This window comes from Streptomyces sp. NPDC101237, from assembly GCF_044767465.1.
Lineage (GTDB): Bacteria > Actinomycetota > Actinomycetes > Streptomycetales > Streptomycetaceae > Streptomyces > Streptomyces gramineus.
This window is the reverse complement of sequence record NZ_JBIWNY010000004.1, coordinates 325,413-383,083: the sequence shown is the minus strand read 5'-3', so window position 1 is coordinate 383,083 and position 57,671 is coordinate 325,413. Positions and strand designations below refer to the sequence as shown.

The following is a 57,671-nucleotide window of genomic DNA, read 5'->3' as shown; positions in this document are numbered from 1 at the left end:
AGCGCGGAGACGGCGGCCTTCGACCGCAGCATCGACTTGGGGGTGAACACCACCAGCGGCCTTCTGCGGTGCGGCGATCCGAGAGCCTGCCGTCTGAGCAGATGGAAGTAGTTCCCGGGCAGGGTGGGCACGGCGACGGTCATGTTCCCCTGCGCGCACAGCTGCAGGAAGCGCTCGATCCTGCCGGAGGAGTGGTCCGGCCCCTGGCCTTCCAGCCCGTGCGGCAGCAGCAGGACCACCCCGGAACGCTGCCCCCACTTCTGCTCCGACGACGCGACGTACTCGTCGACGACGGTCTGGGCGCCGTCCGCGAAGTCGCCGAACTGCGCCTCCCACAGGACGAGCGCCTCGGGCCGGGCCAGCGAGTAGCCGTACTCGAAGCCCAGGACGGCCAGTTCGGACAGGGTCGAGTCGTACGGCGTGAAGGCCGCGGCGCCGGTGCCGAGCGAACCCAGCGGAGTGTGCTCCGCACCCGTGTGCCGGTCGGTGAGGACGGCGTGCCGCTGCCCGAACGTGCCGCGCCGGGAGTCCTGCCCGGCCAGCCGCACCGGCACCCCGTCCAGCAGCAGCGATCCGAACGCGAGGGCCTCGGCGGTGGCCCAGTCGATGGTTCCCGCGTCCAGCGTCTCGGCCCGCCTGCGCAGTTGGGGCAGCACCCGCGGGTGCACGGTGAAGGTGCGGGGCAGCTCGGTCTGGGCCGCGACGACGCGCCGGGCGGTCGCCTCCGTGATCGTCGTGACCGGTTCCCCGACCGTGGGCTCCGCGACCGTGGGCTCCGCGCCCCCGGCGACGACGTCCCGCGCCGGACCGCCGGGCGGCGGCGACGGGCGGGTCTCCGCGAACGCGCGCTCAAGGCGCTCCCGGTAGTCCCGCAGGGCGTCCTCCGCCTGCCGCGCACCGATGTCCCCCCGGCGGACCAGCGCGTCGGCGTACAGCGTGCGCACCGAGGGACGGGCGTCGATCCGGTCGTACATCTCCGGCTGCGTGATGGACGGGTCGTCGACCTCGCTGTGGCCGTGGCGCCGGTAGCAGATGAGGTCGACGACGACGTCCTTGCGGAACTCCTGACGGTAGTCGAAGGCGAACCGGGCGGCCCGGACGACGGCTTCGGGATCGTCCCCGTTCACGTGCAGGACCGGGGCCTCGACGGCCCGGGCCACGTCGGTGGCGTAGGCGCTCGAACGGCCGTGGACCGGCGTGGTGGTGAAGCCGAGCTGGTTGTTGACGACGACGTGCACCGTCCCGCCGGTGTGGTAGCCGGGCACCTGCGACAGGTTCAGCGTCTCGCCGACCACGCCCTGACCCGCGAAGGCGGCGTCCCCGTGAACGGTGACGGGCAGGACCGCGAAGATGCCGTCGCCGTCCGGGTCGGTCTCCTGCCTGGCGCGGACCATGCCCTGGGCCACCGGGCCCACGACCTCGAGGTGCGAGGGGTTCGCCACGACGGAGACGCCGACCGACCCGCCGCACAGCGCGCGGTACGTCCCTTCGGCTCCGAGGTGGTACTTCACGTCACCGGATCCCTGGACCGAGCGGGGATCCACGGCGTCCTCGAACTCGTGGAAGATCTCCCGGCAGGACTTTCCGATGATGTTGGCCAGCACGTTGAGCCGGCCTCGGTGCGCCATGCCGATGACGGCTTCCCTCATCCCGTGGGCGATGGCGCGGTGCAGCAGGGCGTCCAGGAGGACGATCGCCGATTCACCGCCTTCCAGCGAATACCGCTTCTGTCCCACGTACTTGGTGTGCAGAAACCGCTCGAAGGCCTCCGCGGCGCCCAGCCGGTAGAGGATCTGCAGCTGTTCGGCACGGTCCGGAGCCTCCCGCGGGGATTCGATACGCCGCTGGACCCAGCGGCGTTCCTCGGAACTCTGGATGTGCATGTACTGCACGCCGACGGTCCGGCAGTAGGACGCGCGCAGCACCTCCAGCACGTCACGCAGCGTCATGGCCGCCCGCCCGGCGAAGCCGTCGACCACGAACGTCCGGTCCAGGTCCTCCTCGCCGAGCCCGAACTCCTTGAGGTCCAGCTCCGGCGGAGTCGCGCCCCGCTCGTCCGTGAGGGGGTCGGTGTCGGCCATCAGGTGCCCGCGTACGCGGTAGGCGTGGACCAGAGCCGCGACGCGGACGGCCTTGACCGCCGCCTCCTCGGCCCGGCCGTCCGCGGTGGCCGTCGCCTCCCGTACCGGTGTGCCCGCCGCCCGGCCCGGGGCGGCGAAGAGATCACGCCACGCCCGGTCGACGGAGCCGGGGTCCCGCAGGTACCGCTCGTACTGTTCGTCGACAACCCATTCGTTGAGACCGAATTCCAGCCCGTTCGACGACGGCTGTCCGGCACGGGATCGCGATTCCACGACGTGGATCGCCTTCTTTCCTCATCGCATACGGCCAGGGGACGACGCGTCCGAGACCGTGCAGCAATTCCCGGCGGCGCGTCGTCGTCCCACGGTAGGCGGCTGGGGCGGCCGAGCCGGACGGGCGAATGTGCCACGACGGCGGCACATCAGGACATGAATACCGCGCGTCTAAGGAGCGGTGCGGAAGAATTCGTCCGCGGTGAAAGAGGCGGGCACGCCGAGTTCCGCGGCGACCGACACGATCGCGGCTTCGGCGATGGCGAGGTCGGCCTGGCCGTCGACGGTGAAATACGGCGCGATGAAGGTGTCGTAATGCGCCCGGACCTCCTCCGCGGTGTGTCCTCCGAGGAATGTCCGCATGTGCCGCACCGTGGTGTCGGGGTCGTCGTGGATCACCTTCAGGGCCCGCCGGTGCGCGCGCAGGACGGCCTGGACCGCCGGGTCGTCGGGGTCGGTGTAGGTGGTGTCGACGGCCAGGCCCACGGTGGGGATCCGGAAGTGGTCGCCCATCCAGGCCGCCACCCGCCAGCCGTACTCCGCGGCCACCGCCTCCGGCGCCATGGTGCTGCCCACCAGCGCGGCGTCGATCTCGCCGTTCCGCAGGCGGCGCAGGTCCATGCCGTAGTCGCCGGGCGCCCGCACGTCGGTTTGGACGTCGCGGTCCGGATCAAGACCGGCCCGGCGCAGCACGATCCGGGTGAAACAGCCGGGCGCGGTGTGCGGGGCGTGCACCGCCAGCCGCCGCCCGGCCAGGTCCTCCAGCGAGGCCAGTCCCGGACGGGCGAGGAACCAGAACAGCGGCCGGTGGGTGTTGACGTTGAGCCCGACCCAGGGCGTGCCGGCGGTCAGCCGGGACAGCAGGGCCCGGCCGAGCCCGATGGTGGCGCCACGGCGCAGCCGCTCCTCGTCCCAGGTGCAGCCGTCGCGCAGGACGACACGGACGCCCTCGTCGGCGTAGAGGTCTTCCTGGTCGGCGATGTAGGCGGCCAGTTCCTCGTGGAGGCCCCGTCCGACATAGGCAAGATCGATCGTGTGCATGGAGACGCTTCCTCGCTCGTGTCCGGGCCCGCGCCCGTGACGGTGACGGCGGCCGGACGTGCGGTGTCCGGACGGCGGTGCGGTGGCGTACAGGGGGAGCGGCGTCAGTACATGGCCATCCCGCCGTTGACCGCGGCGGTGGTACCGGTCATGAAGGCGTTGTCCTCGTCGGCGTAGAAGGCGACCGCCCGGGCGACGTCGGCCGGGTGCGCCAGACGGCCCAGGGGAGTGGCGGCCACCTGCCGCTGCCGCGTCGCCTCGTCGAGCACGTCGGCGGCGATACGGGACTCCACCGGTCCGGGCGAGACGGTGTTGACCGTGATGCCCAGCGGACCCAGCTCCTGCGCGAGGTACCGGGCGAACTGCTCGAGCGCCGCCTTTGCCGTACCCAGCGCGATCATGCCCTCCCGGGGCCGCCGGCTGAGGCCGGTACCGATGTAGACGAGGCGCCCCCAGCCCCGTCCGGTCATGTCGGGCAGCACCGCCTTGGTGACCGCGAACGCGGCGCGCAGCTCGGCGTCGAGCTTGCCGCCCAGCTCCTCCCAGGTCATGTCCTGGAACGACTTGACGGCGTAGGGGATGAGCGCGTTGTGCACCAGCACGTCCACCCCGCCCCACGCCGCCCGTACCCGCTCCACCATGTCCCCGACGGCCGCCGCGTCCCGCACGTCGGCCTGTACGGCCATGGCCCGGCCGCCGGCCGCCTCGACGCCGGCGACGACCTCCTCGGCCGCCGTGGTGCTGCTGAGGTAGTTGACCACCACGCGCATGCCCCGCTCCGCGAGCAGCCGCGCCGTGGCCGCGCCGATCCCGCTGCTCGCGCCCGTCACCAGCGCCACCCTGCCGGACGTCCCGCTCATGGGCCCACCTCCTGGTCGTCATGGGCAGCCGGACCGGCTGCGCCGACTCGTTCGTGGCCGGGCCCGGTCGCGCGGACCGCGTGGTCCGCAGGTATTCAGGCCGCGTCGCGGGACGCGGAACCGCTGGGGGTGATTCCGCGTGAACGCGACGCACCGGAATTCGGCCGGGCTCGGCCGCCTCCTGTGTGCATGGTGCCCACACGCTCCACCGCGGCCGCCCTGCCGGGCCATCCCGCAGATGGGTGATATGGCAGGCGCTCCCCGGGTCGTCGAGGCCGGGCAGGTCACGCGAACACGGTATTCCCGCGGGTCGGCCCGCCGTCTTTCATGGATTTCGTTGACGCATACCGGATTTTGTGACGACGCTTCCGTCCACCCAGAAAAGGCGCGGCAGGACCGAGGAAAACATCATGAGGACATTCGTGCACCGGGATCAGATCACCAAGGTGGTCTTCGGCAGCGGAACGCGCGGCCGTATTCCCGAGGAGGCCGACGCGCTGGGATGCCGTCGGGTGCTCGTGCTGTCCACGCCCGATCAGGCGGACCGCGCCGCACAGCTGCGGGAGCTGCTGGGCGGGGCCGCCGCCGGGGTCTTCACCGGGGCCGCGCCCCACACACCCGTCGAGGTCACCGAGGAGGCGGTCGCACACGCCCGGTCCGTGGCGGCCGACGCCGTGCTCTCCGTCGGCGGCGGTTCGACCGTCGGCCTCGGCAAGGCGATCACCGCTCGCACCAGCCTCCCGCACCTGGCCCTGCCCACCACCTACGCCGGCTCGGAGATGACGCCGATCCTCGGAGAGACCGAGGGGCACCGGAAGACCACGAGGCGGATCGCGGCGGTACGCCCCAGAACCGTGGTGTACGACGTCGAACTGACGCACTCCCTGCCGGCCGCGGTATCGGCGGTGAGCGGCATCAACGCCATGGCCCACGCCGTCGAGGCCCTCTACGCCCAGGACGCGGACCCGGTCGCCTTCCTGCTGGCCGGTGAGTCGCTCGACGCCCTGGCCCGCGCGCTCCCGCTCGTCTCGCGACGCCCGGACGACCCGGAGGCACGGGCCGACGCGCTCTACGGCGCATGGCTGGCCGGCACCTGCCTGGGCATGGTGGGCATGGCCCTGCACCACAAGGTGTGCCATGTGCTGGGCGGCACCTTCGGGCTGCCGCACGCCGAGACCCATACGGCGGTCCTGCCGCACGTCGTCGCCCACAACGCCCCGGTCACCGCCGAGGCCATGGCCCGCATCGCGCGGGCCCTGCCCGGGGACGACCCCGCGACCGCCCTGTTCGACTTCGCGGGCCGGCTCGGCGCCCCCAGGGCCCTGCGGGATCTCGGCATGCCCGAGTCCGGGATCGCGCGGGCGGCCGCACTCGTCGTCCAGGACGGCTACTGGAATCCGCGCCCCGTGGAACGCGGAGCGGTCACCGCCCTCCTGACCAGGGCCTGGGCCGGCGAGGCGCCCTGAACGTCCGGCGGGACGGCCGCGCCCGGGACCGGCCCCGCCGCAGCACACCCACTCACCACAGGAGCCAGTCATGCGTGACCTGACCAGCGACACCATCACCGAGGCCGTGATCTCGACCATGCGGGACACCGGGGACCCCCGGCTGGCGGAGATCCTGCGCTCACTGGTGAGGCACCTCCACGCCTTCGTCCGCGAGGCCGAGCCGACCGAGGAGGAATGGGCCGCGGGAGTGGACTTCCTGACGCGCACCGGGCAGACCTGCACACCGACGCGCCAGGAGTTCATCCTGCTCTCCGACGTGCTGGGCGTCACCATGCTCGTCGACGCCCTGGGCAACCGGCGGTCCGCCGCCGCCACCCAGAACAGCGTCCTCGGCCCCTACTTCCGCGAGGACCGGCCGCGGCACTCCGACGCCGCCGACATCTCCGGCGGCCTGCCCGGCACCCCGCTGTTCTTCGAGGGACGGGTCGTGGACCGGGACGCCGCACCGGTGGCCGGTGCGGGCGTGGACGTCTGGCACAGCGACGCCGACGGCCACTACGACATGGAACTGCCCGGCAGGCCCGGCCCGGCCATGCGGGCGCTGTTCCGGACCGACGACACGGGCGGCTTCGCGTTCCGTTCCATCCGGCCCGCCAGTTATCCGATCCCGGGCGACGGCCCGGTCGGCGACCTCATGAACGCCACGAGCAGGTCGCTGATGCGTCCCGCCCACGTCCATCTCCTCATCGACGCCCCGGGGTTCCAGCGCGTGACCACCATGCTCTTCCCCGCCGACGACCCGTACCTCGACACGGATCCGGTGTTCGGGGTCAAGCAGTCACTGGTGGAGTCCTACGACCCGTACGAGGCCGGCACGGGCCCCTGCCGTGGCCTGACCGACGAGCCGTACACCCTGCTGCGCCGCACCTTCGTCCTCGAACCCCGGCTCGTGGACTGACCTCGCCGCCCGGCTCCGCACGGCACGCGGCCCGTCCCGCCGGCCGGTACCCGCAGCCGTCCGACTCCCGCGCCGCCCGACGACGTTCCCCCTCGCACTCCCACGGAGGTTCCCGATGACCGAAATCCTCGACACCGCAGTCGACTTCCGAGCCACGATGGGCCGGCTCGCCACAGGCGTCAGCGTGATCACCACCCGCTCCGGAACGACCCCCATCGGCATGACCGCGAGCGCTGTTTCGGCCCTGTCCCTGGCCCCGCTCCAACTGCTCGTGTGCATCGGCAACCACCTGTACACGCGGACCGCGATCGCGGAGCACGGCCGGTTCGCGGTCAACGTGCTCGGCGAGGACGGTGAGGACCTGGCACGGAACTTCGCCGCCTCCAAGCCGGACAGGTTCGCGGGCGTCGAGACCGTCGACGAGCACGGCGTGCCCGTCCTGAAGGACGCCATCGCGGCCGTCGTCTGCGATGTCGCCGAGGCCCTCCCCGGCGGCGATCACACCATCTTCGTGGGTGCCGTGCGCCACTGCACGCACCGCGTCGACCGCGGCCCGCTCCTCCACTTCGCGGGCGGGTTCGGCGCGCTCAGGACCCCGCGGCAGACCCCGCGGCACGCCTGAACCGTCCACCAGCCGAGCCCCGGTGTCCGGCGTCCGCGCGGATGGGCCGCGGACACCGGGGCCCCCGCCCGTGCCGAACCGCCCCAGGGAAGTGCGATGACCAGCTCCGTTCCGGCCTTCCGGGTGCGGCCTCCGGCCCAGCCGCCGCACGTGCTGAGCCGACCGCGCCTGCTGCACCGGCTCGACACGGCGACGGAGCCCGTGGTGGTGCTCTGCGCGCCGGCCGGCGCCGGGAAGACCGTGCTGCTGACGGAGTGGGCACGCGGACCGGCGGCGGGCGGCGCGTGCGCCTGGCTCGGCCTGGACGCCCGCGACAACACCCCGGAACGGCTCTGGGCCGGCATCGCGCACGCGGTGCACCAACTCCGCGCGGACCTGCCCCGCCTCGACGAAGGCGCCTGGACGGCCGAGTCCTGGTTCGACGAGACCCTGCCCGCGCTGCTGACCGCGCTCGCCGCGGCCGGACCGCTCACCCTGGTCCTCGACGGCCTGGAAGCGGTCACCGACGCCGGCACCTGGCGCACCCTCGGGGACTTCCTGACCCGGCTGCCGCCCGGCGTCCGTGTCGTCCTGTCCACCCGGCACCGTCCGGGCGCCCCGCTCCCCGCGCTGTCGGCCCGCGGCCTGGTCGCCGAACTCGACCTGCAGGACCTGGCCTTCACGCGCGAGGAGGCGCGGGCGGTACTCACCGCACTGCTCTGCACCGCGCCCGGCGCAGCGGACGTGCACGCCCTGTACGAGGCCACCGAGGGCTGGGCGGCCGGGCTGTGCCTCATGGGACGCGCGCTGGCCAGGTCCGGGACCACGGCCCGCGCCGCAGCGTGGCCGGCCCGCGGCAGGCAGGCGGTCACCGCGTACCTGACCACCGAGGTCCTCGACCGGCTCACCACCGAGCAGCGCCGCTTCCTGCTGCGCACCAGCGTGCTCGCCGAACTCGGCGCGGGAGCGTGCCAGGCACTCGCGGGCGACCGGGCGGGCGTCGTGCTGGACGACCTCGCGCGGACCGTCCAACTGCTGGTCCCCGTCGGCGCGGAGACCTCCGCCTACCGTCACCACCGGGCACTGGCCGCACTGCTCTCCGACGTCCTGGCGGCCGAGGAGGCGGACTCCGTGGCGGCCCTGCACAAGGCGGCGGCCCGGTGGTACGCACGGCAGGGGCGCACCACCGAGGCCGTACGGCACTGGACGCTGGGCGGCGACGAACCGGAGGCCGTCGCGGCGGTCCTCGACGGATGGGAGAAGGAGATCTCGGCCGGACACGGGGCGCGGGTCGCGCTGTGGCTGGACGCGCTGTCGCGCCGCACGGTGGCCGCCGACGCGCGGCTGTGCGTCGTGGCCGCGATGACCGCGCTGGCGGACGGCGCCCCCGCGGCGGCCTGCCGCTGGCTGGACGTGGCGCTGCTCCGGGCGACCGGAGAGCAGAGCCTCGGCGAGAGCGGCACGGTCGGTGACGCGGCCGCCGCCGCCCGGGCCGTGGCCCGCTGCCTTCAGGGAGAGGTACTGGACGCCGGCCGGCTCGGCGGCTCGGCCGTCGCCGGAAACCCGCCGCTGACCTCCTGGCGGGCCCTGGCCGCAACGGCCCGCGGCACCGCGCTGCTGTGGACCGGCCGGTACGCGGAGGCGGAGGCCCTGCTCGGCGAGGCGACCCGTGACGCGCACGCCTGCGGACACGGCCTGGCACTGGTCCGCGCGTTGGGCCTGCGGACCGTGTGCGCCCTGCTGGCCGGACAGCGGGGCCCGGCCCGCGCGCTGAGCGACGAGGCGCACCGGGAGATCGCGGCGACCGGTCTGGCGCGGCACTTCGTCTCGGTGCCCGCCTACCTCGGCCGGGCCGGCCTGCTCCTCGGAGCGGACCGCCTCGACGAGGCCGAACAGGCGCTCGCCGCCGCGGAAGCGGTCCTGGCGGACCCGGCGCGGACGGCGGGCGAGCCCCACGTGCGTGCCCTGTGCCATGCCCTGCGGTCGCGGCTGGAGCACGCACGGCACGACACGGAGGCGGCACGCGCCGCCCGCGGTGCCGCGCAGCGGGCGGCGGCCGCGTGCGAGACGCCCGGCATCCTGACCGGCCTGCTCGGCCGGGCCGGCGGGCACCGCCCCGCGGCACCGCCCGCCGTGCCCCGGCCCCAGGACCTGTCCGCGGGGGAGCGGCGGGTACTGCGCGCGCTGTGCGGCTCGCTGACGCTGCGTGAGATCGCCTGCGAACTGTACGTGTCCCACAACACCGTCAAGACACAGGTACGCGCGATCTTCCGCAAGCTCGGCGCGCACGACAGGACCGAGGCGGTGACCAGGGCCCGGGAGTGCGGCCTCCTGTGACCCGGGCCCGGCCACCGCGCCCTAGACGTCCTGACGTGCGGCGTCCTGGCGCCGTGCGTAGTTCGCCTGCGCCCGGTAGGCGGACTCGCCCTCCTCCCCGGCGCCTTCGATGCCGCAGACCCTGCGCGCGAGGTCCGCCATGGCCCCGCCCGGGGACATCTCGGCGCGCTTCATGGTGAGCGTCCGGATGGCCAGCAGCGGTGTGCCGTTGAAGTTCTCGAAGACGCCGATGCGGTCGCCCCAGTCGGACAGGAACATGTCGCGGATCACGCGGCTGATCTTCAGGCGGTCGTGGGGCCTGCCGACCGGTCCCGTCTGCAGGGCCTCCAGCCACGGCCTGAGGTGCGGCTGCCGCCACTGTCCCTCGGTGGGGTAGATGAGCGCGGCCCGGCCGGCCAGATCGATGAGCTCATGGACCAGGTCGGTGATGTGCTCGATGTAGTAGGCCCGCCCGAAGTCGAACATCAGGACGTTCGGCTTGAAGATCCCGCCGGGCGTGTGGAACCCCTCGGCCTCCGACCCCACCACGTGCGCCTTCAGCGACTGGTGGAATCCGGCGAACCTGGCTATGCGGGCCTGGACCGGCGGCAGTTGGTAGGTGCCGATGTGCTCGGTGATCAGCAGCGCCAGCCCCAGCATCAGCTCGGCCTTGACCATCGCCCGGACCAGCGAGTGGTAGTGCAGCCAGTCGAACACGCGCTGCGGATAGAGCGCCGCGTGCTGCGGATTGCCGATGTGGAACACCCGGTTCCAGGGGATGAGCACGTCCTCGAAGACGATGATGCTGTCCAGTTCGTCGCCCTGCGAGGCGAGCGGGTGCTCCACCTCCTCGCCGTCCCGGACGTTGCTCTCCCGGCAGACGATGGTGACCCCGGGGGTGTTGGACCGCACCGCCCCGTAGATGATCTGCTCCGCGACGATGCCGGGCCGGTAGAAGACACCGATGTGGATCCAGTCGCCGAAGGCGGCGCCGGTGCTGATCGCCTTCACTCCCCGCACGGTGATGCCCTCGTCCGAGGTGGCGACCACGCGCAGGGCGGGGGACTCGGCCTGCGCGGAGTCGCGTGAGCGGTCCGCCTGCGGGTCGACGAAGGCCGGCGTCGCGTTCAGGTCGCCGTCGCGCACCTCGCGCCAGAAGTCCAGGAGGCCCGCGGTGAGGTCGCGCCCGTCGGTCCCGACCGACTGGCTGCTCCAGGGCTCCGGGTCGTCGACGTAGGTCAGCAGGACGTAGTTGTTCACGTCGGGTGTGCGCGGTACGGCCCCGCCGCCCAGCTCGCGCTGCACCGTCTCCAGGTACTCCCGCTTGCGCCGCAGGTCGTCGGCGGAGCGGTGCTGGAACCAGGTCATGGACCGCAGTACCCCGTCCTCGTCCACGAACGTCATGACGTCCTGGAGGTCGGGGCGGTGGTGGAGGTCGTAGAAGGACGCGAGGCTCCGGGCGTACGCGCGGGTCTTGGGGTGCGTCGCCACGTTGTCGACGCGTTCGTCGCCCACCCACACCGTGCGGCCGTCGTCGAGCGCTGCCAGGTACTCCTTGCCGGTACGCATGCCGTGCTCCTCTCCTAGGGGCAAGAGTTCGGGACGGCACGCAGCATCCGTCCGGACGGGGTGAGCCGGCCGGACGCGGGAGGCTTTCACCCGGGTGAAAGCGGCGGCCGCCGGGGAGGGGGCGTTGAGGACCGACGCGACCGTGCGCCATGCTGGCCCCATGCACAGCACTGACCCGGCCTGCGACGATGCCAGCGGCCGCGGGATCCGGGCGGCCGGCGCACCCCGCCTGCGGGGACGGGACCGCGAGATCGCGGCGGCCCGCGCGGCCCTGGACGTGGTGCGCGGCGGCCGGGGCGCCTGCGTCGTCGTGGAGGGCGCGGCCGGCGTCGGCAAGAGCCGGTTTCTCGCCGAGCTCGTCCGGACGGCCCGGCGCTCCGGGTTCGACGTGGTCCCGGTACGGGCCGACGAATTCGACCAGTACGCGGCGGGAGCCGCCCTGCAGTCCGCGCTGCACCCTTCCGACGGTTCCCGCCGGGTCCTCGCGACCGCGGACGACCAGCGGCTTCTGCTCCTGGACAGCATCGCGGACGCCCTGGAGGAACGGGCCCAGCACGCGCCGGTGGCCGTCCTCGTGGACGACGCCCAGTGGGCCGACCCCGCCACCCTCTTCGTGCTCCGCAGCCTGCCGGGACGGCTCGCCGCCGCACGGATCCTGTGGGTGCTCGCGGTACGGGCGGACGCCGAGCGGCCGATCGTGGCCAGGGTCCGGGAGGACCTCGAACGTCTGGGTGCCCGCTGGCTCACGCTGGGCCCCCTGCCGCAGCAGGATCTCCAGCACATCGCCGCGGACGTCCTCGGGTCGTCGCCGTCACCCGCTCTCGCCAGGCTGCTGCGCGGGGTCGCCGGCAACCCCTTCCTCGCCATCGAACTGGTACGCGGCTTCACCGACACCGATCTCGCCCGGCTGGAGACCGACGAGACCGGCCTGCTGCCGGGCGGCGTGCCCGTCGGCTTCCGGCGGAGCGTCGCCGCACGGCTGGACCGGCTCCCCGAGGACGCCCTGCGCCTGCTGCAGATCGGCTCCGTCCTCGGCCGTGAGTTCGACCTCGGCACGGCCGCCCGGATGATGGGCAGACCGGTCGGCAGCCTGCTGTCGGCCGTCGACGGGGCCCTGGACGCCGGTCTGCTGTCGGCCGACGGCCCGCGGCTGGCCTTCCGTCACGACCTCACCCGGCAGGCGGTCCACGACAACCTGCCGCCGGCCGTACGCACCGCCCTGCACCGGGAGGCGGCCGACAGCCTGCGCGGCACCGGAGCCCGCCCCGCGGAGGTGGCCTGGCACGTGGTGATGTCGGGCGGTCCGGTCGACGACCACTCCGTGACGACGCTGACCACCGCCGTGCGGGACATGTCGTCCTCGGCGCCCGACGCGGCCGCCGACCTGGCCCAGCGCATCGCCGGCTCGCTGTCCCCGCACGACCGGCGGCGTATCGCCCTGCTGACCGACGCAGCCGAGTACCTGGGACGCACCCGCCGGCTCCACGAGGCGCTGGACCTGGTCGACCTCACGCTGCCCGAGGGCCTGGAGCCCCCGCAGGAGGCACGGCTGCGCCTGGTGGCCGCCGAGATCCAGCAGGCGGCGGGCGACGACGCGGCCGCCATGACCCACCTGGAGCGCGCCCTGGATCTGCCGGGCCTGCCGTCCGGCCTGCGGGTCCGGCTGCTGAAGACGAAGGCCACCGGCCACGTCTACCTCGGAGACATCGCCGCCGCCGAACGGACCGGCACCGGACTGGTCGAGGCGTCCTACGGCAGCGACGACCCGGCCGTGGTCGTCAGCGCCATGGTGTTCCAGTCGCAGACGGCCTTCTACCGGGGCCATCTGGCCCGCGCCCTCGAACTCGCCGAGACGGCCACCCGGCGCGCCGGCGCCCTGCCGGTCGCTCCGCACCTGCGGCCCCCGCGGATCCCGGCGCTGTGGCTGGCCACCGTGCTGACCTCCACGGACCGCCTCGCCGACACCGCGCGGACCCTGCGGGAGGGACAGCGCGACGCCGAGGCGCTGGGCCTCGGCTGGTCCCTGCCGCACTGGCACGCGGCCCGCGCCTGCGCGCTCCTGGAACAGGGAGCCCTGGACGACGCGGCCGTGGAGGCCGAGGCCAGCATCGCGGTGGCCGACGAACTGGAGATCGCCCTGCCGGACCCGCAGGCCCGCGCCGTCCTGGCCCTGGTGGAGACCGGACGCGGCGACCTCGCCAGGGCCAGGGAGCACCTGGGCGCCGCCGATACCGGCACGCACACCCACCGCTACGGACCCTGGGTCTTCCTCGCGCGCGCCTGCCTGGCGGACGCCGAGGGCGACGGCGGCACGGCAGCGGCCGTCCTCGCCGAAGGCTTCGCCGGCCAGGACCCGGCCCGCCTGCTGGTCCTGCCCCCGTCCCACTGGCCCGGCATCGTCCGCACCGCGCTGCGCGGCGGCGATTCGGCATTCGCCGAGTCGGTGACCACGGTCCTGCGCGGTGTGGCGGTCCAGGAAGGGAGCCGACGGGTCGTCGGCGCCGTCCACGCCCACCTCGACGGCCTGTTGCGCCGTGACGCCGGCGCGCTCGGGGCCGCCGTCGCCGGCTACCGGAGCTCCGGAAGACCGCTCGCCCTCGCCGCCGCCTGCGAGGACCTCGCCGAACTGACCGCCGCCGCGGGCGACACGGCGTCGGCGGTGTCCTCCTTCGAGGAGGCCGCCCGCCTGATGTCGGCCTCGGGAGCGGCGCGCGACCAGGAGCGGGTCAGAGGACGACTGCGGCGGCTCGGGGTGCGCACCGCACCGGTACGGCCCCACCCGGCCGGTCCTCACGGCTGGGACGACCTCACCGAGTCGGAGCGCAAACTCGTCCCGCTCGTCGTCGAAGGGCTCACCAACCGGGCCGTCGCCGACCGCCTCTACGTGTCCGTGCACACCGTCAACACCCATATGAAGCACATCTTCGCCAAGCTCGGCATCAACTCCCGGGTCGAGCTGACCCGGCTGGCGATCGAGCGGGGCGCCGACGGAGACCCGCCCGACCGGCCCGGAGCGCCGGCCGCGGCGACCCGGCGCGGAGACTCCCTGAGCGGGTGATGCCCGGCGGCTGCGGCGGCGCCGGCGGCGAATCACCGGATCGTGCGATGCCCGGCGCGGCTTCCCGGTCGACACTGCCGGAGTCGATGGTTGTTTCCCCGACCGGTACCGGGAGTTGGTGCACGATGAGCGCCTCGCCTGCTGTCCCACGCCCCGCGCCCCGCGCGACGCGGTCCGCCGCGCCCCCACCCGGCTCCGCGCCGGAGCATCCGAACGGAACCCGGGCGTACGAACTCGAACCCTGGCTCTCGGCCTGGCTGGCGGCCGGCCCGCAGGGCTCGGGCACGCCTGCCCGGCACCCGGGGGCCGGCGGCGCCGTACCGCCCGAGCACCGCGACGGTGTTCACCCGACTGTGTGAACTCCCCGGCGCACGGCGGGCGTTCCGCGCATCCTACGCACTGGGGCGACGCCCCGTACGGCGGTGTCCCGATGGTGTCGTCCGCTGCCCGGCCGCGCTCCAGGATGTGGGCATGGCGTGGATGAGACGGGACGAAGAGACGACATTCATCGGCCGGGCGGCGGAGCTCGACCTGATCGGCGCGGCGATGGGCGCGCACCGGCTGGTCACGCTCACCGGGCCGGGCGGGGTGGGCAAGACCCGTCTCGCCCGGCGTGCCGTGTCCCTGGTGAAGGACGGCGACGCCGGTGCCGCCTGGGTGGATCTGGCGTCCCTGCGCAACGGGCGGTTCCTGGCGGCCGCCGTCGCGGAGGCGCTCGGACTGTCCGACCACACGTCCCGGCCGCCCGCCGACGCCGTCTGCGCCTGGATCGGCGACCGCGGGACCCTGCTCGTCCTGGACTCGTGCGAACACCTGGCCGCCGAGTGCCGCTACCTGGTCGGCGATCTGCTGACGGCCTGCCCGAACCTGCGGGTCGTGGCCACCAGCAGGGAGCCGCTGCGGGTCCGCGCGGAGACGGTCGTCCAGGTCGAACCCCTCGCCTCGGCACGGGAGGCGGTCGCCCTGTTCGCCGACCGGGCCGCGGCGGCGGGCAGGCCGCTGCTGGCCGACAGCGACTTGAAGCTGGCCGCTGACCTGTGCGACCAGCTGGACCGGCTGCCGCTGGCCCTGGAGCTGGCGGCCGCCCAACTGCGCAGCATGTCGCTGGCGGACCTCTGCGCGGGTCCGTACGCGGCCGTGGACCTGCCCGTCCCGGCGGCGCGCACCAGGCCCTCCCGGCACGCGGCCCTGCGCACCACCATCGGCTGGAGCCACGAACTGTGCACCCCGCTGGAACGCCTGCTCTGGGCCAGGCTGTCCTATCTGCCCGCCCGTTTCGACGACGAGACGGCGCGCCGGCTGGCCGGCGGCGGCCCGCTCACGCCGGCCCGGGTCGGGCGGACCCTGGCGGCACTGTGCGACAAGTCGGTCGTGGTACGCAAGGCCGGGACGTACCTGATGCTGGACGCCGTACGGGAGTACGGCCGGATGTGGCTGTCCGAGCTGGGCGGCGGAGCGGAGCTGGCCGGCCGGCACGCCGCGTACGTGCTGGCGCAGACCCGGCAGGCCCACGAGGAGTGGTTCGGTCCGGCCCAGCGGAGCTGGTACCGGCGGATCGGGGCCCTCCACGCGGACATCCGACTGGCGGCCGACCACCTCCTCGCGACGGATCCGGCGGCGGCGCTGGAACTGCTCGCGAACGTCACCTTCTTCTGGGTCTGCTCCGGCTACCTGTACGAGGCCCGGCAGTATCTGGAACGGGCGATCGGGCCCGCCGCGTCGGCCCGGAGCACGGCATGGGCGCGCGGACTGTGGAGCCTGGGACTGACCCTGACCCTGCAGGGCGAGCAGGAGGCGGCGCACGAGACGGCCCTGCGGTGCCGGCACGCGGCCACCGCCGCCGCCGACGGCGAGGAACTAGGCCGGGCCGCCTACCTGGACGGCCTGCTGCACCTGCTGGAGGGACGCCCGCTCGCGGCCGCGAACGGCGTCGCCGTCACCGAGAACGGCGACGCGGCCTCCTGCCCGCGGCCGCTGGGCGCCGCGGCCGCGCTCTGCCGCCTGGTGCACGTCTTCGGGCTGACCGGCTGCGGCCGGCTGGACCAGGCCCGCCGTGAGGCGCGGGAACTCCGCGACGCCTGCGCGGCGTCGGGCGAGCACTGGACCCGCTCCTACGCGGAGCACCAGCTGGCCCTCATCGCCTTCCTGGAACGGCGCTCGCGCGACGCGGTACGCCACGCGCGGGCCGCCCTCGACGCCAAACGGCACATCGGGGACGCCTTCGGGATCGCCATGGTCATGGACCTCCTGGCCATCGCCCTGGCCGACGCGGGGGACGAGGGCGCGGCGGCCTACGCCTTCGGCGCGGCGGCCCGCTTCTGGCAGACGGTCGGTCATCCGCAGCGCGGCACACCGGAGATGGCGGCGCTGCGGAACGACTGCGAGGACCGGCTGGTGAGTTCGATGGGCGAGCGGCGCTACGAGCGGATGTTCCGGCGGGCCGCCACGAGCGACGCGCGGTCGCTCGTGGCCTGGGGAGCGGGCGGCGGGCCCGCCCCGCTGCGGTGAACGGGGCCTGTTTTCCGCCTCGGTCGTGTCCTGCCGCCCCATTGTGTTGAACCTTGTGCCCCTCTACTGTTCGGCTTTGCCTGAGTCTGTTCGATGGTGAGAGCTCGGGCGGATGGAGGCCGCAATGCGGGGCACTGGGATCCGTTCAGAGACCGCGAGACCCGTACGCCGCCGGTGGCGCAGGGCGCTCCTGGCGACGGCCGCGGCCCTCGCGCTGGCCATGGGCGTGACCGGCCCGGCCGCAGCGGCCCGGGACGACGGCGGCCGGGCGCCCGCCGCCCCGGCCGCCGCGGACCCGCGGCCGCACACCGTGACCCTCGACGGCTACTCGTTCCTCGTGGACGGCAGGCGCACCTACCTGTGGTCGGGCGAGTTCCACTACTTCCGGCTGCCGAGCCCGGACCTGTGGCGCGACATCTTCCAGAAGATGAAGGCCGCCGGCTTCAACTCCACCTCCCTGTACTTCGACTGGGGCTACCACTCGCCGAAGCCCGGCGTGTACGACTTCACCGGGGTACGGGACGTCGACCGGCTCCTGGACATGGCCCAGGAGGCCGGCCTCTACGTCATCGCCCGCCCGGCGCCGTACATCAACGCGGAGGTCGACAGCGGCGGCCTGCCGGGCTGGCTCACCACCAAGGCCGGCAACAACCGCAGCGACGACCCGCGGTTCCTCCGGTACGCGGACGAATGGCTGACGCGGATCGACCGGATCATCGCCCGCCACCAACTGACCGACGGCACCGGGTCGGTCATCGCCTACCAGGTCGAGAACGAGTACTACGACGGCTCCGCCGCCGGCCGCTCCTACATGCGGCACCTGGAGGAGAAGGCCCGCGCCGACGGCATCACCGTCCCGCTGACCGGCAACAACAACGGCACCTTCAACTCCGGCACCGGAGCCCTGGACGTGGACGGCCCCGACTCCTACCCCCAGGGCTTCGACTGCTCCAACCCGGCCAAGTGGAACGGCGTTCCCGACATCAGTTACGACCACCCGGCCGGAAAGCCCCTGTACACGCCGGAGTTCCAGGGCGGCGCCTTCGATCCCTGGGGCGGACCGGGCTACGACAAGTGCGCCCAGCTGATCGACGACCGGTTCGCCGACGTCTTCTACAAGCAGAACATCGCCGTCGGCGCCACCGCGCAGAGCTTCTACATGACCTACGGCGGCACCAACTGGGGCTGGCTCGGGATGCCCGAGAACTACACGTCGTACGACTACGGAGCGGCGATCCGCGAGACCCGGCAGCTCGACCCGAAGTACTACGAGGACAAGCTGATCGGCTACTTCACCCAGTCCCTCGCCCCGCTCACCAAGACCGAGGCGATCAGGACCACCCCGCCGGACGACTCCGCGGTCGTCGACACGGCCCGGATGAACCCCGACACCAGGACCCAGTTCCACGTCCTGCGGCACGGCGACTCCACGTCCACGGCCGTCGACAGGACGCACATCTCGCTGGACCTCAACGCCCAGCCGTCCGCCGACACCACCTACACCTGGGACGACGCCGACTCCGCGCTCCAGTACGCCGGTTCGTGGTCGCACGTCGCCGACACCAGCTACACCGGAAGCGACTACAAGCACACCGAGTCGTTCTCGAACAAGGCCGGCGACGCGCTCACCGTCCCCTTCGACGGCACCGCGGTCCGCTGGATCGGGTCGAAGACGAACAACCACGGCTACGCCGACGTCTACCTCGACGGCACCAAGGCGGCGACGGTCGACTGCTCCGGCGGCGAGAGCCAGGCCGTGCTCTTCCAGAAGTCCGGCCTCGCCCCGGGCGCGCACACGCTGAAGATCGTCGTCACCGGGAACCACGGCTCGGGCTCCACGGACGACTACGTGGCCGTCGACGCCATCGACGTGCCGACGGCCGCCACGGTCGAGCCGACCTACCCGGTCGTGCCGCAGCAACCCGGCACCGCGATCACCCTCGACGGCCGTGACTCCCACGTGATCGTGGCCGACTACCGCCTTGGCGACGCGCAGGTGCAGTACTCGACATCGGAGATCATGACCAGCGCGACCATCGGGAACCGGGACGTCGCGGTGCTCTACGGCGACCAGGGCAGCGACGGCGAGACCGTCCTGCGCTACGCCACCGAGCCCACCGTGACCGCCGACGGCGGTACGGTCAGCACCAAGTGGGACCCGGCCACCGGAGACCTGCGGCTCGACTACACGCACCAGGGCCTGATCCGCATCGGCATCACAGGCGCCGGACAGCGCCCGCTCCTGCTGCTCGTCGGCGACAAGGCCACGGCGAAGACCTTCTGGCGCCAGGACACGGCGAGCGGACCGGTGCTCGTGCGCGGCACCCACCTGCTGCGGACGGCGACCAGCCTGAACGGCGGCCGCACCCTGGCCCTCACCGGCGACAACGCCGACGACAAGAACATCGAGGTGTTCACCTCCGCCGCCCGCATCACCTGGAACGGCCACGCGCTGGGCACTCACGCCACCACCACGGGGAGTCGTACCGGAAGCATCCCGGTGGCCGTCCCCGTCCACCTCCCGGCGCTCACCGGCTGGAAGCGCGCCGAGGAATCCCCTGAAGCGGCCCCCGGTTTCGACGACACGACCTGGCAGGTGGCCGACAAGACGACCACCAACAGCGTCACCGGGGTCAGCTCGCCGCCGGTGCTCTACGCGGACGACTACGGCTTCCACACCGGCAACACGTGGTACCGAGGCCGCTTCCGCGTCACCGGCAAGGAGACCGGCATCCACCTGGTCTCGGACTCCGGCGGCGGCGCCCAGGCGTTCTCCGCCTGGCTGAACGGCACCTTCCTGGGCAGCTCCACCACGGGCAGCGGTGACTTCACCTTCCCGGCGGGTTCCGTGAAGTCCACGGGCGACAACGTCGTCTCCGTGCTCACCGTCGACATGGGGCACGAGGAGGACTACAACTCCTCCAACGGCAACAAGACCGCGCGCGGCCTGACCAGCGCCTCCCTCGTCGGTGCGCCGCTGACGTCCGTCACCTGGCGCGTCCAGGGCGTACGGGGCGGCGAGGACCTCCAGGACACCGTCCGCGGCCCGCTCTCGACGGGCGGCCTCTACGGCGAACGGGCCGGCTGGTCCCTGCCGGGCTACCCGGACGGCGACTGGAACCGCGTGTCCCTCCCGACGACCGACACCACACCCGGCGTCTCCTGGTACCGCACCGATGCCCAGCTCGACCTGCCGCGCGGCCAGGACACCTCGCTCGGCCTGACGTTCACCGACGACCCGGCCCGCAAGTACCGCGCCACGATCTTCGTGAACGGCTGGCAGGTCGGCAACTACGTCAACTACCTCGGCCCGCAGCACACGTTCCCGGTCCCCGACGGCATCCTGAACCCGAACGGCCACAACAGCATCGCCATCGCCGTGTGGAACCTCGACGGCAGCACCGGCGGCCTCGGCAAGGTCTCCCTGACCGACTACGGCAGTTACGCCTCGTCCCTCCGCGTCGCGCGGAACGACAGCCCCCGCTACGACGCCCGGACCTACGCGATGCCGAAGCGCCCGGGAGCGGACGTCACCCTGGACGTGCCGGACACCGCCCGGCCGGGACAGGCCTTCGTCGCGCGGGCGACGGTGCGGGTGCGGAAGGACGCGCGGCCGGCCTCGGGGCTGGTGGCGTCGCTCGCCGTCCCCGAGGGCTGGAGCGCGGGTTCCCCGAGCCCCGCGTCGGTCGACCGCCTGCGTCCCGGCACGTCGGCCACCTTCACCTGGACGGTCGAGCCGCCGACCGGAACGCTGCCGTCCGCCTCCGCGCTCACCGCCACGGTGCACTACCGCCAGAACGGCCGAGGGGCCACCGGGACCGACGAACGCATCGTCGGCGGGATCCCGCCCGCCCCGCCGGCCGGCCGGAGCGCGGTGAGCGACCTGCCGTTCCTGTCGGCCACCAACGGCTGGGGCCCGGTGGAGCGGGACACCAGCGTCGGCGAGCAGGCCGCCGGCGACGGCCGCCCGATCACCATCGCCGGTGCCGGACACGCCAAGGGCCTGGGCACCAACTCCGTCAGCGACGTCCAGCTCTACCTCGCCGGACAGTGCTCGCGGCTGACCGCGGACGTCGGGGTCGACGACGAGACGGGCGGCGCGGGCACCGTCACCTTCTCCGTCGTCGCCGACGGCAGGACCCTGGTCACCACGCCGACGCTGCGCGGCCGGCAGGCCGCCGTACCGGTCGACGTCGACGTCAGCGGCGCCCAGGTGATCGACCTCGTGGTCGGTGACGCGGGCGACGGCAACGGCAACGACCACGGGGACTGGGGGACACCCACGCTGACGTGCGGGTAGCGGCACGCCGGACCCTGTCAGGGCAGGACGCCCGCCGGGGGCCTGGTGAGGTCGTGCAGGCGGGCGGCGTCGCGGCTCGGGGGCGCGCCGAACTGGCGGCGGTACTCCCGGCTGAACTGCGAGGCGTTGTCGTAGCCGACGCGCCGGCCGACCCCCGTCACGTCGCCGGGACGGGTGGCCAGCAGCAGCCGGGCCTCCTGGAGCCGGATCTGCTTCTGGAACTGGATGGGGCTCATCGCCGTCACCGCCTGGAAGTTGCGGTAGAAGGCGGAGACGCTCATGCCGGACATCCGGGCCACGTCCTCGACGCGGAACGACTCCGCGTAGTGCTCCCGGATCCAGCGCACGGCCCGTGAGACATGGCTCAGGCCGCTGTCGGCCAGGCCCAGTTCACGGACCGTCGCCCCCTGCTCGCCGGTGATCAGCCGCCACAGGATCTCGCGTTTGACCAGCGGGGCGAGCACGGCTCGGTCGCGCGGCTCGTCGAGCAGCCGCAGCAGCCGGACCACCGCGTCGAGCAGCGCGGCCGGCGCGTCGCTGACGGCGATGCCCGACGGAACCCCTCCGCCGGTCCGGGGCAGGTCGCCGGGACCGGCCCGCAGCAGCAGTTCGGCGACGGCGGACGGCTCCAGGGCGAGGCCGAAACCGAGCGCGGGCCGCTCGGGACCCGCCTGCGTGAACTGCCCCGTGACCGGCAGGTCGACCGAGGCGACCAGGTACTGGCCGGCGCCGTACTCGTAGACCCGCTCGCCCAGGGCCAGACGCTTGGCACCCTGCGCGATGACCGCCAGCACCGTGCCGGACATGGCGGGCGCCGGCGGGTCCGGCCGGTCGACCTTCGAGATCAGGACGCCGTCGACGGCCGTGCTCCAGTCGGTCCGGGCGTGCCGGTCCAGCAGGACGCGGAACTCTTCGAGGGACATGTGTCCATTCCAGCACCCCGCTGCCCCACCACTCCCGTGATCGGGAGGATCGTGCAAGGACACGGGAGTCGCCGGGGGTGACGGCGCCCGGCCGCCGGTGACACGATGCGAGAGGCGAGAAAGGTGGCAGCCGTGGTTCCTGACGTCCGCGCGTCGATGGGCGCGATGCTCTTCCGCCGGGTGGCCGGCCCCGACGGACCGGCGACCCGTGCCCGCATCCACGGCACACCGGGCCCCCGCTGGTTCGCCTCAGGCCGTCCGATCCGCGCCGTCCACGCGGACGCCTCCATGTTCGTCGGCGGGCTCGGCGCCCTGCTCCTGCAGTCCCTGCATCCCCTCGCCATGGCCGCGGTCGCCGCGCACTCCGGCTACCGCGGCGACCCGTGGGGACGGCTCCAGCGCACCAGCGCCTTCCTGGCGGTGACCACCTACGGCACGGCGGACGACGCCGAGGCCGCCGTGGCCGCGGTGCGGGGCATCCACCGGAAGGTCCGCGGGACGACGCCCGACGGCGAGCCGTACCACGCGGCCGACCCGCACCTGCTCGGCTGGGTGCACGCGGCGGAGACGGAATGCTTCCTGCGCGCCCACGAACGCTACGGCTCGGCGCCACTGGACCGGGACGGCTACGACGCCTACGTCGCCGACACCGCGCGGGTCGCCGAGGCACTGGGGGTGAGCGACCCGCCGCGCGACCGCGCCGAGCTGTCCGCGCGGCTGGCCGCGTACCGGCCCGAACTCAGGGCCACTCCCGAGGCCCGCTCCGCGGCCCGCTTCCTGCTCCTGGAACCCCCGCTGCCGCTGCCGGTCCGTCCGCTGTACGGCATCCTGGCCGCCAACGCCGTGACCCTGCTGCCCTCCTGGGCCCGGTCCCTGCTGCGGCTGCCCCGCCTCGCGGTCGTCGAGGACGTCACCGTACGCCCGGCCGGGCAGCTGCTCACCCGCACGATCCGCTGGGCCATGAACACCCCCGACGTCTCATAGCGGCCCAGACGGCGCGGACCCGCCGCGCCCCGAAGGGCACGACGGGTCCGACGGTCGCCCGGCAGGCCCGCCTCAGGGCCTGCCCCGCGTCCGCGCCCACTCCGTGGCGCGTGACCAGAGCCCGCCGCCGCCCGGCGTGCCGGGAACGGCCCGTCCGGCGGGTCCTGCCACGGTGCCGTGGCCTCCGGCCGGGCCCGGCCGGTCGTCGCGGTCCGTGCGCCGGATCCCGACCGTGTAGGTTCGGGTGACCGAACCGTTGGCCGAGGTCACCTCGACGGTGCGGGTGGTGAGCCGGGAGCCGGAGAGGACCGCACTGCCGTCGGTGATCCGCACCCGCGCGCCCGGCTCGGCCGGCACCGCGGACACGGCGGGGATCCCGCGGTTTCTCGGCCAGTCCACGACGTAGACGGACACGTCCGGGTCGAACCCGTCGAGCGCGACGCCTCCCACCTTGATCGCCCGAGCGTCGGCGACGCTCGCCTTCGTGGCGTCCGAGTGGTTGGTCACCGTGACCGTCCCGTCGGCGCCGACCTCGACGTGGGCCGCCATCGCCGCCGCCAGGTTGATCCGCTGCCAGCTCGCCTCGCCGTCCGCGGTGAGGTCGAGCGGGTAGCCCGAGTCCGTCGCGGTCTGCTCCAGGACCTGGGTGCGCTGTGCGGCGGTGAGGTCCGGGAAGGCGGTGATCAGCAGGGCCGCCGCGTCGGACGGCGTCCGCAGCGCCTGGCCGCCCTTGCCGACTTGGGAGAACCCGTAGGTCAGGCGCCGGGTGTAGAGGTCGACGTCCTGCGTCGTGCTCAGCCCGGCGTAGGGGGCGCCCGCGCAGGCCGCGAGCGTGTCCCCGTACCCCTCGCTCTCGCACTGCGCGAGCAGTACGTTCTCGATCTCGGTGTGGGCCTGCAGGAGCAGGTCCTGGAACTCGGGGTCGGCCCACCGGTGCGCCACGGTCGCCTGGCCCGCGATCCGGCCTCCCATCACGTCGAGCGGGTAGTGGAACCCGAGGACGATGCGGTTGTCGCCGTACTCCGATGTGCGGGCGAGGATCGACGGCGCCAGCTCCGGCAGCAGCGTGGCGAGGACGGTCCCCGCCTCGTAGCCGCCGTGGGTGTGGCCGCTCGGATACGAGCCGCTGGTGGTGAGGCCGCCGTAGGAGCCGTCCTGCGACTCGTAGACGTCACCGCCGTCGCCGACGAACCCGAGCCGCACGTAGGGGCGCGGGTAGCCGTAGTGGTTCTTCTCCGCGTCGACCTTGTCAAGGCCCTGCGTGACCCGCGAGAAGAGCGCGCTGGTCTTGGGCAGCCGGCCGCCGCTGAGGGCGTCGCCGTAGATCCGGCCGAGCCGGGACCCGAGTCCGTCGGCCATCGTGACGGTGGCACTGTTGGTCGCGTCGACCTCGGCCCGGTCCACCTCCTTCTGCGTCGCCGCGTTGTTGACGGCCACCGCGATCCTGTCGTTCTCGGCGGTGGGCGCGGTGCCGGCCGGCACCTTGGTGTCGGCGGCCAGGATGCCGGTACCGAGGTCGCCGATCCCGCCCAGCAGGCCGTGGAAGTAGTCGGTCCCGTCGCCGGTGCCCGGCCAGGTGTCCGAGGCGTAGTCCGCCTTGAGCGCCGAGTCCGGGAAGGGCGAGGGCTGGTACGCCGGGTCGGCGGCGTCCGCCGTCGCGGCCTGGTCCGTGGTCGCCGGGTCGTCGGAGGTGCCGGCCAGGGTGACCGCGGTGACGGTGGCCGTGTGCGCCTTCGCCTTGCCGGTGGCGGTCAGCAGGGCCGTGTCCGCGGTGGCGGGCAGGTGGGCGGTGGTGCCGTCGTTCAGGGTCACGGTGTAGCCGATGACCGGGAAGCCGCCGTCGCCGGCCGGCCGCCAGGTCACGCGGACCTGCCTGCCGTCGGTGAGCACGCCCGTCACGCCCGGCTTCTGCGGCTTGCCGCCGCCGGTCACCACGGGCGCCGTCGCGACGCTCCGCGCCGAGGCGCCGAACCGGTTCACCGCCTGGACGCGCGCGGTGTGGGACCGGCCGGAGCGGAGCCAGGTGAACGTGGTCCTGCGGGCGTCCGGGTCGTCGATGGTGATCCGGTGGCCGTCGCCGAGGGCGATCCGGTAGCCGGTGACGGCGGAGCCGCCGTCGTCGGCGGGTGCGGACCAGGAGACCGTCACGCTGGTGCCGGACGCGGTCGCCGACACCGCGGCGGGCGCGGCGGGTGCCGTCCTGGGCCTGGTGGTGAGCGCGGACACGGCGTGGCGGAGTGCGTCGTACCGGGAGGTGAGCGTGGCGTCGGTGGCCGTGGCGTCGGCGACGGCGGCCTTCGCCGCGGTGAGCGCCGTGGTGAACGCCATCCAGGACGCGTCCGTGTAGCGGTCGTCGGCGAGGGCCGACGCGGTGGTGACCAGGTCCTCCAGCTTCAGTCGCGGCAGCGGCACGAGCCGGCCGGCGGCCAGGGTGAGGCCGCGGGTCTGCGTGTCGACCTCGGTCTGCGTGGCGTCGTCCGCGTCGGCGAGCCCCCGGGCGGCGGCCAGTTCCCGCAGGTACACCCCGAAGTCGATCGAGTCGTACCGGTCCGCGTCGCCGGCGAGCCCCTCGTACCGGGCGATCGCCTGGCGCAGCGCGGTCCTGTCGGTGACGGCGGGCGTGTCGACGTGGGCGAAGGTGATCCGGCCCAGGTTCGCGACGTACGGGTGCGAGGAGTCCGGGGTCGTGGTCAGCCGCACATGGACGGCGTGCTTGCCGGAGACCGCCTCGGGCAGCGTCAGGCTGGTCGTCCCGCCGGACGACCACGCGGCGCCGGTGACCGGGAGCGGCACGGTCGCGTACGGCGTGCCCGGGTTCGCCGCGTCGAAGGAGTCCAGGTAGAGCTGGACGGCCGAACCCGTGCCGCAGCGGGCCGAGTTGTTGACGTAGGTGAGCGTCATGGTGGTCTTCGGCGAGGTGCCGAGGTCGACGTCGCCGTAGTCGAGCCAGGCCCCGTCGTAGGTGCCGCCGAGGTCGGTGGTGGAACCCGAGCCGGTCCAGCCGACCGGCTCGCTCTTGAGGCCGCCGCCGCTGTTCGCGCGGAACGCGGTGGCGTCGAAGCCCACGGGGGCGTCGGCCTGCCGGGTCAGGGCCAGCGAGTAGACGTTGCCGACGTAGGGCCGGGAGGACGTCTGCGTGCCGGAGACGAAGTCCGCGTACACGTCCTGGACGCCGGTGAAGACGTCCGGGTCGAGGGGAACGGTCGTGGTGGCGACGGTTCCCCAGCCGGAGCCGGTGTAGTCGAGCGGGACGTCGACCTTCTGCGCGCCGTCCTTCGAGCCGAGGTGCAGCTCGATGTGCGAGTCGGACGCGGCCCGCGACTGCGGCTTGTCGTAGCGGACGGTGAGGGTGTCGGCCCCGCTCTTGAGGTCGGTGTCCCTCCATTCGGCGAAGGCGCCGTCGGTCACGTTCTCGAAGATGCCGTTGCCGAGGTCGAGCGGAAGCGAACCGTCGCCGGTGGTGGTGGTGTTGACCGCGGTGAGCGTGGCGAGGGTGGTCGTGGGCGTCGAGGAGACCTCGTTCGGCGAGAACTGGTACCGGTCGAAGTTCGACACCCACTGCCGGCCGGAGGGGGCGTGGAAGACGAACGTCGCGCTCTTGGCGGCGAGCAGGGCGTCCGGGTCGGTGACGGCCGCCTGCACCGTGGTGTAGTACTGCCAGCCGCCGGTTCCGGGCAGCGGCACGGTCGCCATGACCGGACCGTCGGCGGTGCCGGCGTGGATGTCGACGCTGCTCGGCTTCGCGTTCGTCGCCTGCGCGTTGGCGTAGCGGACCGAGACGCTCTTCGGGGCGACGCCGCCGAAGTCCAGCTTGCCGTAGCGCTCCCAGGCTCCGTCGGTGACCCCGCCGAGGTCGCCGTCCGAGTAGTACGCCTCCTTCACCAGGCTGGGGCCCTCCATCTGGTCGGCGGCCTCGGCCTCGAGGACGGCGTAGCCGCCCTCGTCGATGGTGAGCGCGTCGACGGCGGAGTGCAGCCCGTCGCTCGCGGCCATCAGCGTGCCGGTCGCGGAGGCGGGGTCGGCGAGGACGGTCCGGGCGCGGTCGAGCGCCGACCTGAACACGGTCCAGGACCCGTCGGAGTAGTCGCCGCCGCGGACCAGGGACGCCTCGTCGACGTACGCGCCGAGGGCCTTGCGGTGGACCGCGGCGGCCGAGACCCGCAGCGGATCGGTCGCGGAGATCCCGGTGCCGGTCACCGTGGAGGCCGGTACGTGGTGGGCGAAGGCCGCGTCGCGGAAGGCGATGCCGAAGCGGGCGTCGGTTCGCGTGCCGCCCGACAGCGAGAGCGTCGCGGTGCGGGAGCCGCTGACCCGCAGGTCGGCGCTCACCCCGTCCGGCAGGCCGGTCACGCTCGCGGCCCCTGACCGGGTGAGGCTGGTGCCCCTGCGGGCGTCGAACACGGCCGGCCCGGACAGCGTGAGCTGCACGTCGGCGTCGACCGTGCCGTCCGCCGCGGTGGCGACGGTGCCCGGACGGGCGGAGACGACGGTGTCGCCCTTGCCGGTTGCGGTGCCTGCGTCACCCGTGTCGCCGCCGTCGGTGTTCAGCGAGTACGCGGGCTGGGTGCGCGCGCCCCACCGGGAGGGCTTGGCGCCCATGGTGAAGTCCAGCGTGCCGCCGGAGACGATCTGCCCGTAGTCGAGCCACGTGTCGTCGAACCGCTTGCCATCGAGGGTCGCGCTCTGCACGTAGTAGTCGCTCGGCGAGACGCCGTCGGCCTTCACGGTGAACGTGGAGCCGTTGGCGTAGCGGATCGTGGTGGAGTCGAAGAACGGGCTGCCGATCTGGAACTGGCTGGAGCCCGCGGTCACCGGGAACAGGCCGAGCGCGGCGCCGACGAACATGGTCGACATGGTGCCGGCGTCGTTGTCCATGGTCGGCAGGAAGCCGTTCGGGGCGAGCTTGTAGACCTGCGTCCTGACCGGCGGCGTGAACTGGCCGCCGGAGCTGGGCGCCTCGTTCGTGGAGCCGGTCGCGATGTAGCGGTTCCAGGTGGCGCCCGTGTAGATGGCGCGGACCCACTTCTGCGTCAGGCTCGGCTCGCCGACGTAGTTGAAGAGGTACGGCGCCTGGAGGTCGATCTCGTTGGCGTTGGAGTGCAGCATGGTCGAGCCGTCGTCGGCGGAGGAGTCCTCGCCGAACATGTGCTCCACCGCGGCCCGGCCTGCCTGCTCGCCGCCCATGGCCTTGATGAGGCCGCCCATGTCGTAGGCGTCGTACCAGTGGTACTGCCAGAGCGTGCCCTGGTAGAGGCCGGCCGCCTCGAACTTCTCGTAGTCGGCGCTCTGCCAGTCGCCGCCGGTGGCGCGCGGGGTGAGCAGGCCGACCCGGGTTCCGTCGGCGGCGGTCCAGGCGCCGGACTTCACGAGGTTGTCGATGGCCATGGTCGACTGGGGGCGCAGCTTCTTCGCGTCGTCCCTCTTGCCGAGCGCGTCGGCGATGACGGACAGCGCCCACTGGTCGTAGCCGCGCTGCACGGTCGTACCGGGGTCACCGGAGACGTAGCCCTGGCGCAGCTGGGCGCCCGTGTAGTAGCCGGAGTACGCCAGCAGCGCCGGGTAGGCCTCGTCGAGCCGGTCGAAGTTCTTGAAGCCCTTCGACAGCGCGTCGGCGACCAGGACGGCCGAGCGCTCCCAGCGGACGGTCGGCACGGAGTGGGTGAGACCGCCGAGGCTCTTGCCGGAGGCGCGCTGGTCGGCGAAGAGCTCGATCAGCGACTGGATCATGTCCCGGTAGGTGGCAGGGTCGATGTACGCCTCCACCGAGTACTTGCGGAAGTCGTCCCAGGTGGACCAGCCGTCGTAGTACGTGAAGCCGTTCGCCCGGTGCACCGCGCCGTCCGCGCCGCGGTAGGTCCCGCTGGTGCTGGTGGCGTTCACCGGCAGCGCGTACATGCGGTACAGGTGGGTGTAGAACTCCTTGGTGAGCGTCGACCCGGGGTCGGACTTCGCCGAGGAGCGCACGTCGACCGCGCCGAGCGCGCTGTTCCACTCCGCCTTGGTGCGGGTGCGCGCCTGGTCGAAGGTGAGCTTGCCGACCTCGTGGGCCTGGTCGGTCGCGGCCTGCTCGGCGCTGATCGGCGACAGCGTGATGCGCAGTTCGACGTCGTCGCCGGCCGACTTGTCGAAGCCGAGGACGGCGCCGGTGTCGGTCCCGTCCTGGCTGCCGGCGTCGGTCAGCCTCTCGTCGTCGCCCCAGCTCTTGAGCGAGGTGACGGGGACGTTGGTGGTGGCGTCGTAGTACAGCTGGTACGAGGCGCCGTTGAACGAACCGGCGATGAGTCCGCCGATCGACGTGGTGCCGTCGGCGAGCGTGGCCGCCTTCATCGTCGCGCGGGTGCGGCTGGTGAAGTTGTGGGCGAGGTCGAGGACCAGCTCGGGGCTGGATCCGGCCGGGAAGCGGTACCGCTGGAGCGACGTGCGCGTCGTCGCGGTCGCCTCGGCCTCGATGGTGCCGGGACCCTGCGTCACCGAGGAGGCGGTGCCGGATATGGCGCCGAGGGCCCCCCGGTAGTAGCCGGGCGTCGCGGTCTCGTCGTCGTGGCGGTACGTGTGGGCGTACGTGCCCGGAGCGGGCCGCTTGTCGTACTGCACGGAGGTCGGGACGACGAGCAGGTCGCCGCCGCCTCCCGAGCCGCCGACGCCGTCCAGGTTCGTCGAGGTGAACCCGGCGACGCGGGTCTCGTTGTAGTCGTACCCGGTGTGGTTGCGGTTCGGCGTGGTCAGCGGGTTGACCTTGGCTAGGCCGTGCGGCGCCTGGGCGCCGGGCATGTCGTTGCCGTCGTCGCCGGCGGTCGACACGAAGGGGTCGACGAGCTTGGTGTAGTCGGTGCCGGACGTGCCCGCGGACGTGCCGGAGCCGGGTACGGCCACGGCCGTGCCCGCCAGTGCGGCGGCGCCGAGTGCGCCGGCGAGGAGCGCGGCGACCGTGGCACGCCACGGCCTGCCCCGCCCGCGGGCGGTTCTCGGTGGGATCGGGCGGGGCACGGGGGCATCGGGTCTGACAGGCACGGGACCTCTCCAACGTCGCGATACACCGCACGGTCCGGCCCGTAGGGGGACAACGTTGTCAGCCCGTACGACCCCCGGATCGCGCGGACTCGGGGCGAGACGGCCGTGGACGCACGGGATCGCACCCGGTGCGCACGGCCGCCGTCATGAGACACGGGTAAAGCGTGCAACGGGCGAACAGTACGCGTACAGGAGGGGGGCGTGGGAACCGTTCGCAAGGGAGCCCTGCCGGCCGACGGCGCGTCAGACCGCCCTGGTGGGAACCGGGGTGACGCGCGCGGCGCCGAAGCCGCGGGCGGAGCGGGCGGTCGCGGGCGCTCCGAGGCCGGCACACCGCCCGTGGACGTCCGGAGATCTCCCCGGCCCCTCACCGGCCGGCTCAGCCCCGCGGGTACTCCGCCACGGCAACCCGGCCCGAACTCAGGGACGAACGGCGTCCGGACGGGGTGCCGAGACGCTGCGCGAGCGTGAGGAGGTCCTCGTCCGAGACCACCCGCAGGCCGTGTTCCGCCAGCAGGCCGGCCATCCGCTCCGGCGGCCACAGTGAACGCCACGGCTCGCCCGACGTCGCGGAGCTGCCGAGCACGCGCGCCAGCAGCCGGCCCACGGACGCCCGCGCCGACGGCGCCTGGTAGTTGAGGACGAGCGTGCTGCCCGGGGCCGACCTGGCGGCCAGCGCGGCGACCGTCGAGCGGACCTCGTCGCGCGTGAGGTAGGGCACCACGCCCTCCCACAGCCAGGTCGTCGGGGCCGTGGCGTCGTGCCCGGCCGCGTCCAGTGCCGTACCGAGGGCGTCGACGGCGAAGTCCACCGGCGTGAACCGTACGGACCGGGCGGCGCCGGGCAGTTCGGGGACGGCGGCGAGCCGTGACCGCTTGTCCTGCTGGGAGGCCGGATGGTCGACCTCCCACACATCGGTCCCGGCCAGCTCGGACAGCCGCCAGGCGCGGGTGTCGAGACCGGCGCCGAGGATCACGACCTGGCCCGACGGCCGGGCGCGCAGGGCCTCGTCGATGGCGGACGTCCGCGGCACGACCACCTCGGCGCAGGCGCGGACGCTCTCGAACGCGACCCGCGCCCGCCAGCCCTGCGGCACCGTGCCCGCCCGCACCTCGGTCACGGGCACCTGCTCCGCGTCGGTCAGCAGCCTGAGCGCCACCGGATCGGTGAACCGGTCCGGGGCGATCCTGCCGTCCGCGGCCGCCCGCCCCTGGCAGACCAGTACCGCCGTCCGGCTCGCCGCGCGTCCGCTCTCTCCCATGGGCAGGTATTCAACACCACGCCCGCGGACGCCCTTCGGCCGCGCGGCCTCAGATGTTGCCCACGACCTTGCGGGGCGTGACGCGGACGACGACCCGCTGCGCGTCCTCCGCCGACGCCGGGTTGAAGTCGCGGTACTCCTTGCCGGTGTACTTGAGGGACAGCCGGTCGATCAGTTCCTGGCCGCCCTCCGTGGTGATCTCGGCGGTGCCGCGGATCTCCGCGTAGGTGTACGGCGCGTTGGGCGGGTTGATCATGATGTTCACCCGGGGGTCGCGCCGCAGGTTCCGCTCCTTGCGGCGGCCCACGGTCGTCGAGAACAACAGGTCCTCGCCGTCGCGCTGGAGCCAGACGACGGACTGCTGGCTGCTGCCGTCGGGCTGCACGGTCGCCACGACCGCGAACACCGGCGTGCTGTCGACGAGCTGCTTCAGGTCATCCGAGAACGTGTCGGACAAGGCGGGCGCCCCTTTCCTCGATCATGAACCGGCACTCTGCCCGCTCACCGTATGTGATCAGGCCCTGCGGGTACCCGGACCGGCCCGGGTACACGCCGGTGACGGCCCGCCAAGTCCTCGGCGGGTCCCGGTGGGCCCGTCCGCGGTGCGCGACGCGGACCGGCGCGGACGGCCGGCCGAATGGCCGACGTGCCCGCGCCGGTTGCGCGTCACGCACCCGGCGCCGGGATCAGGCCGTGTGGAGCGTCAGGCCGTACCTGTTGAGGATCTCGTTGACCGGCTGGTACCAGGTCTCGCCGCCGGAGCCGCAGTTGCCCCAGCCGCCGGAGGTGACGCCCTGTGCCTGGTCGCCGCTGATGAAGGAGCCGCCGGAGTCGCCGGGTTCGGCGCACACGCTCGTCTTGGTGAGCTGGTTGACCGCCCCCTGGCTGTAGTTGACCGTCTCGTTCTTGGCCAGGACGGTGCCGCAGTGCCAGTGCGAGGTGGAGCCCGAACGGCAGATGGACGCGCCGACGGGTGCCTCGGCGGAACCGCGCACGAGCTGGTCGGAGACCGTGCCCCAGCCCAGCACCACCGGTACGGTCCACCAGCCGCTGCCCACGTTCACCCAGGAGTAGTCGTTGTCCGGGAAGGAGGAGCCCTGGAAGGTGCCTACGTAGGAGCCGTCCCAGCCGTACACGGCGGCACCCGGCTGACCGCAGTGCCCGGCGGAGACGAAACCGCCGTACACGGAGAAGCCGATGGAGCAGCGGACGTTGCCCGTGTAGTACGGGTCACCGCCGACGGTTCCGGCGGCGAGGGTGCTCGGCGTGCGCGCGGTCTCGCGCACCACGACGGGTCCGGACGCGCGGGCCCGGGTCAGGAAGGCCCGGACATCGTTGTCGGCGCGGTGCGCGCGGACGACGTTCACGACGACGGCGCCGGCCCTGGGGTCGACGTACCAGCTCGCGATCCCGGTGGGGGCGTGCAGGGCGTCGACGCGGGCCTTCGCCGCGTCTAGCTCGCGCGCACTGTGCGCGACCAGGCGGACGGCCGCGCCGGTCGCGCGGACCGCGTCGGTGTCCGCGCCACGGGTGACGGCCACGGTGAGGGTGCCGCTCGCGGCGTCGAACCAGGATCCGCCGTACGAGGACCCGGCGGCCCGCTTCGCCTTGCGTTCGACGGCGGTCGCCGTCTTCTCTGCGGCCAGGCGGCTCTCGGCCTGTGCCCTGGTCAGGCCCAGGTCGTGCTCCATGGCGGAGACGAGGGCGGCGGATGCCGGTGCCTGGGCGGAATGCGCCGGGGCGTCCGCGGCGGAGGCGGGCAGGGTGTTCGCGGTCGCCCAGGTGCCGAGCAGCAGCAGCGCGGACAGGGCGGAGCGCATGGCTGTGGTGCGTCTCAAGGGAGTGGCCCTTCGTCGTTCCGGCGGTGTGGGGGTGGAACAGCAGACCGGTGAGAGCGCTCTCAGACGTGCGCGGCAGACTCTAGCGGGGGATCATGAACAGGTCCATGCCAATCACGCGCGGGCTGCGAAGCGGGCCGATCCGACGCCTCGCCCGAGACCGCTCGGGCAGGTGCGGCCGGACCGCCGGACGGGCCATTTCCGGGGGCTTCGGGGGGCGATCGGGGCCGCTGGGCGGGCGGCATTCGAGCGTTCCCAGCCGGTTGGTTGGGGCCGTGTCGACGGGTGGTCTCGGGCCGTTCGGGCTGGTTGGGGCCGTGTCAGCGGGTGGTCTGGGGCCGTTCGGGCTGGTTCGGGTCGTGTCGACGGGTGACTTCGGACTGTTCTGGCGCGGAGATTCGGTCCGATGCGACGGGTCGCTTCCCACCGTTTCGGCAGGCCGATCCGGATCGGTCCGGCGGTGTGGGCCGGAGCGTTTGCGCCGGTCATCGCCTGCCGTTCCGGCCGGTCGCTCCGGGCGGAGCGGTCGCCCGCACCCCGTGGGCGCGGGCGTCGCGAGTGTCCGGGTCGCCCGGTAGGTGCGACGCTGGGACGGCAGGCATCCGCCGAGAGGACCCGGGAGGGCCCGATGGGACGTGATGTGCCGGCCCGGGTGTTCACACGGGAGGACCGGCGCCGGTACCGCGAGAAGATGCACACCTGTCTCGACGTACTGGCGCAGATGCTGCGCGGGTCGGGCTTCGAGAGCGAGCGCCCGCAGGTCGGCATGGAGATCGAACTCAACCTCGTCGACGACGCCGGGCTGCCGGCGATGCGCAACACCGAGGTGCTCCGGGCGATCGCCGACCCGGCCTGGTCCAGCGAGCTGGGCCGGTTCAACCTGGAGATCGACATCCCGCCCCGGGAGCTGACCTCCGGCGGACCCGGCGCCTGGGAACAGACGATCCGCGACGCGCTCAACCACGCCGAGGACCGCGCCGCGACGGTGGGCGCCCACCTCATCATGATCGGGATCCTGCCCACGCTGGGCGAGCCCGACGTGGGCGAGACCGCCCTGTCCGGGGATCCGCGCTACCGGCTGCTGAACGAGCAGATCTTCGCGGCCCGCGGCGAGGACCTGCGGATCCGCCTCGAAGGCGTGGAACGCCTGTCGATGTACGCCGACGCCATCACCCCCGAGGCCGCCTGCACCAGTACGCAGTTCCACCTGCAGGTGGACCCGAAGGACTTCGCGTCCTACTGGAACGCGGCGCAGGCGATCGCCGGCGTGCAGATCGCCCTCGCCGCCAACTCGCCGTTCCTCTTCGGCAGGGAACTGTGGCGCGAGACCCGGATCCCGCTGTTCGAGCAGGCCACCGACACCCGTCCCGAGGAGATCAAGGCGCAGGGGGTGCGGCCGCGGGTGTGGTTCGGAGAGCGGTGGATCACCAGCGTCTTCGACCTGTTCGAGGAGAACGTGCGCTACTTCCCGGCCCTGCTGCCGCTGTGCGACGACGAGGACCCGCGGCGGGTCCTGGACGCGGGCGGCGTGCCGCAGCTCGGCGAGCTCACGCTGCACAACGGCACGATCTACCGGTGGAACCGCCCCGTGTACGCCGTCACCGAGAGCGGGCCCCACCTGCGCATCGAGAACCGCGTGCTGCCCGCCGGTCCGACCGTGGCCGACATCATCGCCAACGCCGCCCTGTACTACGGCCTGACCCGCGCCCTCGTGGACGAGGACCGGCCGGTCTGGTCGCGGATGTCCTTCGCGGTCGCCGAGGAGAACCTGCACGCGGCGGCCCGGGACGGCATCGACGCCCGGCTGTACTGGCCGGGAGTGGGCGAGGTGCCGGTCACCGAGCTGGTGCTCAGGCGGCTGCTGCCGCTCGCGCACCGGGGCCTGGAGCTGGCCGGCCTGGACGCCTCCTGGCGCGAGCCCATGCTGGGCATCGTCGAGCAGCGCTGCGTGAACGCCCGCAACGGAGCCCTGTGGCAGGCCGAGACGGTCCACCACCTGGAGCGGGGCGGCGTCTCCGACCGCAGGGAGGCGCTGCGCCGGATGACCACCGCCTACATGGACTACATGCACCTCAACGCGGCCGCGCACACCTGGCCCGTGGACTGAGTGCGGCGGGCCGGGGGCGGGCGACGACCCGGCCTCGGGCGGCGGCCGCCGCCGTGTCAGGATGCCGGGTGATCGTCCTGTTCCCGGAGGCTTCCTGACGTGAGTGAGACCGAGGTGGCCGTCGCGCCGCGCCCGCTGCCGCTGCCCGACGGCGCACCCGCCGCCGACGCCTGGTCCCTGGACCCGGCGCTGGCCCACCTGAACCACGGTTCTTTCGGTGCCGTTCCGCTGGTGGCGCAGGAGCGGCAGGCCGCGCTGCGCGCCGAGATGGAACGCGCGCCGGTGGTGTGGTTCCCGGAGCTGCCCGGACGCCTCGCCGCCACCCGCGCCGAGCTCGCCGCCTTCCTCCGCGTCGACGCCGGTGACCTCGCCCTGGTGCCGAACGCCAGCGCCGGCGCCAGCGTGGTCTACCACGCGCTCCCGCGCCGCCGCGGCGGGGAGATCGTCGTCACCGACCACGGCTACGGGGCCGTCACCATGGGAGCCGAGCGGCTGGCCCGCCGCTGGGGCGGCCGGGTCCGCACGGCGCGGGTGCCGCTCGGCGCGGACGCGGACGAGGCGTACGAGGCGGTGGCCGCCGAGATCGGGGAAGCCACCGATCTCGTGGTGGTGGACCAGATCACCTCGGCGACCGCCCGCCGGCTGCCGGTCGAGCGCATCGGCGCGGAGGCGCGCCGGCGAGGCGTACCGGTGCTCGTGGACGGCGCCCACGCCCCCGGTCTGCTCGCCGCGCCGCTCGACGGCGCCACCTACGATTTCTGGACCGGCAACTTCCACAAGTGGGGGTGCGCGCCGCGCGGCACCGCGGCCCTCGTCGCCCGCGGACCGCTGCGGGACCTGCTCCACCCGCTGATCGACTCGTGGGGTGCAGGCGAGCCCTATCCCACGCGCTTCGACCACCAGGGCACGCTGGACGCCACCTCCTACCTGGCCGCGCCCACGTCCCTCGACTTCGTGGAGCGCACCTGGGGCTGGTCCGCCGCCCGCCGGTACATGGACCAGCTGGCGGACCACGCCGCCGAGGTCATCGGTGCCGCGTTCGCGCCGCTCACCGGTGACGACAGCCGGGTCGAGGTCGGGATGCCGGTCCCCGGGATGCGTCTGGTGCGGCTGCCCGACGGCCTCGGGCGCACCCGGATCGAGGCCGACGCGCTGCGCGACCGGGCGGCCCGCGAACTGGCCGTCGAGGCCGCCTTCACGAGCTTCGGCGGCGTCGGCTACCTGCGCGTGTCCGCCCATGTCTACAACACCCCGGCCGACTACGAGCACTTCGCGCGCACCTGTGTGCCCGTCCTCGGCGACTGGGCACGCCAGGCGCGCGGTTGAGCCGGCAGGTCGGGCGTTCCCGGCCCTTGACTCGGTAGCCGGCCGGCTCCATCCTCGTCCGAGGTATTGCGCGGGTCATGACAACCTCAAGGGTTCGCCAACCGCGCCTTCCCGCCGACCGAGGGATGGGGCCGTGACGCAGACTCGACGCTCGTTCCGCCGCCGCAGAAACGTCACGGTGATGTCGTTGCTGCTCCTGGTGCTGGCCGTGGTCCTCGGGCCCACCCCGAGTTCGGCGGCCGGCGGCGACTGGTGGACCCCGGCCGCACGGCCCGCCCCGGACGTCGGCATCGGAATCACCGGTGAACCGTTCACCGGCACCACCGCGACGGGCGAGGTCCGCGGGTTCGTCGACGCGCACAACCACCTGTTCGGCAACGAGGCCTTCGGCGGCCGCCTGATCTGCGGCAAGGCCTTCTCCGAGGCGGGCGTCGCCGACGCCCTCAAGGACTGCCCCGAGCACCACCCCGACGGCTCGCTCGCGCTCTTCGACTACATCACCCACGGCGGGGACGGCAGGCACGACCCGGCCGGCTGGCCGACGTTCACCGACTGGCCGGCGTACGACTCGATGACCCATCAGGCCGACTACTACGCCTGGATGGAGCGCGCCTGGCGCGGCGGCCAGCGGGTGCTCGTCGACGACCTGGTCACCAACGGGATGATCTGCTCGGTCTACCCCTTCAAGGACCGCGGCTGCGACGAGATGACCTCGATCCGGCTGCAGGCGAGGATGACCTGGGACCTCCAGGCGTACATCGACCGGATGTACGGCGGCCCCGGCAAGGGCTGGTTCCGGATCGTCACCGACAGCGCGCAGGCACGATCGGTCGTCGAGCAGGGCAAGCTGGCCGTCGTGCTCGGCGTGGAGACCTCCGAACCCTTCGGCTGCAAGCAGATCCTCGACGTCCCGCAGTGCGGCAAGGCGGACATCGACAAGGGGCTCGACGAGCTGTACGCGCTCGGGGTGCGCTCCATGTTCCTGTGCCACAAGTTCGACAACGCCCTGTGCGGCGTCCGCTTCGACTCCGGCGGCCTCGGAACGGCCATCAACGTCGGCCAGTTCCTGTCCACCGGCACCTTCTGGCAGACCGAGAAGTGCGCCGGCCCCCAGCACGACAACCCGATCGGCAACGCCGCGTCGGCAGCCGAGGCCGACCTCCCCGCGGGCACGGCCGTCCCCGTGTACGACGCGGACGCCCGGTGCAACCGGCGCGGGCTCACCGACCTGGGCGAGTACGCGGTCCGCGGCATGATGAAACGCAAGATGATGCTGGAGATCGACCACATGGGCGTCAAAGCCGTAGGCCAGGCGCTGGACATCCTGGAGTCCGCGTCCTACCCGGGCGTGATCTCCTCGCACAGCTGGATGGACCTGGACTGGACCGGCCGCGTCTACGCCCTCGGCGGCTTCGTGGCCCAGTACATGCACGGCTCCGAGGGGTTCGTCGCCGAAGCCGCACGGACCAGGGCGCTGCGCGAGCGGTACGGCGTCGGCTACGGCTTCGGCACCGACTTCAACGGCATCGGCGACCACCCCGCACCACGGGGCGCCGACACCGCGAACAAGGTGACGTACCCCTTCCGGAGCGTCGACGGCGGCTCCCTCGTCGACCGGCAGACCTCCGGCGAGCGCACCTTCGACATCAACACCGACGGCGCGGCCCATGTCGGCATGGTCCCCGACTGGATCGAGGACATCCGGCGGGTCGGCGGCCAGGGCGTGGTGGACGACCTGTTCCGCGGCGCCGAGTCCTACCTCGGCACCTGGGGGGCCACCGAACGCCACCAGGCCTCGGTGAACCTCGCCGCGGGGCGGCCGGCGAGCGCCGGTTCCTCCGAGTGGAATCCCTTCACCAGCTACCGGCCGGACCGTGCCGTCGACGGCGACGGCACCACGCGCTGGGCCAGCGACTGGAGCGACGACCAGTGGTGGCAGGTCGACCTGGGCTCCACCCACCTGGTCTCCCGGGTGACGCTGGACTGGGAGCGCGCCTACGGCCGTTCGTACCGCATCGAGCTGTCCGCCGACGGCACGAACTGGAGCACCGCCTGGTCCACCGCCGCCGGCGACGGAGGCCTGGACACGGCCCGGTTCACCGCCACCCCGGCCCGCTACGTCCGGGTCCACGGCCTCGCCCGCGGCACCGCGTGGGGCTACTCCCTGTACGAGGTCGGCGTCCACAGCGCCTGAGGCGACGGCCGGCGACCCCGCCCGCCGTCGCCGGCCTCCTCGCCCTTCGGAGTGCCCCGGGTGCGCCGCCGGGAATGCGGGCTCGGGTCGGAGCCCATACCGTCGAAGGCAACGACCAGCAGGCCCCCACCGGCCGCCGGGCGGTCGACGCGGGCCCGTCCGATGCGCAAGAGCCCTGTGGGACCGCGAGGCCACCCAGGGAGACGCGCATGAGTCGCGCCAGGCGCAGGACCCGTCACACCTCCCGCAAGCGGGTGACGCCCCGGCTCGACGACGGCGTCGGCACCCCGGACGGGTCCCGGTCGGCCGCCGGTCCGGGAAACGCGGCACAGGGCAAGCGCACCGGCGACGAGAACGCGGCCGTCCGCGCCGCGCACCGCCAGGAGGGCCAGGGGCGCCTCCGGCGCGGCGGCTCCGCACGGACACCCCGCACACCTGCCGAGGCCGCCGCACCGGCCGAGCCCACCCGAACAGCCGAGCCCGCCGAGGACGGCACCGCCCCTGTCGGTCCCGCCTCCCGGCCCGCTCCCGCACTCCCCACCGGCGCCGACGACCCGCAGTCCGACGACCCGCAGTCCGGCGAGGCGCGGTCCGGCGAGGCGCGGTCCGGCGAGGCGCCCGGCCCGGCTCCGTCCACCGCCCACGCCGCGCTTCCGCCGCGCCCCGCACGAGGTGGTTCCCGCCGCCCTCGGACCATGCGGATGCGCATATCCGAGGCGGGACCCAGGTCCGTCACGGTGATGAGCTTCCTGCTCCTCGGAGGCCTCGGCATCCTCACCGTCGTCGCCTCGGTCGCCGCCTGGGGCCTGGCCGCCCTCCTCGCGCCGGACGCCCTGCCCCGGCTGAGCACGTTCCTGACCATCGCCTTCAGCGTGATCGTCCTCGAAGTCGTGCTCGGCTCGTGTCTGGCCGCCCTGACCACCTTCCTGTACAACCTGACCGCGCCGTACAACGGCGGTCTGGAAATATCCCTCACCGACGACCTCGGCCCCACCGAGGCGGGCGCCAAGGCCCAACTGGCCGTGGACCGCGCCCACATCCGAGCCCGCCGCCACCTCCGCGCGCACACCCCGGCCCGGGTCGTCGAGGCGCTGCGCCGCCTGTCCGCCGGGTACGTCTCCCTGCTGAACCGGGCCGCCTCACCGCGCCGCAGGCCGCCGTCCGGCCGGCACCCGGAACCGGCCCCACCGGGCGACCTGCCGGCCCCCGTCACCCCGGACGCGGGTCCGGAGGAGTGAGACCGGGCCCCTGATCCGGGACCCGGTGTGCCGTTTTGGGTCAGGGGCCGTCCAGCGAGACCACGGTGGCGTCCGTGACGCCCTGCGGTGTCTCGAAGCTGACGGTGTCGCCGACCCGGTGCCCCAGCAGCGCGCGCCCGAGCGGACTGTCCTCGGTCACCAGGTTCTCGTCGGCCGCCGAGGCGATCTCGCCGATGGCGACGCTCTGCACCGTGCCGTCCGCGAACCGGACGGTCACCTTGCTGCCGACGCCCACCTCGCCCGCGGGGGCGGGCCGGGCTACGGCCGCCTGGTGCAGCCGTAGTGTGATGTCCTCGATACGGGCGTCCAGGCGCCGCAGGTCGTCGGCGCGCTGCAACTCGTCTGCCTGGTCCGCGTGGTCGCCGGGCGCGTCGTCGCCGACCAGCGTCGCGGCGACGTCCCGCCGCTCGGTGTGGAGATCGGCCAGCTGCTGCTCCAGCGCGCGACGGCCCTCGGCGCTGATCGGTTCGGGCCCACCCATGGCCGCTCCTTCGGGGACGGGACGACGGACGTCGCGCTCTGATCAGGCTGTACCGATTTTACCGACTATGTTGAAGTTTGGGTCAGCGCAGGAAGCCCTCGTAGTGGCGCTGCTGGAGCTGGCTCTCGATCTGCTTCACCGTCTCCAGGCCGACACCCACGATGATCAGGATGCTGGTGCCGCCGAACGGGAAGTTCTGGCTCGCCCCGAACCCGACCAGCGCGATGGTCGGCACCAGGGCGATCACACCCAGGTACAGCGAGCCCGGCCAGGTGATCCGGTTGAGCACGTACGACAGGTACCGCGCCGTCGGCCGCCCGGCCCTGATGCCCGGGATGAAGCCGCCGTACTGCTTCATGTTGTCCGCGACGTCCTCCGGGTTGAAGGAGATGGAGACGTAGAAGAACGCGAAGAACACGATGAGCAGGAAGTACAGCACGATGTAGACCGGGTGGTCGCCCTTGGTGAGGTTCTGCGCGATCCACCGCTTCCAGACCGAGTCCCCGCCGGAGAACTGGGCGACCAGGGCCGGGATCGACAGCAGCGAGGAGGCGAAGATGACCGGGATGACGCCCGCCTGGTTCACCTTCACCGGGATGTAGGTCGAGGTGCCGCCGTAGGCCCGGCGGCCGATCATGCGCTTGGCGTACTGGACCGGGATCCGGCGCTGGGCCTGCTCGACGAAGACCACCAGGCCGACCATGGCGAGACCGACGACGATGACGGAACCGAACTCGATCCAGCCGCCCGCGAGCGTGCCCTGCTTCTTGATGGCCCACAGCGCGGACGGGAAGGAGGCGGCGATCGAGATGAACATCAGGATCGACATGCCGTTGCCGATGCCGCGGTCGGTGATCAGCTCGCCGAGCCACATGACCAGGGCGGTGCCGGCGGTCATGCAGATCACCATCGTGACGGTGGTGAAGATCGACCGGTCCGGAATGATGCCGGCGGCGACCGAGCAGCCGGAGAACAGGGCGCCGCTGCGGGCGGTGGCGACCAGGCCGGTGCCCTGCAGGACGGCGAGGGCCACCGTCAGGTACCGCGTGTACTGCGTGATCTTCGTGGTGCCCGCCTGGCCCTCCTTTTTCATCGCCTCCAGGCGCGGGATGACCACGGTCAGCAGCTGGAGGATGATGCTGGCCGTGATGTAGGGCAGGATGCCGAGCGCGAAGATCGTGATCTGGAGCAGCGCACCGCCGCTGAAGAGGTTGACCAGCCCGAACAGGCCCTGGTTGCCGGACGCCTCGGTCACGCACGCCTGGACGGCCCGGTAGTTGACGCCGGGGATCGGGACATGCGTGCCGACCCGGTAGAGCACGATCATGCCCAGCGTGAAGAGCAGTTTCTTCCGCAGGTCGGGTGTCTTGAAGGCATTGATGAACGCGGTGAGCACGGTGCCGCCTGCACCCCTTCGTCCTGGTCGGTCCGGGCGGCACACGGATGACCCGCAGTGCGCCGCCCGACACCTGGTCAGCCGGAATTGGGAACTTCTGGACTCACCTCTCAAAGGTGGCGTAGGCGGCTTCCTGTCGCCACTGGACCGCGGCCTTGGCGTTGGTGTCCAGGAGCCGGCGGCACTCCGTGGTCGGGGTACGGCCGCTGCCGGGCAGCTGGCCGGCGCAGGCGGTCGCCGCGTGGTAGCCGTCGCGGGTGGGGTTGCCGCGCCACAGGCTCCGGCCGGGCAGGAACGCGTACTCCAGGGAGGCGCGGGCCAGGTCCTTCAGCTCGGGGTAGGTCAGGCCGTAGGTCTGGGCGGCGTACTGGTACTCGTGGGTGATGTCGATGCGGGAGACGCCGGGGTCGTCGGTGGCCAGCACGACCGGCACCCCGTAGGAGCGGTAGGTCTCGAAGGGGTGCTCGGCGCCGCTGACGCCGAGGATCTGGGCGTTGCTGCTGAAGGGGACCTCCACGGCGATCTCGCGGGCGGCCATGGTGCGGGCCGTCTGCTGCCAGCCGTCCTCGTGGACCAGGTCGACGCCGTGGCCGACCCGCTCGGTGCCGGCCACGTTCACGGCGTCCGCGATGTGGAACCTCAGGTCCTCGGGCTTGACCAGTCCGGGCCACAACTCGCCCGCGTGCAGGGTGACATGGGCCTTGGGGTAGACGGTGCGCAGGTAGTTGATCATGCGCATCTGAAGGCGGTAGCCGGCCAGCGAGCTGTCCCAGTCCTCGGGCTGGACGAGGTTGACGGCGACGAACCGGGAGTCGCGCTCGGCCAGCCGCATACCGAGGGCCAGTTGAGTGAAGACGCGCTCCGGGGCGCTGCCGCGGTTGACCTGCGAGATCCAGCGCACGGTCAGCGCGCAGCCGGGGCGCGGGCGGCTGGTGCCGCAGCGGGCGGCCGTCCGGAACGCGGCGTCGCCGTCGTCGGCCTCCTTGCGGGCGTCGGTCACGACCTTGTCGAGCCGGCCGCCGGCCACGAGCTTGGCGTGCAGCGCGGCCAGGTCGGGGTCCCAGCCGACCTCGGCGGCCAGCTGCCTGGCGCCGTCGGAGGCCGGGGTCACCATGGTCTCCAGGTAGAACTGGTTCTGCGCCGCGTCCGCGTCGGCGACCTGGGCCAGCAGCTCGCCGCGGTGGCGCCAGGGCACCTCGCCGAACTTGTTGAACGTGTCGAAGAAGTGGTCGTGGCCGTTCTGGTCCGGCGGGAAGTCCTGCATCGACCAGGCGCGCACGATCGCGTCGTGGAAGTCGCGGTCGGTACGGGCGTCGGCGGCCGGACGGGTGCCCGAGCCGCACGGCGGTACGACGGCCGTCAGCGTGGCCGTGTCGATGCACAGCCCGTCCTCGGCGGCCAGTTCGATGAGGTACTCGGTCCTGACCGCACCGGAGAGGTGGTTGTGCAGGTCACCGCCCTTGGGCAGGTGCCGGAAGAAGCCGCGCAGCAGCCGGGGGTCGTGGCGGATGGATTCCAGGTACGCGGCCGTGCGCGACTCGGCGGCCGTCATCGGCCGGGGCGCGCGCGGGACGGTCCCCGCGTGCGCGGCGGCGGGCGGCGCGGCGGACAGGGACGCGAGGCAGAGCAGCGAGAGGGCACCGAGCCCGGCGGAGAGCGCCGTGCGGCGTGCGGGGTGCGCGGCGCGGGGGCCGTGAGAGGTCGTCACCCTCAGATGATCTTCAGGGCCGCCCGCCGGTCCCGGCTGCCGCGCGGAGGGTACGGCGGAGTCACCCGCGCGGGCGCAGCCGCGGCCCCGGCCCGGCCGCCGTGCCGCGGGCGGGCCAGGGCCCGGGCCGCTCAGTCCGCCGCGGGGCCCGGCCGGCCGGCACCGGCGTGCTCCGCCAGCGCGCGCTGCCGGGCCAGGCCGACGGCCGTCTCCAGGTTCTGGATGTCGTAGGCGCCGTGGTGGCGGCGGCCGTTGATGAAGAACGTGGGAGTGCCGGAGACGCTGCTGAGGTCCGCCGAGTCCACGTCCTCCGCGATCCGGGGCGCACCGCGGTGCTGCTCCAGGTCCCGGCGGAACCGCTCCTCGTCGAGCCCGAGTTCCCGCGCGTAGCGCAGCAGGTCGCGGGCGCCGAGGGCGTCCTGCCGGTCCAGCAGCAGGTCGTGCATGTCCCAGAACCGGCCCTGGCGGGCCGCGGCCTCCGACGCCTCCGCCGCCAGTTGGGCATTCGGGTGGACGTCGGTCAGCGGCAGGTGCCGCCACACGTACCTGACGTCCGCGTCGGTGCCCAGCAACTCCCGCACCACCGCCTCGGCCTGGCCGCAGTAGGGGCACTCGAAGTCGCCGTACTCCACCAGGGTGACCGCCGCGTGTTCGGGGCCGCGGATCCGGTCGTGGCGCGCGTCGACGGCGACCGCGAGGTCGGTGAGGGGATCGGTGTCGCCGAGCAGGGCACGGGCCCGGCGGGCGGCGGGCAGCAGGTTCATCACGCCGGTGACCGCCCAGCTCGCCGCGAAGGCGCCGACCAGGGTGGCGAGGATGCCGATGCGCGCCTGGTCCAGTTCCTCGCCCTGGAAGGCCAGCGAGGCGATCAGCAGGGACACCGTGAAGGCCGCTCCGGCGATCGCTCCGCCCGCGGTGACCGAGCCCCAGCCGACATTGGGCCGCAGCCGCCCTCCGGACACCAGCCGCGCGGCCGCCATGGACCCGACGAGCCCGATCACCTTGCCCGCTACGCAGCCGCACACGATGCCCAGCGTGACGGGCGAGGTGAACGCCTCGGCCAGTTTCGCACCGCTCAGTTCGATACCGGCGTTGGCCAGCGCGAACACCGGCACGATGCCGAAGCTCACCCACGGCAGGAACTTCTGTTCCAGCCGCTCGTTGGGGGAGATCGCCGCGGTCAGGCCCCGCACGGCCGAGCGCTGCAGCTCGGGTGTGGGCTGCTCCCGGAACAGGCGGAAGAGGCGGCTGGCGTGTTCCAGGTCCTCGCGCGGCGCCGGATAGGCCACCACCAGGGCGCCGACCGCCAGCCCGGTGACCACCGGGTCGACGCCGGCCTCGTGCAGCGCCACCCACACCACCACCGCCAGGACGGCGCAGTACCGGCCCTTGCGGACCCGGGCCAGCCGCAGCAGCGTGATCACCAGCAGGGTGCCCACCGCGACCAGCAGCGCCGGCAGGTGGATGTCGTCGCTGTAGAAGACCGCGATCACCAGGAGCGCGACCAGGTCGTCGACGACCGAGATGGACAGGATGAACGCGCGCAGGGAGGCCGGCAGCCGTGACCCGAGCACGGCGAGGATGCCCAGCGCGAACGCGGTGTCGGTGGACATCGCCGTACCCCAGCCGTGCGCGGAGTCGCGGCCGGCGTTGAAGGCGAGGTAGATCAGCGCCGGCACGACCATGCTGCCCAGACCCGCCACCGCGCTCAGCAGCACCCAGCGGCGGTCGCGCAGTTCGCCCATGTCGAACTCGTGCCGGGCCTCCAGGCCGACGACGAAGAAGAACAGGCTCATCAGACCGGCGTTGATCCACTCGTGCAGGGTCAGCGACAGGTGCTTCGTGTCGAAGCCGATCGTGAAACGGGCCTGCCACACCGCGTCGTACGAGCGCAGGTCGATGGTGGCCCAGAGCAGGGCGACGCACACGGCGCCGAGGAGGAGGACGGCACTGCCGGTCTCGGTCTGCACGAAGGAGCGCCAGCGCGTCGTGCTCCGCGTGGCCAGCCCCAGGGACGCATCGGTGGACTCATCGCCGCTCACGTGCCGATTATCGCCACGCCCGGCGCGCGACCGGGGGATTGCCTGGCATTCGGCCCGGCTGACGGCGGGTCAGGTGCGGCTCGGGACGCGGCCGTGACGGCCGCCGCCGCGGGGGTGTGTGACTTGTCACGCCAACCCATGCCGGTCTGAGTTGTCTGCATCACAGCGGAAATGTCCTTTTGGCGGCCATGCTCGACGCGGCGCTCGGCTCCCGAAGTGGAGCCCGGGACCGGCCTCTTGGGTGCCCCTCCGTGGTGACCCAGGGCACGGCATTTGCGACATTAACCCCTTTTCGCTCGAAAGGTGTCTCATCATGGCCGCATACCTCTGTCCTCCCGCCGTCATCCAGGGAGAGCACACCGTGCAGACCAGCCAGATCGTGGCGGAGGTGCACGACCGCCATCCGCATGCGCCATGGGCACCGCGGATCGACGGCATCGCGGCCGGCACGGGCATAGCGAGCCGCGGCTGGATGCTCCCGCTGGAGTCCGCCGTCGCACCCGGCGCGGGCGGCGGCCTGCGGGGCGTCGGCAACGGCCCGGCCCAAGAGGCGCTGGCCCGCGAGGGGTTCGCCCAGCAGGACGTGGACCGCGCGATCGCCGCACTGCAGGCGATACCCGCGCCGCAGACCGTCCAGGAGCGCACCGCGCCGGCCTGGGAGGCGGTGCAGTCCTACGGGGAGCGCGCGGCGCGCGGAGCCCTGCAGGCCGCCGGTCTCGACGTCTCGGACGTCGACTGCCTGATCACCAGTCACTCCACCACCCCGGCGCTGCCCGGTCTGGACGTCGCTCTGTCCAACCGGCTCTCGCTCCGCGACGACGTGCTGCTGCTGCCCGCCACGCAGTGGGCCTGCATCGCGGGCACCCGCTCCCTGGCGCTTGCCGCCGATCTCGTGGCCGCGGATCCCGACCGGGTGGTCCTGGTCGTGATCTCCGAGGCGCTGAGCACGACCTATCAGCCCGCGGACGACACCCTGGAGTCCCTGATCGTCCGGCTGCTGTTCGCGGACACCGCGGTCGCCGCGGTGGTCACGGGCCGCCGCAGGGAGCAGTCGGTGCTGCGGCTGGACGCCGCCTGGCACCACACCGTGCCGGACACCCAGGACCTGCACCGCCTGGACACACGGGCGGACGGCACCCACTTCGTGATGGACCGGCGCGGACCGCGCGCCGTGCAGGAGACGGTGACCGCGATGTGGGAGTGGCTGCGCCTGCGCCACCAGGACGACCCCGGCTCCTGGCACCCCGACGTCCTGCTCGCGCACCCCGGCGGGACCCGGGTGCTGGAGTACATGGAGCAGACGATGCCCGACACCTGGCCGTCCGGACTGCTCGCCCACAGCCGGGACAGCTACACCACCGGCAACCGCGGCGGCGCCGCCGTCTTCGACATCATGCGGCGGGCCCACCGCGCGGGGCAGAAGCCGGGCAGCCGCACGGTCCTGTACGCGGCGGCGCCGGGGCTGAGCGCGACCGCTCTGGAAGGGGAGTGGCTCTGAGGGACGGCCGCGGTGCCCGCGTCACCTCGCCACCTCCGCCCACACCACCTTCCCGGCGTCCGTCCACCGCACCCCCCAGCGCGTGGTGAGCCCGTGGACGACGTGCAGACCGCGGCCGCTGTCGTCGAAGAGACCGCCGCGGCCCAGCCGGGGCCTGCCGTTGCCGGTGTCGCCCACCTCCACCAGCAGGCCGTGCCCGGACCGGATCAGCCGTACCGTGACGGGTCCGGTGGCGAAGCGCACGGCGTTCGTGACCAGCTCGCTGGCGAGCAGCACCGCGTTGTCCCGGGTGCCGTCCCGGGTGCCCCAGCGCAGCAGCAGCGCGCGGACGTGCGCGCGGGCACGGGCGGGAGCGTCGCGGCGGGCGGGCAGCCGCCAGGTCGCGGTGTCCCCCTTGCGGTAGCCGATCATCCGCGCCAGCAGCAGCGTCACGTCGTCGCGCTCGCGCAGCGGAGCCAACGTGGCGACGACCTGCCGCGCCGCCTGCGGCAGACCGTCCCAGGGATGCACCGCGGCCACGGCGTCCGCCAGCATGCCGATGCCCTCGTCGATCGACACGCTCGGATCCTCCACGAGACCGTCGGTGTACAGGGCGAGCAGCGAACCGGGCGGTACGTCGAAGGTGTGCACGGCGAACGGCTCGCGCAGCGCGAACTCGGCGCCGAGGCCGGGGTGCGGACGGACCGCGAGCGTGCTCGCCCGGCCGTCCGGCGAGACCAGGACCGGGGGGAGGTGCCCGGCGCTGGACAGCGCCAGACTGTGGCTGACCGGGTCGTACAGAGCGATGCAGCAGGTCGACCCGAGGGCGCTGTAGCCGGCCGCCAGCCCGGAGTCCGCGTCGTCCAGCAGCGTCACGGTCTCGTCCAGGCGTTCCAGCACCTCGTCCGGCGCCAGCCCCGCCGACAGCAAAGCGCGGGCCTCCATGCTGAGCTGGCCCATGGTGGCCGCGGCTCCCAGACCGTGCCCGACGACGTCTCCGACGACCAGGGCGGTCCGGCCGTCCGGCAGCGGAAAGCTGTTCACCCAGTCACCGCCGACGCCCGCGCTGTCCGGCGTCGCGGGCTGGTACACGCTCGCGACCTCGATCGTGTCGCCGCCGGCGCGGGGCAGCAGCCTGCGCTGCAGCGCCAGCACCTGCTTGTGCTCGCGCTGGTGCTGCCGGGCCAGGTCGACGTGGTGGGCGGTCCTGGCGACCAGTTCCTGCAGGTCGAACAGTTCGCTGTCGCGGAAGGGACGGTCGGCCCGCCGCCAGACCTCGGCCACGCCCAGCACGACGGGCGGCGAGCCGTCCAGGACCAGCGGAATGCACGCCACACCGGCCGACCGGTCGCCCGGCACCAGCGCGCGCATGACGTGTGGGCTGCCGAGGACCCGCTCGACGGCCTTCCGGTCCGGCATGACGATGGTCTGCGGTGTGTCGTCCCGCCGCACCGCCTGCGCCAGCAGCCGGCTCGCGTCGCCCGGCAGGTCGTCGCCCGGTGTCACGTAGCCCTCGGGCCACACCCGGTCCGGCACCAGGGCGGCCCGCCGCAGCCGGATGCGGCCGTGCGCCTGCCCGGTGACCCCTTCGCCCGTCCACACCGTGAAGTCGAGGTCGACGGCGGCCACGTCGCCCCACGCCAGCAGGGACTCCGCCAGCGACTGCGCGGTCTCGCCGATGTCCAGGGACGTGCCGATCGCGGTCTCGGCCGCGTACAGGTGCAGTCGCGTGGCCATGGCGATCAAGGAGACGGTCAGCCCCTCCTGGGGCGCCGCCGCGGGCAGGATGCTCAGTGAGACCACGAGATCCGAGCCGTCGTCGCGCCGCAGGCGCTGGATCCGCGCGACATGCGCCTCACCGGTCTCCAGGACCTGCCGCAGCCGCCGGGTGACCGTCGGCACGTCCCCGGGCGGCAGCAGATCGACGAAGGGGCTCCCGGGCACGGCGTCCAGACCGGCGAACACCGGGGCGTCCAGGTTGAGGCGGATGACCTTGAGGTCCCTGTCCAGGTTGACCACGCCCAGGATCCGGTCCTGGCGCCCGGACTCCGGCAGGTCCTCGGCCGGCGGCCGGCCCGTGGCGTGCGCGGGCGCCTGCGGGACGTACCGCCCCAGGGCGCTGCTGACCATGTCGAACGCCGAGGAGGACGAAGGGGAGGGGGACGGCGTGGAGTCCATACGGCTCCCTCAGCAATCGGCGACACGGCACCGGGGCCGTGACATCCCGGCGACGAGACCCCGAGACCGCTGCCCGCGCACCTCACCGCGGACCGCGGCGGACCGCGTCGCACGCACCGGCCGACCGCGCGCCCGCACCTCGCCGCGGCCCCTCGCCGGGTGCACTCCGGCGGGAGGCTGCCCGAAACCGCCGACGGCTCACATCGGGAAGATCCGCGCGATGAAGTACGCGGCCACGATCGCGACGCCGATGAGGATCAGCCCCAGCCACAGGCCCGGGTGCTCCCACGCGCCGCCGTCCGCGCGTTCCTCGTGCGCCTCCGCCGTACAGCCTTCGGCCGGCGGAGTCTCCCCAGGGGGGACGAGTGGATATGCCATGCGTCCATGGTCGTACGCGGCCGTCGGCCGCGCACCCCGGCCCGTGCGGGCCCGGCCGCGTCCGGCCGCGGGGGGCACTGGTGCCGGCGGGCCGGATCGGACAGGCTGCGGCGCATGGACTGGATGCCCCTGCTCTCCACCCTGGCCGGTGCCGCCATCGGGATCGCGGCCACCCTGATCGCCGACCGCAACCGCTGGCGACGCGAAGAGGACAGACACGCGTGGGAGATCCGGCGCGAGGCGTACACGGTGTACGTCTCGGCCCTCAAGGCCGCCGGCGAGGAGATACGGGCCGTCGCGCTGGGCGATCACGTGACCGCCTCCACGCGGGACGCGGCCGTACGGGAGGCCGTGCGCGGCAGCGGCGTCTACACGGCGAGCGAGGCCCTGTGGCTCGTGGGACCGGCCCGGGTCGTGGCGGCGGGGAACGAGGCATTCCACGGGCTGCGTGCCCTGCGCGACGCCTACGCCCGCGGAGTGACCGTCGGCTCCCCCGAGGAGGCGCCCCTGATCGCGCGGCGGCGGGCCGCCGTGGCGCGGATGCGGCAGGCCATGCGGGAGGACCTGGGCATCGGACCGCTCGGGATCGAGTGAGCGCCGGTCCTCCCCTTCACCGGGGAGGACCGGCGCTCACCGTCGCGCTAGCCCCAGCTGAGGGCGGTCGGCCTCGGTACGGTCCGCAGGCGCCGCCTGCCGAACCGGACGTCCCAGCCGTCGTCCCGCCGGGTGAGGAGGAACGCGCTCAGCGGCGGCACGGTGAGGTGCCAGAAGCCTCGCGCCGGCACCGCCATGGCCCCGACGAGCACGGCCCGGACGACGGCCGCCTCGGCGATGGCCACCGCGCGGCCGGTGTCCGGCGCCACGCCGCTCAGCCAGTCCGCCGCCCGGCGGCAGAGCTGTCGTACGGACTCCCCGTCGTGCGGGGTGGCGTCCGGGTCCGTGCGCCAGGCGCTGAACCCGTCGGGGTCGGTCGCGGCGACGTCACGGACCGTGCGGCCCTGCCAGCTGCCCACGTCGAGATCGCGCAGCAGCGGCTCGGACGACGCCACCAGGCCGATGGCCTCGGCCGTCTCGGAACACCGGATCGAAGGGGTCCGCACGGCCGGCTGGTGCGGAGAGAGCACTGCTCGCGCATAGCCGGCCAGGTTCACGCCGTGCTCGCTGAGGTGGGCGTCGCCGAGCAGCGGGTCCACGGTGGCGTCGCCGCCGGGTGCGCACAGAAGCGTCAGGTGGATCGACATGAGAGCTACCCCTTTCCTGGCCGGATCTGGCTGCCGACGGGGCGAGCCCCGTGCCTTCCACCTTCGGGCCCGGCGCCCTCCGGCACTATCCGCCAGGTGTCCGAAGCCACCCCGCCAACCGGCCGGGCGGAGCGGCGGCGGGGCGGGGGTTCAGCGCTGCGGCTCGTGGGGCAGCTCCAGCCGCAGCTCGTAGCCGCCCTCGGCCGTGGGGCCCGAGGTGACGGTGCCGCCGAGGAGCTCTGCCCGCTGGGCCAGTCCCGCCAGACCGTGGCGGGCGCTCGGCAGGACGAGCGCGCTGCGGGTGGGTGCGGTGTTGGTGACCGTGGCGCGCAGCGAGCCGTCCCGGAGCCCGATACGGACGGTCACGCTGGCGCCGGGCGCGTGCTTGCGGACGTTGGTCAGCGCCTCCTGCACCGTCCGGTAGACGGCCCGCTGCACCGTGGGCGGCAGCTCCTCGGGCAGGTCGATCTCCAGCTTCGCCTCGATACCGCCGGCCTCCAGCAGGTGCTCCAGATCGGCTAGCGACGGCTGCGGGGTCAGCTCGGTGGGCCTGCTGCCCGACGCCCGCAGGACCCCGACCATGTGCCGCAGCTCCTCCAGGGTCTGCACGCTCAGCCGCCGGATGGTGGCCGCGGCGTGCCGCGTCTCGGCGTCCTGGCCGCCCACCTGGAGCGCCCCGGCCTGTACGGCGATGAGACTGACCTGGTGGGAGACCACGTCGTGCATCTCCCTCGCCAGCTGGGCGCGTTCCTTGGCCAGCACGCTCTGCGCGGTCAGCAGCCGCTCCTGCCTGCGGGCCTCGGAGATGTCGGCGATCCGCAGCGACAGCTCGCGCCGGGCCTGGACGAGCTGGCCCAGGAAGACCGGAGCGGCGGCGGTGGCCAGGGTGTAGCTGAGGTGGAACACGTTGTTCGTCTGGGACAGCTCGGTGGCGTTCAGCGACGACCACGGCCAGGGCAGGAAGTCGATGATCGCGTAGAGCAGCGCGCAGACGCCCAGCAGGAGCCGGTGACGGTTCAGGGAGGACAGCGTGTACAGCGCGACCATGGGGGCGACCACCGAGTCGGTGACCAGGCCGGTGGGGAGGGCGAGGAGGAACGCCGTCAGCGGCATCCGGTGACGCAACGCCAGGCCGAGGGCGCCGACCACCGCGCAGGCCGTGGTGGGCCGGTCGGTGAGGTCGACATGGGCCCAGGCGTCGGCCAGCGCCGCTCCGACGACGGCGACGTCCGCGAGCACGGCCCGTGACTTCCGGCGGTTCACCGCGCGCCCTCGTCCTGTTCGGACTGTTCGGACTGTGCGGACGCCAGCAGCCCCGCGCGCTCGGCGATCAGGGCCGCCTGGACGCGGGTGCTCACCCGGAGCTTGCCGAGCACGTTGGTCACATGGCCCTTGATGGTCCCGGTGCTCAGATGCAGCCGTTCGCCGATCTCGTTGTTGGCGAGCCCCTCCGCCATCAGGACGAGCACGGCACGCTCGCGTTCGGTGAGCCGGGCGGTGAGCCGGAGGGCGGACGGCTCACGGACGGTGTTGTCGAGGAACCCGCCCACCACCAGACGCGTGACCTTGGACGACAGCACGGTCCCCGACTCCGCCAGGTCACGCACCAGGTAGGGGAGTTGTTCGGGATCGGTGTCCTTGAGCAGGAATCCGGCGGCGCCCGAACGCAGCGCGGTCGCCACGTACTCGTCGGTGTCGAAAGTGGTGAGCATGGCGACCACCGGAGGCTCGGGCATCCGGCGGAGCTCGGCGAGGATGGTGAGCCCGTCCACGTCGGGCATCCGGATGTCCAGGAGGACGACGTCGGGGCGCAGCTCCCGCGCGCTGCGCACGGCCTGACCTCCGTCCACGGCCGCGACCACCTCGATGTCCTCCGCTGATTCGAGGATGTGCGTGAACCCCGTACGGATCAATGCCTCGTCGTCGACCACCAGCACCCGGATCATGTGCGCTCCGCTCCTCGCAGGCCTCGTTCGATGCGTACCCCGCCGTCGCGCCGCGGCCCGACGGCCGCCTCCCAGAACCCGCCGGTTGGCGGCGCGACCTCAGCCGGTCGGCGGCCCCTGCCCCCACCGACGCACCGCGGCCGCCCACGGAGACGGCCGGCACCGGTCCCGCCCCTCGCTGCTACGGGGCGGCCCTTGGCCACGTACGTGGCGCCGCCCGCCCACCGACGGGGGGTTCCGCCCAGCGACGCGGCGACCCCGCCCCCGCCCCTCGCGGCAGCGAACCCGCTCCGAACCGCGTGGTCGGGCCGCCGTGGCGGAGCCGGGTCCTTCCCGGCCGTCTCACTACGCTGAGCGGCGGGAGACGGATGAATCTGGACAGATCGGGAGACCATGGCCCTGGAGCTCGACATCGACCGCATCCGCCGGACCGTCGAGGAAGGCGTCCGTGACAAGGTCTGCCCGGGCGCCGTCTGGGCCGTCGGCGACCGCTCGGGGAGCATGGTCCTGGGCACGCCGGGGGTGCTGGATCCCGACCGGGCCGACGAACCGATGCGGCACGACACCGTCTTCGACGTCGAAGGGCTCGCGGAGATCCTCGCGGTGTGGTCGTCCGTCGGATGCCTCGTCGAGGCCGGCGAACTGGATCTCGACGTGCACCTCGGCGACTTCTGGACCGAGGTGCGCGGCCGTCCGCTGGGCCGGGTGAGCACCCGCGACCTGCTCACCCACACGGCGGGCGTCCCGCTCCGGGGCAGCCTGGTGAGCCTGTACGGCACCGATCCCCGGGACATCCGCGACGGCATCCTCCACGACGCCGTGCGCCGTCCGCCCGGTCAGGCCGTGGAGTACACCGAGCGCGCCGCCCTCGTCCTCGGCCGGCTCGTGGAGGAATTCTCCGGCCGCGGCCTGGACGTTCTCGCGGACACCGAGGTGTGGCGGCCCCTCGGCATGACACGGACCCGCTTCGGTCCCCTGCCGCGGGAGGTGGCGGACCGTTGCGCGCCGACCGCGGTGGACCGGCACACCGGGACCCGGCTGCGGGGCACCGCGCTCGCCGCGTCCGCGCGTCTGCTCGGCGGGGTGTGCGGCGCCTCCGGGGTGTTCACGGTCCTTCCCGACCTCGCGGCGTTCCTCCGGCACCTGCTCCAGCCGGGGCGGGGCGAGGCGCAACCGGGATTCGGCGCGGCCTGGGTCCAGGACTCGCTGCGCGTGCAGACCGGCGAACTCGCCCCGGCCGGCGGCCTGTTCTGGCGTCTGGCGCCGGGAGCGGCCGCGGGGGCCGACGACATCTGGGAGCCGCACGGCTCCGGTGCGGCCGCCGTCTGGCTGTCCCCCCGGCAGGGCCGCTGGGCGGTCCTGCTCACCAACGCGCCGTACTACACCAGGGATTACGGCTCCCTCGTCCCCGTCCGCGACGCGTTCCGCTCGCTGGCCTTCGCCTGAGCGCACCCGGCCCCGGCGCGAGGTGGTGAACGGCGGCCGCTCTGCGCCGGTTGTCGCCGCCTTCGTCACGGCTGTGGCTCGTGCTCACTCGGCCACGGGCCCGGACCGGCGACGGACACCGGCGCGGATCGGGAAAGCGCGCGGGCGTTTTCGCCGGGTGCACGGCGACGAGTGGGAAAGCTGGGGCCGGGATGGAACCGTGGTTCCGCTGCATTGTCGACGTCGAGCCATTTTCGAAAAAAAGTGGTCGCCTCCCTTTTAATTCGGATCGAATTCCGACCGCCATCAGGTCGAACATTCGAAGTATTTCAGGCTCGTTTCGGCCACGCGCCTCCAACTGCGCCGGACTGCGCCATCCACCGCCGTAACAACACCGTGCGCTCGCGGAATAGGATGGATTTCGCGGCCGCGCCGGCAGTACATTTTTTCCTACCGAAGGAATTTCCAACCAGCGGTTTTTCCGCTGAGAGGGACGCGGATGACGAGCCACGCAACTGAAGTCGACCTCGAGAATCTGTTACGTGAGAGATTACAGGCCACAGGTACGGAAGCGCGCTGGACGGTCGACACCGACGACATGTGGTGCCGCCTCACCCGGCAGTCCGGAATTCGACGCCGGCAAGGCTGGAAACTACATGTCTCCGCGACGGCTGCTTCCGCTCCCGAAGTTCTCGCGAAGGCTCTGGACGTCCTGTTGGCCGAGGAATCGGCATTCAAGTTCGTCCGCTCGCTGGAACAGGTGAGCGCGCTCAATACCCGTGCCACTCCGCGCGGAAACTCCGGCAAGTTCATCACCGTTTACCCGCCCTCCGACGGCGACGCCGCCCGGGTGGCGCTGGAGCTGCACCGGGCCACGACCGGACTGGCCGGCCCGCGGATCCTCTCCGACCAGCCCTACGCCCCGCAGAGCCTCGTGCACTACCGCTACGGCGCCTTCGTCGGCCGCCGCCGGCTGTCCGACCAGGGCCTGCTGGTCTGGTTCATCGAGGACCCCGACGGCAATCCGGTGGAGGACAAACGCACCGGGCAGTACGCCCCGCCGCCCTGGGCGGTCAGTCCCTTCCCCGCCTCGGTACCGCTCCCGCCGCAACAGGAGAAGGCGGCGAGCCGCCCGGTCCTGCTCGGCGGCCGGTTCTCGGTGCGGGAGGCGATCCGGCACACCAACAAGGGCGGTGTCTACCGGGGCACCGACGTCACCACGGGCGCCCCCGTGGTGATCAAGGAGGCCAGACCGCACGTGGAGGGCGACGCGTCCGGCGCCGACGTCCGCGACTGGCTGCGCGCCGAGGCCCGGACCCTGGAGAAACTCAAGCACACCGGACTGGCCCCGGAACTGCTGGCGACGTTCGAGATGGGCGGCCACCTCTTCCTCGCCCAGGAGGAGGTGCCGGGCGTCCCGCTGCGCAACTGGGTCGCCGAACGCTTCCGCGACGCCGGCAGCGAACGCTACCGGGCGGACGCGCTCGACCAGGTCGAACGCCTGGTGGACCTCGTCGCGGCGGCCCACGCCTGCGGCTGCGTCCTGCGGGACTTCACCCCCGGCAACGTGATGGTCCGCCCCGACGGAGAGCTGCGCCTCATCGACCTGGAGCTCGCCGCCCTGGAGGACGAGAAGCCGCTCCCCACCCGGGTCGGCACCCCCGGGTTCAGCGCCCCGGAACGTCTGCTGGACGCGCCGGTGTCCCGGACCGCCGACTACTACAGCCTCGGCGCGACCATGTGCTTCGTGCTCGCCGGCAAGGTGCCGAACCTGTTGCCCGAGGACCCGGACACCAGACCGGCACAGGAGCGGTTCGCGGAGTGGCTGGCCGCCTGCGCGGGAACGCTGCGCCTGCCCGACGGCCTCCCGGAGATGATCCTCGGGCTGATGAAGGACGACCCCGAGGAACGCTGGGACCCCGACAGAGCGCGGGACGCCCTGCAGGGGCTCGACCTGACACGGCCGCCCCGCCCCGCCCCCGGACCGGTGCGGTCGAGCGAACCGGACGCCGGGACCGAGGCCGCCGTCGCCGGGATGGTGAACCACCTCGTCGAGACGATCACCCCCTCCGGCGAACCCCGGCTGTGGCCCGTGTCGACCCTCGCGGGGGAGACCGACCCCTGCACCGTGCAGCAGGGCGCGGCAGGTGTACTGGCGGTCCTGACACGGTACTTCGAGCTCACCGGAGACCCGCGCCTGCCGGAGCTGATCTCCACCGCCGGCGGCTGGATAGCCGCCCGCACCGACACCCGGTCCATCCGGCCCGGCCTGCACTTCGGCGGCCGCGGCATCGCCTGGGCCCTGTACGACGCCGGCCGTGCCGTCGCCGACCGCAGACTGACCGACCACGCGCTGGCCCTGGCGCTGGCCCCGCCGGAGCCGACCCCCAGCCACGACATCACCCATGGCACCGCGGGCAGTGGACTGGCAGCCGCCCACCTGTGGCACCGCACCGGCGACCCCCGCCTGGCCGCTCTGGTCGTCGACGCGGCCGACCGGCTGGCCGCCGCCGCGCAGCCCGAGCCGTCCGGCGTGAGCTGGCCGGTCCCCGCGGAAGCCGTGTCCGAGGAAGCGGGCAAACGCTACCTGGGCTTCGCCCACGGAACGGCCGGCATCGGCAGCTTCCTCCTCACCGCCTCGGCCGTCTCCGGCAGCCTGGACCACCTGGAGCTGGCCGTGGCCGCGGGGGAGCACCTGGTGGCCCATGCCGAGACGGTGGGCCGGGCGGTCCAGTGGCCGGCCCAGGCCACCGACCCGCCCACCGCCCCCTACTGGTGCCACGGTTCGGCCGGCATCGGGTCCTTCCTGATCCGCCTGTGGCAACGGACCGGCGACGACCGGTACGGCGACCTCGCCCGCGGAGCCGCGCACGCCGTCGTCGAGCGCGCCTCCCGAGCCGGCCTCGCCCAGTGCCACGGACTCGCCGGAAACGGCGACTTCCTCCTCGACATGGCCGACGCCACCGGGGATCCCGTCCACCGCGAGGCGGCCGGGGAACTGGCCCGCCTCATCGTCACCGAACGCGCCCACCGCGGCAGCCACGTCGTCTTCCCCAACGAGTACGGGGACGTCTCGACGAGCTGGAGCGACGGGTCCGCGGGAATCCTGGCGTTCCTCCTGAGGAACCGCCACACAGACTCCCGGCACTGGACAGTTCAGCAGCCGGGGTGAGCGACAGGAACACCTGTCGCCGACGCACAGAGAAGGAGATTGTCATGGAGAACCAGACCCTCGAGCTGCTGGCCCACCTGCACGCCCTTCCGGAGACCGACCCGGTCGACTTCGACGGAGCGTCGTTCTCCGGCACGTGCGCCTGCGTCGGCCTGCTGACGCTGCTCAACACGGTCTGTGTGGGCATCAGCTGCGCGTAGCCGAGAACCTCCGGCCGGGCGCGGGCCGCCGGACCCCGCCGGCCGCGGCCCCCGCCGCCCCCCCCCGCCCCCCCCCGGCCCACACCCGCGGGGGACCCCCGCAGGCCGCCC

At 73.2% G+C, this 57,671-nt stretch carries 35 protein-coding genes (1 of these 35 only partly in view); 17 read left to right on the top strand and 18 right to left on the bottom strand.

All coding sequences use genetic code 11. The features are described from left to right. The 3 genes from ACIRQ9_RS09370 to ACIRQ9_RS09360 all read right to left on the bottom strand — a co-directional run. Nucleotides 1-2,354: the 5' portion of a multifunctional oxoglutarate decarboxylase/oxoglutarate dehydrogenase thiamine pyrophosphate-binding subunit/dihydrolipoyllysine-residue succinyltransferase subunit gene (locus ACIRQ9_RS09370; RefSeq protein ID WP_404168937.1), read on the bottom strand. Its footprint begins 415 nt before the window's first position; the window shows 2,354 of its 2,769 coding nt (coding positions 1-2,354); its start codon is at nt 2,352-2,354; its stop codon lies beyond the left edge, outside the window. 171 nt (nt 2,355-2,525) lie between these two features. Next, complete coding sequence (locus ACIRQ9_RS09365; protein WP_404168934.1) at nt 2,526-3,395, bottom strand: ABC transporter substrate-binding protein; 870 nt, start codon at nt 3,393-3,395, stop codon at nt 2,526-2,528. A gap of 104 nt (nt 3,396-3,499) precedes the next feature. Continuing rightward, on the bottom strand, nt 3,500-4,255 hold the full coding sequence (locus ACIRQ9_RS09360; protein WP_404168931.1) for an SDR family NAD(P)-dependent oxidoreductase: 756 nt from the start codon (nt 4,253-4,255) through the stop codon (nt 3,500-3,502). 410 nt (nt 4,256-4,665) lie between these two features. On the opposite strand from ACIRQ9_RS09360, the gene ACIRQ9_RS09355 reads away from it, so the two are divergent. The 4 genes from ACIRQ9_RS09355 (at nt 4,666) to ACIRQ9_RS09340 (ending at nt 9,599) form a co-directional block, all read left to right on the top strand. Continuing rightward, entirely contained in the window at nt 4,666-5,721 is a 1,056-nt protein-coding gene (locus ACIRQ9_RS09355; protein ID WP_404168928.1) for a maleylacetate reductase, read from the top strand. Nucleotides 5,722-5,791: 70 nt separating this feature from the next. Further along, nucleotides 5,792-6,661: a dioxygenase gene (locus ACIRQ9_RS09350; protein WP_404168925.1), complete on the top strand. Its 870-nt coding sequence runs from the start codon at nt 5,792-5,794 to the stop codon at nt 6,659-6,661. Nucleotides 6,662-6,776: 115 nt separating this feature from the next. Beyond that, a complete protein-coding gene (locus ACIRQ9_RS09345) occupies nt 6,777-7,283 on the top strand; it encodes a flavin reductase family protein (protein WP_404168922.1) in 507 nt (168 codons plus the stop codon). Nucleotides 7,284-7,379: 96 nt separating this feature from the next. Beyond that, nucleotides 7,380-9,599 (top strand): LuxR C-terminal-related transcriptional regulator, encoded by a 2,220-nt coding sequence (locus ACIRQ9_RS09340; protein ID WP_404168919.1) that lies wholly within the window; start codon nt 7,380-7,382, stop codon nt 9,597-9,599. 21 nt (nt 9,600-9,620) lie between these two features. Here the strand turns inward: ACIRQ9_RS09340 and ACIRQ9_RS09335 are convergent, their stop codons facing one another. Beyond that, nucleotides 9,621-11,147, bottom strand: coding sequence for a 4-hydroxyphenylacetate 3-hydroxylase family protein (locus ACIRQ9_RS09335; protein WP_404168916.1), 1,527 nt, complete (start codon nt 11,145-11,147; stop codon nt 9,621-9,623). Between the two features lie 160 nt (nt 11,148-11,307). On the opposite strand from ACIRQ9_RS09335, the gene ACIRQ9_RS09330 reads away from it, so the two are divergent. The 3 genes from ACIRQ9_RS09330 (at nt 11,308) to ACIRQ9_RS09320 (ending at nt 21,013) form a co-directional block, all read left to right on the top strand. After that, nucleotides 11,308-14,205: an AAA family ATPase gene (locus ACIRQ9_RS09330; RefSeq protein ID WP_404168913.1), complete on the top strand. Its 2,898-nt coding sequence runs from the start codon at nt 11,308-11,310 to the stop codon at nt 14,203-14,205. 471 nt (nt 14,206-14,676) lie between these two features. Continuing rightward, nucleotides 14,677-16,713 (top strand): ATP-binding protein, encoded by a 2,037-nt coding sequence (locus tag ACIRQ9_RS09325; RefSeq protein ID WP_404168911.1) that lies wholly within the window; start codon nt 14,677-14,679, stop codon nt 16,711-16,713. A gap of 124 nt (nt 16,714-16,837) precedes the next feature. Continuing rightward, nucleotides 16,838-21,013: a beta-galactosidase gene (locus ACIRQ9_RS09320; RefSeq protein WP_404168908.1), complete on the top strand. Its 4,176-nt coding sequence runs from the start codon at nt 16,838-16,840 to the stop codon at nt 21,011-21,013. A gap of 17 nt (nt 21,014-21,030) precedes the next feature. On the opposite strand, the gene ACIRQ9_RS09315 is transcribed toward ACIRQ9_RS09320, so the two are convergent. Then, a complete protein-coding gene (locus tag ACIRQ9_RS09315) occupies nt 21,031-21,936 on the bottom strand; it encodes an AraC family transcriptional regulator N-terminal domain-containing protein (RefSeq protein WP_404168905.1) in 906 nt (301 codons plus the stop codon). A gap of 105 nt (nt 21,937-22,041) precedes the next feature. Between ACIRQ9_RS09315 and ACIRQ9_RS09310 the strand changes: the two genes are divergently transcribed. Next, a complete protein-coding gene (locus tag ACIRQ9_RS09310) occupies nt 22,042-22,920 on the top strand; it encodes an oxygenase MpaB family protein (protein ID WP_404168902.1) in 879 nt (292 codons plus the stop codon). Between the two features lie 72 nt (nt 22,921-22,992). Here the strand turns inward: ACIRQ9_RS09310 and ACIRQ9_RS09305 are convergent, their stop codons facing one another. The 4 genes from ACIRQ9_RS09305 to ACIRQ9_RS09290 all read right to left on the bottom strand — a co-directional run bounded on the left by ACIRQ9_RS09305 (nt 22,993) and on the right by ACIRQ9_RS09290 (nt 33,012). Beyond that, the gene (locus ACIRQ9_RS09305) at nt 22,993-29,907 is read right to left on the bottom strand and encodes a glycoside hydrolase domain-containing protein (RefSeq protein WP_404168899.1); all 6,915 of its coding nucleotides are present in this window, start codon (nt 29,905-29,907) and stop codon (nt 22,993-22,995) included. 403 nt (nt 29,908-30,310) lie between these two features. After that, nucleotides 30,311-31,192, bottom strand: coding sequence for a class I SAM-dependent methyltransferase (locus ACIRQ9_RS09300; RefSeq protein WP_404168896.1), 882 nt, complete (start codon nt 31,190-31,192; stop codon nt 30,311-30,313). A 49-nt stretch (nt 31,193-31,241) separates the two neighbouring features. Further along, a complete protein-coding gene (locus ACIRQ9_RS09295) occupies nt 31,242-31,649 on the bottom strand; it encodes a PPOX class F420-dependent oxidoreductase (RefSeq protein WP_404168893.1) in 408 nt (135 codons plus the stop codon). A gap of 229 nt (nt 31,650-31,878) precedes the next feature. Next, the gene (locus ACIRQ9_RS09290) at nt 31,879-33,012 is read right to left on the bottom strand and encodes a S1 family peptidase (protein WP_404169017.1); all 1,134 of its coding nucleotides are present in this window, start codon (nt 33,010-33,012) and stop codon (nt 31,879-31,881) included. A 646-nt stretch (nt 33,013-33,658) separates the two neighbouring features. Here ACIRQ9_RS09290 and ACIRQ9_RS09285 point away from each other — a divergent pair. The 4 genes from ACIRQ9_RS09285 to ACIRQ9_RS09270 all read left to right on the top strand — a co-directional run bounded on the left by ACIRQ9_RS09285 (nt 33,659) and on the right by ACIRQ9_RS09270 (nt 39,895). Further along, nucleotides 33,659-35,137, top strand: a complete 1,479-nt coding sequence (locus tag ACIRQ9_RS09285; protein ID WP_404168890.1) for a glutamate-cysteine ligase family protein — start codon at nt 33,659-33,661, stop codon at nt 35,135-35,137. 99 nt (nt 35,138-35,236) lie between these two features. Then, nucleotides 35,237-36,463, top strand: a complete 1,227-nt coding sequence (locus tag ACIRQ9_RS09280; RefSeq protein ID WP_404168887.1) for an aminotransferase class V-fold PLP-dependent enzyme — start codon at nt 35,237-35,239, stop codon at nt 36,461-36,463. A gap of 181 nt (nt 36,464-36,644) precedes the next feature. Further along, nucleotides 36,645-38,657 (top strand): discoidin domain-containing protein, encoded by a 2,013-nt coding sequence (locus ACIRQ9_RS09275; protein WP_404169014.1) that lies wholly within the window; start codon nt 36,645-36,647, stop codon nt 38,655-38,657. Between the two features lie 209 nt (nt 38,658-38,866). Then, on the top strand, nt 38,867-39,895 hold the full coding sequence (locus ACIRQ9_RS09270; protein ID WP_404168884.1) for a DUF3566 domain-containing protein: 1,029 nt from the start codon (nt 38,867-38,869) through the stop codon (nt 39,893-39,895). Nucleotides 39,896-39,935: 40 nt separating this feature from the next. Here ACIRQ9_RS09270 and ACIRQ9_RS09265 read toward each other — a convergent pair whose 3' ends face one another. The 4 genes from ACIRQ9_RS09265 to nhaA form a co-directional block, all read right to left on the bottom strand. Beyond that, on the bottom strand, nt 39,936-40,397 hold the full coding sequence (locus ACIRQ9_RS09265) for a GreA/GreB family elongation factor (RefSeq protein ID WP_404168881.1): 462 nt from the start codon (nt 40,395-40,397) through the stop codon (nt 39,936-39,938). 82 nt (nt 40,398-40,479) lie between these two features. Continuing rightward, on the bottom strand, nt 40,480-41,793 hold the full coding sequence (gene secY, locus ACIRQ9_RS09260) for a preprotein translocase subunit SecY (protein WP_404168878.1): 1,314 nt from the start codon (nt 41,791-41,793) through the stop codon (nt 40,480-40,482). A gap of 103 nt (nt 41,794-41,896) precedes the next feature. After that, a complete protein-coding gene (locus ACIRQ9_RS09255) occupies nt 41,897-43,501 on the bottom strand; it encodes an adenosine deaminase (RefSeq protein ID WP_404168876.1) in 1,605 nt (534 codons plus the stop codon). Between the two features lie 131 nt (nt 43,502-43,632). Then, the gene (gene nhaA / locus ACIRQ9_RS09250; protein ID WP_404168873.1) at nt 43,633-45,543 is read right to left on the bottom strand and encodes a Na+/H+ antiporter NhaA; all 1,911 of its coding nucleotides are present in this window, start codon (nt 45,541-45,543) and stop codon (nt 43,633-43,635) included. Nucleotides 45,544-45,856: 313 nt separating this feature from the next. Here nhaA and ACIRQ9_RS09245 point away from each other — a divergent pair, with 313 nt between their 5' ends. After that, nucleotides 45,857-47,041, top strand: coding sequence for a type III polyketide synthase (locus ACIRQ9_RS09245; protein ID WP_404168870.1), 1,185 nt, complete (start codon nt 45,857-45,859; stop codon nt 47,039-47,041). 21 nt (nt 47,042-47,062) lie between these two features. Here ACIRQ9_RS09245 and ACIRQ9_RS09240 read toward each other — a convergent pair whose 3' ends face one another. Both ACIRQ9_RS09240 and ACIRQ9_RS09235 read right to left on the bottom strand, forming a co-directional pair. Then, nucleotides 47,063-49,198 (bottom strand): SpoIIE family protein phosphatase, encoded by a 2,136-nt coding sequence (locus ACIRQ9_RS09240; RefSeq protein ID WP_404168866.1) that lies wholly within the window; start codon nt 49,196-49,198, stop codon nt 47,063-47,065. A gap of 198 nt (nt 49,199-49,396) precedes the next feature. Continuing rightward, on the bottom strand, nt 49,397-49,576 hold the full coding sequence (locus ACIRQ9_RS09235) for a DUF6480 family protein (protein ID WP_351324644.1): 180 nt from the start codon (nt 49,574-49,576) through the stop codon (nt 49,397-49,399). Between the two features lie 114 nt (nt 49,577-49,690). Between ACIRQ9_RS09235 and ACIRQ9_RS09230 the strand changes: the two genes are divergently transcribed. Next, nucleotides 49,691-50,170 carry a hypothetical protein gene (locus ACIRQ9_RS09230; RefSeq protein WP_404168863.1) on the top strand — a complete coding sequence of 160 codons (480 nt, stop codon included), beginning with the start codon at nt 49,691-49,693 and terminating at the stop codon, nt 50,168-50,170. A gap of 47 nt (nt 50,171-50,217) precedes the next feature. Here the strand turns inward: ACIRQ9_RS09230 and ACIRQ9_RS09225 are convergent, their stop codons facing one another. From ACIRQ9_RS09225 to ACIRQ9_RS09215, 3 genes are all read right to left on the bottom strand, one after another. Continuing rightward, complete coding sequence (locus tag ACIRQ9_RS09225; protein WP_404168860.1) at nt 50,218-50,817, bottom strand: histidine phosphatase family protein; 600 nt, start codon at nt 50,815-50,817, stop codon at nt 50,218-50,220. A 150-nt stretch (nt 50,818-50,967) separates the two neighbouring features. Continuing rightward, nucleotides 50,968-52,080, bottom strand: coding sequence for a sensor histidine kinase (locus ACIRQ9_RS09220; RefSeq protein WP_404168857.1), 1,113 nt, complete (start codon nt 52,078-52,080; stop codon nt 50,968-50,970). Continuing rightward, complete coding sequence (locus tag ACIRQ9_RS09215; RefSeq protein WP_404168854.1) at nt 52,077-52,763, bottom strand: response regulator; 687 nt, start codon at nt 52,761-52,763, stop codon at nt 52,077-52,079. The genes ACIRQ9_RS09220 and ACIRQ9_RS09215 overlap by 4 nt, the downstream gene beginning before the upstream one ends. A gap of 393 nt (nt 52,764-53,156) precedes the next feature. Between ACIRQ9_RS09215 and ACIRQ9_RS09210 the strand changes: the two genes are divergently transcribed. The 3 genes from ACIRQ9_RS09210 (at nt 53,157) to ACIRQ9_RS09200 (ending at nt 57,560) form a co-directional block, all read left to right on the top strand. Further along, nucleotides 53,157-54,209 carry a serine hydrolase domain-containing protein gene (locus tag ACIRQ9_RS09210; RefSeq protein ID WP_404168851.1) on the top strand — a complete coding sequence of 351 codons (1,053 nt, stop codon included), beginning with the start codon at nt 53,157-53,159 and terminating at the stop codon, nt 54,207-54,209. A 478-nt stretch (nt 54,210-54,687) separates the two neighbouring features. Next, nucleotides 54,688-57,360 carry a class IV lanthionine synthetase LanL gene (lanL, locus tag ACIRQ9_RS09205; protein ID WP_404168848.1) on the top strand — a complete coding sequence of 891 codons (2,673 nt, stop codon included), beginning with the start codon at nt 54,688-54,690 and terminating at the stop codon, nt 57,358-57,360. A gap of 44 nt (nt 57,361-57,404) precedes the next feature. Next, nucleotides 57,405-57,560, top strand: a complete 156-nt coding sequence (locus tag ACIRQ9_RS09200; protein WP_317440737.1) for a VenA family class IV lanthipeptide — start codon at nt 57,405-57,407, stop codon at nt 57,558-57,560. Nucleotides 57,561-57,671: the final 111 nt, after the last annotated feature.

What these genes read in the sequence shown, in the direction of transcription:
- ACIRQ9_RS09365 (WP_404168934.1), bottom strand. Translation starts at nt 3,395, where the DNA reads ATGCACACGATCGATCTTGCCTATGTCGGACGGGGCCTCCACGAGGAA.
- ACIRQ9_RS09360 (WP_404168931.1), bottom strand. Translation starts at nt 4,255, where the DNA reads ATGAGCGGGACGTCCGGCAGGGTGGCGCTGGTGACGGGCGCGAGCAGC.
- ACIRQ9_RS09355 (WP_404168928.1), top strand. Translation starts at nt 4,666, where the DNA reads ATGAGGACATTCGTGCACCGGGATCAGATCACCAAGGTGGTCTTCGGC.
- ACIRQ9_RS09350 (WP_404168925.1), top strand. Translation starts at nt 5,792, where the DNA reads ATGCGTGACCTGACCAGCGACACCATCACCGAGGCCGTGATCTCGACC.
- ACIRQ9_RS09345 (WP_404168922.1), top strand. Translation starts at nt 6,777, where the DNA reads ATGACCGAAATCCTCGACACCGCAGTCGACTTCCGAGCCACGATGGGC.
- ACIRQ9_RS09340 (WP_404168919.1), top strand. Translation starts at nt 7,380, where the DNA reads ATGACCAGCTCCGTTCCGGCCTTCCGGGTGCGGCCTCCGGCCCAGCCG.
- ACIRQ9_RS09335 (WP_404168916.1), bottom strand. Translation starts at nt 11,147, where the DNA reads ATGCGTACCGGCAAGGAGTACCTGGCAGCGCTCGACGACGGCCGCACG.
- ACIRQ9_RS09330 (WP_404168913.1), top strand. Translation starts at nt 11,308, where the DNA reads ATGCACAGCACTGACCCGGCCTGCGACGATGCCAGCGGCCGCGGGATC.
- ACIRQ9_RS09325 (WP_404168911.1), top strand. Translation starts at nt 14,677, where the DNA reads ATGGCGTGGATGAGACGGGACGAAGAGACGACATTCATCGGCCGGGCG.
- ACIRQ9_RS09320 (WP_404168908.1), top strand. Translation starts at nt 16,838, where the DNA reads ATGCGGGGCACTGGGATCCGTTCAGAGACCGCGAGACCCGTACGCCGC.
- ACIRQ9_RS09315 (WP_404168905.1), bottom strand. Translation starts at nt 21,936, where the DNA reads ATGTCCCTCGAAGAGTTCCGCGTCCTGCTGGACCGGCACGCCCGGACC.
- ACIRQ9_RS09310 (WP_404168902.1), top strand. Translation starts at nt 22,042, where the DNA reads ATGCGAGAGGCGAGAAAGGTGGCAGCCGTGGTTCCTGACGTCCGCGCG.
- ACIRQ9_RS09300 (WP_404168896.1), bottom strand. Translation starts at nt 31,192, where the DNA reads ATGGGAGAGAGCGGACGCGCGGCGAGCCGGACGGCGGTACTGGTCTGC.
- ACIRQ9_RS09290 (WP_404169017.1), bottom strand. Translation starts at nt 33,012, where the DNA reads ATGCGCTCCGCCCTGTCCGCGCTGCTGCTGCTCGGCACCTGGGCGACC.
- ACIRQ9_RS09285 (WP_404168890.1), top strand. Translation starts at nt 33,659, where the DNA reads ATGGGACGTGATGTGCCGGCCCGGGTGTTCACACGGGAGGACCGGCGC.
- ACIRQ9_RS09275 (WP_404169014.1), top strand. Translation starts at nt 36,645, where the DNA reads ATGTCGTTGCTGCTCCTGGTGCTGGCCGTGGTCCTCGGGCCCACCCCG.
- ACIRQ9_RS09270 (WP_404168884.1), top strand. Translation starts at nt 38,867, where the DNA reads ATGAGTCGCGCCAGGCGCAGGACCCGTCACACCTCCCGCAAGCGGGTG.
- ACIRQ9_RS09265 (WP_404168881.1), bottom strand. Translation starts at nt 40,397, where the DNA reads ATGGGTGGGCCCGAACCGATCAGCGCCGAGGGCCGTCGCGCGCTGGAG.
- ACIRQ9_RS09245 (WP_404168870.1), top strand. Translation starts at nt 45,857, where the DNA reads ATGGCCGCATACCTCTGTCCTCCCGCCGTCATCCAGGGAGAGCACACC.
- ACIRQ9_RS09240 (WP_404168866.1), bottom strand. Translation starts at nt 49,198, where the DNA reads ATGGACTCCACGCCGTCCCCCTCCCCTTCGTCCTCCTCGGCGTTCGAC.
- ACIRQ9_RS09235 (WP_351324644.1), bottom strand. Translation starts at nt 49,576, where the DNA reads ATGGCATATCCACTCGTCCCCCCTGGGGAGACTCCGCCGGCCGAAGGC.
- ACIRQ9_RS09230 (WP_404168863.1), top strand. Translation starts at nt 49,691, where the DNA reads ATGGACTGGATGCCCCTGCTCTCCACCCTGGCCGGTGCCGCCATCGGG.
- ACIRQ9_RS09225 (WP_404168860.1), bottom strand. Translation starts at nt 50,817, where the DNA reads ATGTCGATCCACCTGACGCTTCTGTGCGCACCCGGCGGCGACGCCACC.
- ACIRQ9_RS09215 (WP_404168854.1), bottom strand. Translation starts at nt 52,763, where the DNA reads ATGATCCGGGTGCTGGTGGTCGACGACGAGGCATTGATCCGTACGGGG.
- ACIRQ9_RS09210 (WP_404168851.1), top strand. Translation starts at nt 53,157, where the DNA reads ATGGCCCTGGAGCTCGACATCGACCGCATCCGCCGGACCGTCGAGGAA.
- lanL (WP_404168848.1), top strand. Translation starts at nt 54,688, where the DNA reads ATGACGAGCCACGCAACTGAAGTCGACCTCGAGAATCTGTTACGTGAG.
- ACIRQ9_RS09200 (WP_317440737.1), top strand. Translation starts at nt 57,405, where the DNA reads ATGGAGAACCAGACCCTCGAGCTGCTGGCCCACCTGCACGCCCTTCCG.